We start from the raw sequence: 54,774 nt of genomic DNA, 5'->3' as shown, positions 1-54,774 counted from the left end.
GGCGCTTCCCTTCGGTGTTTCCGACTCTATCAGATCTTTCCGATCCGATTTCCTCGGTGCTTTCCGGGAGAACGCTTTTCGGCGTTTTCCTTTCCAGCGATCCCGACTTTATCAGAAGACTCTGAGTCGGATTTCCCGCCCGGTCCGGAAGACCCTCGGCACGCATGCGCGCCGGTGCTTCCCTGTCAGGCGGAGCCGTAAACGTACTGGAGCGGAGCGCCCCGATGCAAATCGAGGTGCTCCGCCCCAGGTTGGCGCTCGGTCGGGTCAGACCTCGACCACGACCGGCAGGATCATCGGGCGGCGTCGGTAGTTGTCCGAGACCCACTTGCCGAGGGTGCGGCGGATCAGCTGCTGGAGCTGGTGGGGTTCGACCACGCCGTCCTGCGCCGAGCGCTCCAGGACCTCGATGACCCTGGGGATGACGTCACCGAACGCCGCGTCCTCGATGCCGGAGCCGCGGGCCTGGACGTGCGGGCCCCCGGTGATCTTCCCGGTGCTGGCGTCCATGACGACGAAGACGGAGATGATGCCCTCGTCACCGAGGATCTTGCGGTCCTTGAGCGCGGGCTCGCCCACGTCGCCGACCGACAGTCCGTCCACGTAGACGTAGCCGGCCTGGACCTTGCCGACGATCTTCGCCTTGCCGCCGACCAGGTCGACGACGACCCCGTCCTCGGCGATCACGATGCGGTCGTGCGGCACCCCGGTGAGTGCGCCCAGTTCGGCGTTGGCCCGCAGATGGCGCCATTCGCCGTGGACCGGCATCAGGTTGCGGGGCTTGCAGATGTTGTAGAAGTACAGCAGCTCGCCGGCCGAGGCGTGGCCCGAGACGTGGACCTTGGCGTTGCCCTTGTGGACGACGTTGGCGCCCCAGCGGGTCAGGCCGTTGATCACGCGGTAGACCGCGTTCTCGTTGCCCGGGATGAGGGACGACGCGAGGATCACCGTGTCGCCCTGGACGATCCGGATCTGGTGATCGCGGTTGGCCATGCGGGACAGCGCGGCCATCGGCTCGCCCTGCGACCCCGTGCACACCAGGACGATCTCGCTGTCCGGCAGGTCGTCGAGGGTCTTCACGTCCACGACGAGGCCCGGGGGAACCTTGAGGTAGCCGAGGTCACGGGCGATGCCCATGTTGCGGACCATGGAGCGCCCGACGAACGCGACCCGGCGCCCGTACTCGTGCGCGGCGTCCAGGATCTGCTGGATGCGGTGCACGTGGCTGGCGAAGCTGGCCACGATGATCCGCTTGCGGGCCCCGGCGAACACCTGGCGCAGGACGTTCGAGATGTCCCGCTCGGGCGGGACGAAGCCCGGCACCTCGGCGTTCGTGGAGTCCGACAGGAGGAGGTCGATGCCCTCTTCGCTGAGTCGGGCGAACGCGTGCAGGTCGGTGAGGCGACCGTCCAGCGGGAGCTGGTCCATCTTGAAGTCACCGGTGTGCACGACCATCCCGGCGGGGGTGCGGATGGCCACGGCCAGCGCGTCCGGGATGGAGTGGTTGACGGCGACGAACTCGCACTCGAAGGGGCCGATGCGTTCCCGGTTCCCCTCCGCCACCTCCAGGGTGTAGGGGCGGATGCGGTGCTCCTGGAGCTTCGCCTCGATCAGGGCGAGGGTCAGCTTGGAGCCGATCAGCGGAATGTCCGGCTTCTCGCGCAGGAGGAAGGGGACACCGCCGATGTGGTCCTCGTGACCGTGCGTGAGGACGATGCCCTCGATGTCGTCGAGGCGGTCCCTGATGGACGAGAAGTCCGGCAGGATCAGGTCGATTCCGGGCTGCTCCTCCTCGGGGAAGAGCACTCCGCAGTCGACGATCAGCAGGCGTCCGCCGTACTCGAAGACCGTCATGTTGCGGCCGATCTCACCGAGACCGCCCAGGGGAGTGACGCGCAGGCCGCCCTTGGGGAGCTTGGGCGGCGCGCCTAGTTCAGGATGCGGATGACTCAAAAGACTCTCCTCACCACGCGCGCCACGTACCGGTGGCACGTGGCGCGCGTGACGTTCGTGCAAAAGCAGTTGTGGGTAGGCCGGACCGGGTCGGTCCGGCAGCGTGCGTATTCAGTTGTGAAGTCTGTGGTGTGAGCCATACCCCGTGGGGGCTAGAGCTCCACCCCGCCCGCGGCGAGGTCCTTCTTCAGTTGGGTGGTTTCCTCGGCGGTGAGCCCGATCATGGGCAGCCGCAGGGGTCCACCGGGCAGGCCCAGGAGGGCGAGTGCCGCCTTGCTGGTCATGACGCCCTGGGTGCGGAACATCCCGGTGAAGACCGGCAGCAGCCGCTGGTGGATCTCCGTCGCCTTCTGCACGTCACCGGCGGTGTGCGCCTCCACCAGCGCGCGCAGCTCCGGGGTCACGACATGGCCGACGACGGAGACGAGGCCGATGGCGCCGACGGACATCAGCGGGAGGTTCAGCATGTCGTCACCGGAGTACCAGGCGAGTCCCGAGCGGGCGATGGCCCAGCTCGCGCGGCCGAGGTCGCCCTTGGCGTCCTTGTTGGCCACGATGCGGGGGTGCGCGGAGAGGCGGACCAGCGTCTCGGTGTTGATCGGGACACCGCTGCGGCCGGGGATGTCGTAGAGCATCACGGGCAGGCCGGTGGCGTCGGCGATCGCGGTGAAGTGCTGGTACAACCCCTCTTGCGGAGGCCTGTTGTAGTACGGGGTGACGGCGAGCAGGCCGTGGGCTCCGGCTCGTTCGGCCGCGCGGGCGAGTTCGATGCTGGAGCGGGTGTCGTTGGTTCCGATGCCCGCGATCACGTGGGCGCGGTCACCGACGGCGTCGAGGACCGCGCGGACCAGGTCGCTTTTCTCCGCGCCGGTGGTGGTGGGGGACTCCCCGGTGGTGCCGTTGACCACCAGGCCGTCGTTGCCGGCGTCCACCAGATGGGCGGCGAGCCGCTGAGCGCCGTCGAGGTCAAGTGCGCCGTCCGCCGCGAAGGGCGTGACCATGGCGGTGAGGACCCGCCCGAAGGGGGTCTGCGGAGTGGAGGTCGGAGCCATGGGTAACACGCTACTCGCTGCTCAGCGCGCGGTCCCCATGCGGGGGACGCGGAGTGTGTGACGAAGGTGGAGCCCGGCACTGCCTGCTCGGGGGTTCAAGCAGTGCCGGGTCCGTTTGATCAGGCTAGATGAACTTCGCGAAATGCTGCAATACGGACACCTTCCCGGGCCGTCCCGCACATCTGTGCCCGCGCGCACCACCGGGCGCGTGCGGGGCCCGTACCGGGCGGCGGGTCCACGGACAGCTCCGGTCCCGCGGTCGCGTCGCGGGTACTACGGCGCCACTCGGCCGTTCGCGTTGAAGGCGGCGTGCGTGAGCGGCATCAGCTGCTCCCAGTGCTGCTCCATCGCCTGGCCCACCATCTCGATCTCGCGCTGCGGGAACGAGGGCACCGCGGCGAGTTCGTGCTGGGTGCGCAGTCCGAGGAAGTGCATCAGGGAGCGGGCGTTGCAGGTGGCGTACATGCTGGAGAACATGCCGACCGGCAGGACGGAGCGGGCCACCTCGCGGGCGACGCCGGCCTCCAGCATCTCCAGGTAGGCGGCGTACGCCTGGCGGTAGGAGTCCTCCATGGCCCGGCCGACCAGTTCCTGCTGGGCCCGGGCGCCCTCCACGAAGACGTACTTCCCGGGGCGTCCCTGCTGGACGAGCTTGCGGGACTCGTCCGGGACGTAGAAGACCGGCTCCAGCTGGCGGTAGCGGCCCGACTCCTCGTTGTACGACCAACCCACCCGGTGCCGCATGAACTCGCGGAACACGAAGATCGGCGCGCTGATGAAGAACGTCATCGAGTTGTGCTCGAACGGGCTGCCGTGCCGGTCGCGCATCAGGAAGTTGATCAGCCCCTTGGAGCGGGCCGGGTCCTTCTCCAGCTCTTCCAGGGACTGTTCCCCGACGGTCGAGACGCGGGCGGCGAACAGCACGTCGGCGTCGCTCGCCGTGTGCTTCACGAGTTCGACGGTGACGTCGCTGCGGAAGCTCGGCTTCTGGTCGTCGGCGGGGGTGTCGGTCACGGTTCGGGGGGTCCTTCCCATCGCGTCGCTCGGGCGGCGACCACTCTACGTCGCGGGGTGGACGGCACCTGCCCGCAGGAGGGGCGGGGCCGCCGGCGGCGGGGACGCGGTGACCGCTTCGTTGCCGAATCGTGGCGTAGTTCGATGAACCCCGGCGAAGGGCGGTGAACTTCTGCGAAATCGGTGAAACGGGGCACCATTCGGGGCTGTTCTGCGTCTGTAGGGGTGACGGTGTTTCCGTGTGATTCCAGGAGAGGAGCCTCCATGTTCCGCCGGCGCGAGTCCGTTCCCTTCGCCTTCGTCGCCGAGGCAGACGACTTCCGCAGCAATGTCACTCCCCCGCCCCGGGAGCGGGCGTCCGCGGGCGCCCTGGTGGGCCGCAGCCTCATCGGCCTCACGGTCGTCGCCGGGCTCGTGGGGGCCCTGGTGTTCGGCATGCCGGCCCTGACTCCCGACATGTCCCCCTCGCGCACCCAGCAGTCCGAGGCGACGGTCGAGGGGCGCTGAGCGACCCGCCCATGACGACGGTCACCGTGGGTGATGGACGGTGAGCGCACCGAATCGAGTGGTTTCGATATGCACCGCGTTGACCTGCGATGTCGTCCGGCGGTGACTCATCCGGCCCCCCGAGGGTGGTCGGCACGGTCACGTATCGATAACCTCACCGGGCACGGACCCGTGCGTTGATCGAGTGAGGACCAGTCGTGCCCCTGCCCTTTCTGACGGCGGATCGCGCCTTCGACGAGGCGTCGGACGATATCGCGCTGCCGTTCGACGACCGCGACCGTTGGCGCCGCCCCTACCGGCCCGGGCCCTGGCGGGTGGGAGCCGCCGCGCTCCTGCTGCTGTTGGCCTCGTACGTCCTGTTCGCCACCATGATCATGGCGGTGGCGGGCTCCCTGTCCGCGGCCGGGGTGTGCATGGCGGTGGCGCTGCTCATCATCGGGACCTCGCTGCGGTTGCTGCGCGTGGGGGCCTGGGTCAGTGCACGGGGTCTGCGCCGGGTCAGGTTCCTGACGACGGTCACCGTCCCCTGGGGTCGGGTGGCCGCGGTGCGCACCGTGCAGCAGCCGGTGCGCTGGCTGGGGCTGCCGCGTACGGTCCAGGGCCAGGCGCTGGTGCTCGTCCGCGGGGCGGACACCGCGCTGCCGCTGCTGACGACCCACAACGCGGACTTCCTGGCGCGGTCGCGCGCCTTCGACCGGGCCGCGGACGCCATCGAGGTCTGGGCCGACGAGTACCGCGGCTGAACCGTCCGGTCGGTTCGGTCACGAGGTGACGGCAGTGCCCGCCCCGGCAACCGGGGCGGGCACTGCCGCCGTCAGGCGCTGAGCTGCCGTCCTTCGTGGAGGGCGATCGCCCGCTGCATCGCCTTGCGGGCGCGCGGGGTGTCACGGGCGTCGTGGTAGGCGACGGCGAGTCGGAACCAGCAGCGCCAGTCCCCCGGGGCCCGTTCCGTCTCCTCCTTGCGCTTGCGGAACACCGCGTCGGCGGAGTCCCGGTCGATGCGTCCGCTGGGGGTGCGGACGAGTTCGTCGACGGGCAGTCCGCCCTCGCGTTCGAGTTCGGCGGCGAGGGAGTTGGCCTTGCGGGCGAACTGGGTGTTCTTCCAGAGGAACCAGATCCCGATCACGGGCAGGACCAGGACCGCGATCCCGAAGGCCACCGTGATCAGGGTGCCGGTCTGGATGAGGAACACCCCGCGGCTGCCGACCAGGGCGAAGTAGACGACCAGGACGGCCGCCACGATGGCGTATGTGATCTTGGCGCGCATGAGGTCAGCCGAGGTCCAGGAAGTGTTCCAGGCCGAAGGTCAGGCCCGGAGCGTCCACGATGCGCCGCACGCCCAGGAGGATGCCCGGCATGAAGCTGCTGTGGTGCAGCGAGTCGTGCCGGACGGTCAGGGTCTCCCCCTCGCCGCCGAGCAGCACCTCCTGGTGGGCGAGCAGGCCGCGCAGCCGCACCGCGTGCACCCGGACGCCGTCGACGTCGGCGCCGCGCGCCCCGTCCAGTGCGGTGACCGTCGCGTCCGGCTGGGGGGCGCTGCCCGCGCGGGTGCGGGCGGCGGCGATCAGCTGGGCGGTGCGGGTCGCCGTGCCGCTGGGGGCGTCGACCTTGTTCGGGTGGTGCAGCTCCACGACCTCGACGGACTCGAAGTAGGGTGCGGCGATCTGCGCGAACTTCATGGTCAGCACGGCGCCGATGGAGAAGTTCGGCGCGATGAGGACCCCGGTCTCCGGGGACGCGGCCAGGCTGGTGCCGAGCTGGGCGAGCCGGTCGTCCGTCCAGCCCGTGGTGCCGACGACGGCGTGGATGCCGTGGCGCACGCAGAAGTCGAGGTTGCCCATGACCGAACCGGGGTCGGTCAGCTCGACGGCGACCTGCACGTCCTGCTCGACCAGGGTCTCCAGCTTGTCGCCGCGGCCGAGCGCGGCCACCAGCTCCATGTCCTCGGCGGCCTCCACGGCGCGTACCGCCTCGGAGCCGATGCGGCCCTTGGCGCCGATGACCGCGACACGCAGCTTGCTCATGTGCTTGTTCCTTACGGGAGGGGGGACGACACGGGAGGTCAGCCGACCGTCGCGTGCAGCGCGGCCGTCTGCTTGTCCTTGAGCGGGCCGATCACCGACAGGGACGGACGCCGGCCCAGTACCTCGCGGGCGACCGCGCGGACCTCGTCCGGGGTGACCGCGCCGATCCGGGCGAGCATGTCGTCCACGGACATCTGCTCGCCCCAGCACAGCTCGCTCTTGCCGATGCGGTTCATCAGGGCACCGGTGTCCTCCAGGCCGAGGACCGTGGAGCCTGCGAGCTGACCGATGGCGCGGGCGATCTCGTCGTCGGACAGGCCGTGCTCGGCGACCTGGTCCAGTTCGTCGCGGCAGATCTTCAGGACGTCGCCGACCTGGCTGGGCCGGCAGCCCGCGTAGACGCCGAAGAGTCCGCAGTCGGCGAAGCCCGAGGTGTACGAGTACACGCTGTAGGCCAGGCCGCGCTTCTCCCTGACCTCCTGGAACAGCCGGGACGACATGCCGCCGCCGAGTGCGGTGTTGAGCACGCTCAGCGCCCAGCGGCGGTCGTCGGTCCGGGAGAGGCCGGGCATGCCGAGGACGAGGTGCGCCTGCTCGGTCCTGCGGCCGATGTGTTCGACCCGGCCGGCGGCGCGTATGGTGCGGCTGCCGTCGCGGGGGGTGGCGGGTACCGCGTCGGCGCGGCCGAGTGCGCCGGCCCGTTCGAAGGCGGCGCGGACCTGGCGGACCACCTTGTGGTGGTCGACGTTGCCGGCGGCGGCGACGACGAGGTGGGTGGGGTCGTAGTGCTTCTTGTAGAAGCGGCGGATGCGGTCGGCGCTCAGGGCGTTGACCGTGTCGACCGTGCCGAGGACGGGACGGCCGAGGGGGCTGTCCCCGAACATCGTCTGCGCGAACAGGTCGTGCACGCAGTCGCCGGGGTCGTCCTCGGTCATCGCGATCTCTTCGAGGATGACGCCGCGCTCGGCGTCGACGTCCTCCTGGCGGATCAGGGAACCGGTGAGCATGTCGCAGACCACGTCGATGGCGAGCGGCAGGTCGGTGTCGAGCACGCGTGCGTAGTAGCACGTGTACTCCTTCGCCGTGAAGGCGTTCATCTCGCCGCCGACCGCGTCGATCGCGGACGAGATGTCCAGTGCGGTGCGCTTCTCGGTGCCCTTGAAGAGCAGGTGCTCCAGGTAGTGGGTGGCGCCGTTCAGGGCCGGCGTCTCGTCACGGGAGCCGACGTGGGCCCAGATGCCGAAGGTCGCCGATCGTACGGAGGGCAGGGTTTCGGTGACGACCCGCAGGCCGCCCGGCAGGGTCGTACGACGGACCGTGCCGATGCCGTCCTTGCCCTTGAGCAGGGTTTGGGTACGGGCGACGGCCCGCGTCTCCGAAGAGACACGGGCCGTCGCGCGGAAACTACGGGACGTCACTTGGCAGCGTCGTCCTTCGCGTCCTCGGCACCGTCTTCGCCCTCGACCACGGGGATGAGGGAGAGCTTGCCGCGGGAGTCGATCTCGGCGATCTCGACCTGGACCTTGTGGCCCACGCCGAGCACGTCCTCGACGTTCTCCACGCGCTTGCCACCGGCGAGCTTGCGGATCTGCGAGATGTGCAGCAGTCCGTCCTTGCCCGGGAGCAGCGACACGAACGCACCGAAGGTGGTCGTCTTGACGACCGTGCCCAGGTAGCGCTCGCCGACCTCCGGCATGGTCGGGTTGGCGATGCCGTTGATCGTGGTGCGGGCGGCCTCGGCGGCCGGGCCGTCGGCGGCACCGATGTAGATGGTGCCGTCGTCCTCGATCGTGATCTCGGCGCCGGTGTCCTCCTGGATCTGGTTGATCATCTTGCCCTTGGGGCCGATGACCTCGCCGATCTTGTCCACGGGGATCTTCACGGTGATGATCCGCGGGGCGTTGGGGGACATCTCGTCCGGCGTGTCGATGGCTTCCATCATCACGTCGAGGATGTGCAGCCGTGCGTCGCGGGCCTGCTTCAGCGCGGCGGCCAGCACGGAGGCGGGGATGCCGTCGAGCTTGGTGTCGAGCTGGAGGGCCGTGACGAACTGCTTGGTGCCGGCGACCTTGAAGTCCATGTCACCGAACGCGTCCTCCGCACCGAGGATGTCGGTGAGGGTGACGTAGTGGGTCTCGCCGTCGATCTCCTGGGAGATCAGGCCCATGGCGATGCCGGCGACCGGGGCCTTGAGGGGCACACCGGCGTTCAGCAGGGACATGGTGGAGGCGCAGACCGAGCCCATGGACGTCGAGCCGTTGGAGCTCAGCGCCTCGGACACCTGACGGATCGCGTAGGGGAACTCCTCACGCGTGGGCAGGACCGGCACCAGGGCGCGCTCGGCGAGCGCACCGTGACCGATCTCGCGACGCTTGGGAGAGCCGACGCGGCCCGTCTCGCCGGTGGAGTACGGCGGGAAGTTGTAGTTGTGCATGTAGCGCTTGCGGGTGACCGGGGACAGCGTGTCGAGCTGCTGCTCCATGCGGAGCATGTTCAGCGTGGTCACGCCGAGGATCTGGGTCTCGCCGCGCTCGAACAGGGCGGAACCGTGGACCCGCGGGATGGCCTCGACCTCGGCGGCCAGGGTGCGGATGTCGGTGACACCGCGGCCGTCGATGCGCTTCTTCTCCTTGATGACGCGCTCGCGGACCAGGGACTTGGTCAGCGAACGGTACGCGGCGGAGATCTCCTTCTCGCGGCCCTCGAACTGCGGGAGCAGCTTCTCGGCGGCGAGGACCTTGACGCGGTCCAGCTCGGTCTCGCGCTCCTGCTTGCCCGCGATGGTGAGGGCCTGGGCGAGCTCGTCCCGGACGGCGGCCGTGAGGGCCTCCAGGACGTCGTCCTGGTGGTCGAGGAAGATCGGGAACTCGCCGGTCGGCTTGGCGGCCTTCGAGGCGAGGTCGGCCTGGGCCTTGCACAGGACCTTGATGAAGGGCTTCGCGGCGTCCAGACCGGCCGCGACGACCTCCTCGGTGGGGGCGTCGGCACCGCCCTCGACGAGCTTGATGGTCTTCTCGGTGGCCTCGGCCTCGACCATCATGATCGCGACGTCGCCGTCGTCCAGGGTGCGGCCCGCGACGACCATGTCGAAGACGGCGTCCTCGAGCTCGGTGTGCGTCGGGAACGCCACCCACTGGCCGCGGATCAGCGCGACGCGGACGCCGCCGATCGGGCCGGAGAAGGGCAGGCCGGCGAGCTGCGTGGACGCGGACGCGGCGTTGATCGCGACGACGTCGTACAGGTGGTCCGGGTTGAGCGCCATGATCGTCGCGACGACCTGGATCTCGTTGCGCAGGCCCTTCTTGAAGGACGGGCGCAGCGGGCGGTCGATCAGGCGGCAGGTGAGGATCGCGTCCTCGCTGGGGCGGCCCTCGCGACGGAAGAAGGAACCGGGGATCTTCCCGGCCGCGTACATGCGCTCCTCGACGTCCACCGTGAGGGGGAAGAAGTCGAGCTGGTCCTTCGGGTTCTTGGACGCGGTGGTGGCCGACAGCACCATGGTGTCGTCGTCCAGGTAGGCCACGGCGGAGCCGGCGGCCTGACGGGCCAGGCGGCCCGTCTCGAAGCGGATGGTGCGGGTACCGAAGGCGCCGTTGTCGATGACGGCCTCGGCGTAGTGGGTCTCGTTCTCCACTAGCGGTGTCTCCTCTTGTGTGTCCCGCGCGCCCGTGTGGCGGGGGACCGTGGCGGAGAAGCGCGCCGTGGGTGCTTGCCGGTCTTCGATCGAAGCCCTCGGGGGGTGCCCCGGGAGCCACTACCGAGGACCGGCGCGGCGGGGGCGCTTCTCCTCGTCGTTGTCACGTCGTGCGGAACCGCTCCGTGCGGTGCCGCGGGTGCCGGGGGCGCGGTCCTTCGCGTCCTCGGCCTGACGGTGGCCGTGGCGCTCGGCGCCGCGGCACGTCGGGGTGGTGCTGCGTCCAGACTACAAAGCCGTGGTGACACTGCGCACGCAGAGCGGGTACGACGGGTGTGCCGCCGTTCGCTGCGCGTGGTCGGTGGGGCTGCCGGTCCGGCCGGGCAACGGCGAAGGGAGCGGTTCCCTGGGGTGGGAACCGCTCCCTTCACGGCGTACTACTTGGCGCCCGCCGCACCGCGACGGATGCCGAGGCGGTCGACCAGGGCGCGGAAGCGCTGGATGTCCTTCTTGGCCAGGTACTGGAGCAGGCGGCGGCGCTGACCGACCAGGATGAGCAGACCGCGACGCGAGTGGTGGTCGTGGCGGTGCGTCTTCAGGTGCTCGGTCAGGTCGGAGATCCGGCGCGACAGCATCGCGACCTGGACCTCGGGGGAGCCGGTGTCGCCTTCCTTGGTGGCGAACTCCGACATGATCTGCTTCTTCGTAGCGGCGTCGAGCGACACGCGTACTCCTTGTTTCCGTCTTCATGAGGCCGCCGAGTGCCCCTGTCACATCGCAGGGGATCTTCCAAGACTCGACAGGCAGGGTCCGCTGGGCGCTGCCTCCAGGTCTCGTGAGATCCGGGGGTGCGTACGCAAACGGCCGTCGACCAGGGTATCAGCTGCCCGCCGTGGCCCAGAGCGGGTACGCCTCGACGGATGCGGCACGGGTACGGGACGTGTGCGAGCAGTGGGGGCGTCAGCTGGTCATCGCCCTGGCCTTGGCGTACACGTCGAAGACGGCGAGGGCCAGCGGTACCAGGGTGAGCAGGAAGAATCCCTCCGCGAGCTCCAGGAAGCGTCCCCAGAAGGGGCTGACCCCGCCCCGGGAGGCGATCAGTCCGACCGCCGTGACCAGGGCGGCGGCCACGGCGAGCGCGGCGACGAGCCAGACCGTGCGGACGTCCAGTCCTGCCGGGTCGCCGCGCAGGGCGTCGCGGACGAGTCCGGACGGCGGGTTGAGGGCGAGGCCGAGGCCCAGCAGGACCAGGGAGCCGAGGCCGGCCGCGAGGGTGGCGCCGACCTGGGCCGAGTAGCGGAACAGCTGGGCGCGCAGCAGCAAGGACAGACCCGTCGCGAGGGCGAGGAGCTGACCCCATCCGCTGTCGGAGAAGCCGAGGACGGCAGCGGCGCCCACGGCGACCAGGGCACAGCCGCCGACGAGTCCGACGAGCAGTTCGTGACCCCGCCGGGCCCGGGCGGCGATGCGGTCGAAGTCCACCGCCTCGGGGGGCGCGGGCTCGTCGCCGTACGCCCCCGCAGTGGTGGTCGGCTGGCTCTCGCGCAGGGCGCTGGGCGCGTCGAAGCCGATGGGGAGCCGGGCGAAGCGCAGCGAGAGGCCCGGCAGGAAGGCGAGGGCGCCGACCGCGAGGGGGGCGCAGATCGCGGCGGTCTCCACGGCCGTGAGGTCCGCGAGCAGAGCGGTGAAGGTGGTGAGCAGGCCGGTGCCGGACGCGACGGCGAAGGCGACGAAGGGGCCGTCGCCGCGCGGGGAGGTGAAGGTGAGGAGCAGTGCGGCGAGGAGGACGGCCGCGCAGGCGAGGAGGAAGTGGAGCCGGCCGATGCCCTGGCCGTCGGCCGGGGTCAGCAGGCCGGAGCCGGCGACGGCGATGTTGGGGAGGGCGCCCAGGCCGAGGGCGATCGAGGCGGCCCGGTCCTCGTAGACGCGGGCGCGGACGGCGCCGAGCGCGAGCAGGAGCAGCCCGGTGACGGCGGCGAGGACGCCGGGCAGTCCGTGCATGTCGTGGCGCGGATCGGCGGACCAGGCGACGAAGGCGATCAGCGCGGCGAGGACGCCGCCGCCGGTGAGGCCGGCCGCCCGGGTCAGTTCGCCGGTCCACAGGGTGCGGTCGCGGCCGACGGCGGAGGCGACGGCTTCGGACACGTCGTCGAAGACGGCGGGCGGCAGCGACTCGGCGAAGGGGCGCAGGGTGAGGAGCTCGCCGTCGAGGATGCGTTGGGCGGCGAAGGACCGGGAGCTGTCGAGCACGGTGCCGTCGCGTCGGACGAGGTGGTAGCCGACGGGCGCTCCGGGGGTGGGGCTCTGCTGGGAGAGCCGCAGGATCTCGGGGTGGACGTCGGCCACCGGGACGTCATCGGGGAGGGCGATGTCGATGCGGCTGTCGGGGGCGACGATCGTGACGCGGCAGAAGCCGAGGCCCGTGCCGGGGCCGCGGCCCGTCGCGGGACCGTTCGGTCCGCCGGGTGCGGCGGGGCCGCCGGTCCCTCCGGTGGCCGCGGAAGCCGTCATGCTCACCTGCTGCTCCCCCTCTGGGTGATGTGGCCGTGGGCGCTGGTGCGGTGACCGTGGGCCGTGGGCACCGGTGCGGTGTGACCGTGGGTTCCGGTCCGTTTCCGGCCCGACTCGTACGGGTTCCGGACCGAAACCGGTCCGCCCCCGGGCCGTACCGGGCCCGCATCGGGTCCGAGTGGGCGCGGAACACCCCGATTCGTACGGCTCGTTCTCCGTGTGCGCCCGCACACGCACGGCAGCCTATCGCCCCGCTGCCGGAGGGCCCGTCAGTAGGATCGGCCGCGCGGCCGACGTCCGCCCGACACGGGGCGGCGGACGGAAGAGACGTGGCCGGCAAGGGAATTGGTGCGAATGAGCCAGATCATCGTCAAGCGCCCGCCGCGGGCGTTGCCGTCCGCAACGCCCACGGGAGAGATCGCGCTCCAGGCCCCGCCCGAGCTGCCGCGCGGCCAGGACGAGGGCACCATGATGCAGCTCCTGCCGATGTTGGGCATGGGCGGTTCGGTGGTGTTCTTCTTCATGCCCAACGCCCACCCCTTCATGAAGGTCATGGGCATGGTGATGATCGCGTCCACCCTCGCGATGACGATCGCCATGGTGGTGCGCTACCGGCGGGGCGCACAGGGGCAGTTGGCGGACCTGCGGCGGGACTACCTGCGGTACCTGGCCCAGACGCGGCGGGCCGCGGTGGAGACCGCCCGCGCCCAGCGCGACGCCCAGTACTTCCTGCACCCCTCCCCCGACCAGCTGTGGGCGCTGGTCGCCGAGGGCAGCCGGGTCTGGGAACGGCGCACCGGTGACGGGGACTTCGGACAGGTGCGGATCGGTCTGGGGCCGCAGCCGCTGGCCACCGCGCTGATCGCGCCGGAGATCGGGGCGACGGACGGCCTGGAGCCGCTGACGGAGGATGCGCTGCGCCGCTTCGTCGCCGCGCACGGCACGCTCGACGCGCTCCCGATGGCGGTGTCGCTGCGGTCCTTCTACCACGTGACGGTCAGCGGGGATCCCGCCACCGTGCGCGGTACGGCCCGTGCCCTGACGGGCTCGCTGGCCTCGTTGCACTCCCCCGACGACCTGATGCTGGTGTTCGGCGTCGGCACGGACGCCGCCGCCGAGTGGGAGTGGACGAAGTGGCTCCCGCACACCCAGGCGGGCGGCGCACCGGACGGCGCGGGTTCCCGACGGATGATCGTGCACCGGTCGGGCGATCTGGAGACCCTGTTGGCCGAACGGATCGCGGGCCGACCGCGGTTCCACCCGGCCGGTGCGCCCGTACCGGACGAGCCGCACCTCGTGATCGTGCTGGACGGCCTGTCCCTGTCACCGGACTCCCCGTTGGCGTCGGTGGAGGGGCTCCAGGGGGTGACCGTCGTCGAGGTCGTCCCCGGCGAGCTCTCCGCGGGCCGGGGGGACCTGTCGGTGGTGGCCCACCCGGGCCACCTGCGCTTGGAGTCGGCGGGCGGCCAGGTCTACGAGGGCGTACCGGACGTGCTCGCGTACGCGTCCGCCGAGGCGCTGGCCCGGCAGTTGGCACCGCTGCGGATGGCGTCGGGCGGTGACGACGACGAGCCGCTGCTCGCGAACCTGGAGTTCACGGACCTGCTGGGGCTCGGGGACGCGGCGTCGGTGGACACCCGCCGCACCTGGCGACCGCGTTCGCTGGCGGAGCGGCTGCGGGTGCCCATCGGCGTCGGCGAGGACGGCCGTCCGGTGATGCTGGACCTCAAGGAAGCCGCGCAGGAGGGCATGGGACCCCACGGGTTGTGCGTGGGGGCCACCGGCTCCGGCAAGTCGGAACTGCTGCGGACGTTGGTGCTGGGCCTCGCGGTCACCCACTCGTCGCAGACGCTGAACTTCGTGCTCGCCGACTTCAAGGGCGGTGCCACCTTCGCCGGGATGGCGCAGATGCCGCACGTGGCGGCCGTGATCACCAACCTGGCGGACGACCTGACGCTCGTCGACCGGATGGGCGACTCGATCCGGGGCGAGCTGAACCGCCGCCAGGAGATGCTGCGGGACGCCGGGAACTACGCCAACATCCATGACTACGAGCGGGCGCGGGCCGCCGGCGCGCCGCTCCAACCCGTTCCTTCCCTGGTCCTGGTGATCGACGAGTTCAGCGAACTCCTCACGGCCAAACCGGACTTCATCGAGATGTTCGTGCAGATCGGTCGGATCGGGCGTTCGCTGGGCGTGCACCTCCTGCTGGCTTCCCAGCGGCTGGAGGAAGGGCGGCTGCGCGGACTGGAGACGTACCTGTCGTACCGGGTGGGGCTGCGGACCTTCTCGGCGGCCGAGTCGCGGGCGGCGCTCGGCGTACCGGACGCCTACGAACTGCCGAACGTGCCGGGTTCGGGCTTCCTGAAGTTCGGTACCGACGAGATGGTCCGCTTCAAGGCGGCGTACGTCTCCGGCGCGTACCGGTCCACCGCGTCCCGGGCCACCGGGACGAGGGGTCCGCTGCCGGTGGACCGGCGCCCGGTGCTGTTCACCGCGGCGGAGGTGCCCGTGTCGTACGGATACGCGCCGCCGCCCCGTGCGGAACCGGGCGCGGACGCGGACGACGCACTGGCCGACACGGTCCTCGACGTGATCGTGCAGCGGCTGGAGGCGCAGGGCCCGGCGGCCCACCAGGTGTGGCTGCCGCCGCTCGACAGCCCGCCCTCGCTGGACGACCTGCTGCCGGGGCTGACCGCGGTGCCGGGCCGGGGGCTGACCCAGCCCGGCTACGAGGGCGCGGGGCGACTGGTGGTGCCCCTGGGACTCGTGGACAAGCCGTACGAGCAGCGGCGCGACCCGCTGTGGTGCGACTTCTCCGGTGCGGCCGGCCACCTCCAGCTCCTCGGCGGCCCGCAGTCCGGCAAGTCGACGCTGCTGCGGACGCTCATCGCGTCGTTCGCGCTCACCCACACCCCTCACGAAGTCCAGTTCTACGGCCTCGACTTCGGTGGTGGAGGACTGGCAGCGGTCGCCGGGCTGCCGCACGTCGGCGGGATCGCCTCCCGTCTCGACCCGGAGCGGGTCCGGCGCACCGTCGCCGAGGTGTACGGGGTGCTGACCCGGCGCGAGGAGTACTTCCGGACGACGGGAATCGCGTCGATCGCGGACTTCCGGGCCCGCCGCGCACGCGGTGACGTCTCCGTCGACGACCAGCCGTGGGGGGACGTGTTCCTCGTCATCGACGGCTGGGGGAACTTCCGCGGCGAGTACGAGGGCCTGGAACAGGTCGTCCTCGACATCGCCTCCCGCGGCCTCGGCTACGGAGTGCACCTGGTGCTGTCCGCGTCCCGTTCCATGGAGGTCAGGTCCCACCTCAAGGACCACCTGGTGAACCGGCTCGAACTGCGGCTCGGCGACACCATGGACTCCGAGATCGACCGCAAGGTGGCGGTGAACGTGCCCGCGGGCGTGCCCGGCCGGGGCCTGTCCCCGCAGCGACTGCACTTCATGGCGGCGGTCCCCCGCATCGACGGGCTGTCCTCGGACACCGCCCTGGCACCGGCCACGGAGGCGCTGACGGCGGAGGTCGCGCGGCACTGGCCCGCGCCGGGCGCACCCGCGGTACGGCTGCTGCCCCGGACGCTGCCCGCGGACCGGCTGCCCGCCGGCGACCGGTTCCCCGACCGGGGCATGGCCTGGGCCCTGGACGAGGACAACCTCGAACCCGTGTTCCTCGACTTCGAGCAGGACCCGTTCTTCCTGGTCTTCGGCGAGAGCGAGTCCGGGAAGTCGAACCTGCTCCGGCTGCTCATCAAGCGGCTCGCCGAGCGGTACCCGGCCGACGACTGCAAGCTGTTCGTCGTGGACAACCGGCGCGCCCTGCTCGACGCCACGCCCGCCTCGCACCTCGCCGAATACGTGCCGATGTCCAACGCGATGGACCACCACGTCGAGGCGCTCGCTGACCTGATCCGCCGCCGCAGCCCCACCGCCGAGGTCACCGCACGGCAGTTGCGGGAGCGCAGCTGGTGGCAGGGGCCGACGGTGTACGTGGTCATCGACGACTACGACCTCGTCTCGACCTCCAGCGGCAACCCGCTGGCCCCGCTGACCGAGTTGCTCCCGTTCGCGCGGGACGTGGGGGTGCGGTTCGTCGTGGCCCGGGCCACGGCCGGAGCGGGACGGGCGTCGTACGAACCGTTCATCCAGCGGATGAAGGAGCTGGGCGCACAGGGCGTCGTCCTCGCGGGTGATCCCGGCGAAGGGGATCTGCTCGGCGGGGTGCGGCCCCGGTCGATGCCGGTGGGCCGCGGCACGTTCGTGTCCCGCAAGCGGGGCCGGCCGTTGGTCCAGACGGGACTCCTGGAATCGGAGGCGGACGGGGAGGGCTGAGGCCCTCGGCGTGTCGGAGGCGGCCCGGCAGGGCGCCTCCCGGGAAAGGGCGAGGGAAGTGGTCCCCGGGCCGGCGGGTGCGCACGCCCGTGCCCGCAGACCGATACGTTGCGTGTTCACTCGGGCGCGCTGCGCGTCCCCAGGGGGCGCGTCACGCGGGGCGCGCGCCTGGAACGTCCGTCCGCACGCCACTGGGTGTGCGATCGACCTGGTCGCGTCGTCGCGTCGACCGTGGGGGAAGGAACCGGTCCATGGGCTGGAACGAATGGGAGCAGTTGAAGGCGGAGGCCATCGAGCGGGGGTCCGACTCGATGCGGCTGAACCAGGTGCCGGGCGACCCGGAGGGCGGGCCCGCCGACGGCGGCAGCCCGCAGGCCGTACTGAAGGTCACCCAGGCCGACCTGGCGAAGGTCGGTGACCACGCCTTCGGGCTGTACGAACGGCTGTGGACCGAGGGGAGGGTGTCGGTCGACAGCACCGAGAAGGCGGCAGGAAGCCTGAAGGGGCAGGGGTTCGCGCTGGGTGGAGCCCTCCACCACGTCTCCACCCGGTGGGAGGAACAACTCACGTCGTTACGGGACGCCTGTGCGCACATCTCGAACCACCTGGAGTTCACCAAGCGGACCCACCGGGGCGACGAGCAGCACGTCCGCGGCGAGTTGAGCGGCATCCGCACCCTCGACCAGGGCTTCGACGAGAAGGTGGGCGGGCCCGGCACGGCCAACCCGGTCTACGAGTCTCAGAACAACGACAAGGACGACAAGGACGACAGGGAACACAAGGGCGGCGAGGGCGACCAGGGCGACGGAGGGGAGAAGGGCTAATGGACTTCGAGGCTTTGCGGAACGCCGAGTTCGGGCCGCTCGACACCGCTGTATCCGACTGGTCGCGGTTGGTCCGCAACCTGGATTCCCTGGAGAAGGACGCGCGGGACGGCCTCAAGGGCCAGGCTGCGAAGGCGAACTGGCAGGGGATCAACGCCACGGTGTCGCGGCAGTTCGTCGGCAAGACGGTCGGCGAGTTCACCGATGCGCACACCCAGGCGTCCTCGGTCCGGAACATCCTGCGGGACACCCGGGACGAACTGCGGTCGCACCGGCGCAAGCTGGAAGAGGCAATCGACCGCGGCAGCAAGAAGAACCTCACGGTCATCGCGACGGGTGGCGGAGGGTTCACGGTCACCATGCGGGTGCACCCGGACCGCGCGGGCAAGGGCACGGACGCCCCGGATCACGCGGCGGCCGACGCCCTGGCCCTGCGCGACGAGGTACAGGAGATCCTGGAGGCGGCCACCCGCAGCGACGACACCGCCAGCGACGTGCTGCGGGCCCTGGTGGACCAGAGCGAACACGGGTTCTCGGGCGCCTCGTACGGGGACCGGGACGGTGCGGTGCGGGCCGTCCGTGAGGCCGAGGCGTTGGCCCGGCTGGCGCGCCAGAACCCGGGTGACCTCAGCGTCAAGGAGTTCGACCGGCTCCTCGCCGGGCTCAAACGGTACGGGGACGACGCACTGTTCGCCGAGCGCTTCGCCTCGGAACTGGGCGCTGAGGGAACGCTGGAGTTCTGGGCCGGGATCAACGATCCGGAGCACGGCATCGAGGCGTCCTCCCGGGGAGGGAACGAGCTGATGCGCGAGCGCCTCAAACACTTCGACGACCTCCAGCGCCACCTGGGCCTGACCCTCGCCAACGCCACCCAGAGCGACAGCGCCGCGATGACCGACTGGAAGCGGGAAATGACCCGGCTCGGCGACCAACCGATCGGGCCGAGCGGCATGCACCAGGGCTTCCAGGTCATGAGCAACCTGATACGCCACGGCGACTACGACGACGGGTTCCTCAAGCAGTACGGGGATGCGCTCGTCAAGGCCGAGAAGCAGCACGGCGACGGTGACGCCAAGGCGCCCGTCGCGTGGCACAACCTGGGCATGGACCCCCACCTCAACCACGTGGGGCCCGATGGTGGTTCGGACCCGTTCACCGGTTTCATGAAGGCCCTCGCGAACAGCCCCGACGCGGCCACCACCTTCTTCGGCGAGACCTTCCGGACGGCCTCCGAAGCGGGTGATGGAAGCAGCGTGGACAACTTCACGTACTTCTTCGAGCAGCGTGACTGGCCGCCGGACCTCGACAGTGAAGAGCAGGCCAGCCGCATCGGGCGCGACATGATGGCGCAGGCGCTGGAGGCCGCGGTGACGGGCCACCCCGCCGGCGAGCTACCGACGGCGAACACGCCCGCGCACAACGCCGAACAGGCACACCTCATGGAACGGGTCATCGGCTCCATCTCCGAGAACCCTGACCGGCTGCTGGGCCACCGTTACATGGCGGACAGCATCGGCCAGATGACCGCGGAGTACATGCCGGACGTTCATCGGGGGTTGCACCCGGCGAAGTGGAGCGAAGAATCGCTCTTCCCCATTGCAGGAACGGCAGCTGTTTTCAACCACCACGACCTCACACGGGTCCTCTACTCTGTGGGGCGCGATCCGGACGGATATGCGGCCGTAACCATAGGGCAGCACGGCTACACCGGGAACATCATGGAATACCACTTCCGGAATCCTGACGCGCTCGTGAGCGATCCACTCTTCTCCAAGCCGGAGAATTTGAAGGCAAGCATCGAGGGAATCGCAAACATCGCGGGCGAGATCCAAGGCACGATCGGTGCGGGTCGCGCGCACGAGGGCGAGGTCGAGGAGGGGGCAAGGAACACCGAGTACAACACCGCTCTAGAGAAGTCCAAGGTGTGGACCAGCGCCGGGATCGGCATCGCTGTCGGAATCGGCGCAGCCAGCATTGCCGGCCCCTGGGGCATCGCTGCCGGCGGCATTGCGGGAACAGCATCGAACGAAATCCTCAACGGAATCGTGGCAGGTTCCCTACAAGACGGCGCAAACCAGGTCATCTACCGCAACGGTGAAGAAATCGGCAACACAATAGAATCCACCTTCAAAGCGGTGGAAATGGCTGCCGAAGAAGCGGGGAAGCTGTCAGGGAACCCGTCTCCACACATTGCGGCGATCGTGGCCGAGGCAGCGGAGAAGGGTTTCGATACAGCCCACACGAGGGTCAGCGACAGCCTGTATGGACAGGGCATCCCTGGCATCCTTGAAAGTAAGTAGAGGAGGAAATCATCATCCAGAGAAATCCGCTCACGATATCCCTCACTATCACGATACTACTATTCGTGACAGCAGGGGTTGTGTATCTGAATAGGATCCCTCCATTCGACGAAAGCGCGAAACCTAGGATCAATAAGAGCGACACATGCCCGGCACTAGGGAAATCGAAGAACCTCGTTCCAGCATTGAGAACCGCGCTGCCAACCGGGCGAAATTACATCTTCGTTGACACCCCGATCGCTGGGCACGGGGACGGATACTTGGTGCACTGCGCGGCTCGAATCAAAGATGTGGCAACCGCAATTGTCCTCTGGAGTCGGGCGATGCAGCCGATGAATCGTGAGGATTGGATAAGCAAGCAACTCAATGACTATACGGACGGCAATCCACTCGAAGACTTCAAGGCTGGAGTAATGGCTACCGCATCTATCTCCAGGGCGGCCGTACAAGTACCTTGCCACCCCGAGGGACGGAACACCGGGATGCATAGCAATCTCGGCGTCAACGTCTTCCTCCGCGAGGCAGGCGAGGCCAGCGACAAAGATACTCGCCAGGCACTGATCGATATCGTTCGAAGTGCGGCGGAGTATGCACACAAAGACGCCAAGTGTGAGCTCCCCTCGAAACTCTAGGGAACTGCACCGTATTGCCAGGGCGTAGGGTGAGGCACGGCAAAACACTTGACGAGAAACCACGGAGAAAGGGGTCGGGGCATGGCCGAGGAACAGGGCCTGGGAGTAGCGGAGTCCGAGGAAGAAGTGCGGGCCCGCAAGGAGCGGGAGAAGGACGAGCTGTACTCGCTGGACATCTCCGGCGTCGAGTGGGTGGGCGCTCCGGGCACCGAGGAGGACGAGGAGCGCGTGGAGATCGCGTACCTGCCCGGCGGCGGCGTGGCCATGCGGTCCTCGCTCGACAAGGAAACGGTGCTGAGGTACACCGAAGCCGAGTGGCGGGCGTTCGTACTCGGCGCGCGCGACGGGGAGTTCGACCTGACACCGGTCGAGGACGAGAGCGAGAGCGAGACTGCTGCCGGAACCGAGGGCGGGCCTCCGCGGTAGCGGGACGGCAGCCGGAGCTACAACAGGGGCCGGGGTGGGCACCTCCCGTGCGTGCCCACCCCGACCCCTGCCACCGCTCGCCCGCTCTACAGGAAGTAGCTGGCGGCCTTCTTGTCGCCGCCCATGTAGTCACCGCCGGCCCGGCCGACGACCCCCGCGATGGCGACCAGCGCCTGGTGGATGTCCTCGGCCTCCTTGTCCCACTTGGCCTGCTCCTGGGTGTACATCGTGTGGGCCTCGCCCTCCCAGCCCGCGGCGACGGTCGCCACGGCCCGCTTCAGGCTCGCGAGGTCCTCTTCCAGCTTCTTCGCCTGGTTGGCCAGCTCGGTCGCGGTGGCGTCCAGGCCGCCGTACCGGACGACCAGTTCGTCGTAGTTGCCCGTGGACATGGGTGCGGATTCCCCTCGTAGAGTGATGTGCTCGCGGTGGACGGTCAGCGGGCGGCTCTAGTAGCCGCTGAGGCTGGACTTCGGTGCGCCGTCGTACACGTTGATGCTCTGCACGGCCGCGCGGACCTCTTCCTCGGTGCCGTCCTTGATCTTGCGGCTCGCGCTCATGGCGTCGAGGAACTTCACGAGGATGTTGCCGATGCGCACCATCGAGGTGTTGATCTCGTGCTGCTTACTGTTGAACGCACCGGCGCCGATACCCTTCCACTGGCCTTCCAGGCTGTCGATCGTGGCCTGGAGGCGGTGGAGCTGGCCCTTGAGGTTCTCGAAGCGGGTGGCGATGTCCTGTTCGAGCTTGATGAGTTCTGAATTCGATAGCCGCTGGCCCTGAGACATGGCTGCGGTTCCCTTCTGTGTTGGGGGCGAGGGACGGGTTCGGACGGTGCTGGTGGTGCGGGTGGTCAGGCGTTGCGGCGCTTGCGGAGGAAAACGTAGGTGCCACCGCCGAGCACGGCGAGCCCCGCTGCGGCGCCGAGGACGGGGACGAGGTTGATGCCGTCGTTGTCCTTGTCGGCAGACGCGGTGGGACCGTTGGGGGCGTTGTCACCGTCTGCTGGCGATCCTTCGCTCGGTGAACCCTTCGGGGCCTGACCGACTTCGGAGTCCGTGGGCTTGCTCGACGGAGCGCTGGGGGACTCGTCAGCGGAGGGCTCGGCGCCCTCGATCGGAGTCTTCTCGTTCGTGATCGGGTTGACGTCCGCCGGTCCCGGGTCGATGTCGGGATCCTCCAGAACCAGGCGGGGGCGGATCAGGCCGTAGCCGAGGTAGTTGCTTGGATTGTTCCTCGCCCAGTCGCGCCCCGCGGTGTCGATGAGGGTACGGAGCACCTGATGGGCGGTCCACTCCGGATGGACGGACCAGATGAGGGCTGCGGACGCCGACGCGATCGCCGTGGCCTGGCTGGTTCCTCGGGAGGGGCAATACCGGGTGAACGTCTCGTCGCACCACATCGGAACGTTCACGCCTGGGGACGCAAGGTCAACGTAGTCGCCCTTCTGGGAAAAATCGCCGACCTTACCAGATTTGTCAGCGGCGCTGACTCCGATCGCTTCAATGTAGGCCGCTGGGTAGGCCCTGAACTCTGCCTTTGGCCCCTCGTTTCCGACGGAAGCAAAGATGAGCTTTCCCTTGGAGGCCGCATACTTCACGGAATCTTCAAGTTCAGGATCGGTGAACTCTCCTCCGAGCGACAGGTTAATGATCCGAGCATCGGTATCAGCAGCAGCTCGGATTCCATCCGGAATTGAAGCGGTCTTCCTGATTTCATCCTTACTCTTGAGCTGCTTCAGTACCACTCGAATCGGAATGATTCGCGCATCCGGCGCAAGTCCGCGGAGGCTCGCGTCAGCCCCGCTCCCGGCGATCAGCTCGGCCATCGTCGTACCGTGCCCTCCGTAGTCCTTGGTGGCACCGTAAGCAGCGTCATCGGGCACTTCATTGACGAGGACCTTGCCTCTGAGTGACGGCGTCTGAGGGTTGACGCCAGAGTCAACCACAGCCACCTTCACTCCTTTCCCTGTACTGATCTTCCACATTCTTTCCGCTTGCATGGGTTCCATATACCACTGCTGCGAATGAACGTCGTCGGCTGCGACAGGAGGCGCCAACCCAATCAGTAACGCGGTCATGACGGCACAAGAACTAGCTACGGAGACGACTGATCGCCCAAGGTGCCCCACCGATACTGGAGTCGCCCTGCCGCGACGGGCCTCAACTGACATCATTCCTGTGCCTGTCCTCGTCTAGCTCAGTCGATGAACCCTGCTGCCCGATGTCATCGTCCGATTGCTGCTCCTCTTCCGCGTCTCTACGCCGCTGGGAACCCTTCGCACCTCGCACTAGTCCAGTCCCGCCTACGGAGAAGCCCTGACCACTCCGATTCAGGTTGCTGCTCCTCGCGCCTCCCACGACGTTGGAATTGCTGGTAGGAGTTGCGGCCCGACGCGTAGTGCGTTGCTGGCGCTGCGGTTCTGAGGATGCGCCAATCACACCCCGGGCACCGGGGGCAACAGCAGGCCCAGCAGTGGACGCAGTCCTACCGACACCTCCGACAACGGGTGCCTGCCCGGGGCGTGGGCCCATCGGCGGCGGCGTTGCAGGCGCCGGGCGTCCGCCAACGATGCCGCTGGAGCCACCGACAGGCACGTTGCTGGGAGCTGCACGGTGCTGAGGTGAACCGCCGACTGCAGACACGGAACCCCCGGGCGGAACTCGGCCTGGGATGCCTTGCCCCTGAGGCACCCCTGTGTGCCTTGAGCCTCCCTGGACTCCGGCGCCCCATCCCCCTCCGGGATTCGCCGCCCTTCCTGCTGCCCCTCGAGCCCCAGCCCTCGCGGAATCCGACAAATTGTTCCCAGGTGCCGCCCGCCTCGGCTGTACTGACGTGCCACCCGTTGGCTCACCCTTCGGGATACGGTCGCGAGACGCTGGAGCCGGGGGCGTGACCGTGGCGGACTCACCGGGAGGCGCCTGGGCTGGGATCAGACCCGGACCGCTACTCACTGGACCTGTCGCGGTAGGAACAGTGCCGACACTCGCGATCTCGGTCGCAGGATCGCGGTTCATCACCGGAGACGTCCCGTGCGCGCCCCCTGGCACATTCACTCCTCCGGAGACGTCGTCCGGGGCTGTCACTCCACGAGTGGATGACTCTGACGCAGATGAAGCGACTGCCCCGTCGTGTCCCGGGGATGCGGAAAGCGGGACGCTGCCGTCAATGATCGGTTCGGCCCCGTCCCAGCCTCGATTCGGTCGAGGAACCCCCACGTCAGGCATTCGAGTGAACGTAGGACCCTCCTGCTGGGCCAGGGCGCCCTCGGAGACCGCGTAGAACGACGCCAGTCGGTTCATCTGGTTGATCGCCTCTTGGCGGTGCTTCTCCGCCTTCACCGCGGCCGCGTACTCCGCGTTGTCCGCCCCACGCTTGTCCGCGGGGAAGTCCTCGACGGCCTTGGGATCGGCTCGTGCGTCGCGAGGAGGCATGGAGCTGCGGACGGAGGCGAGCCCGGTCCCGGCGGCGGTGATCTGAGTGCCGGCGGCGTCGGCGAAGTCCGCGAGCTTCAAGGTGTCCGAGACGAGCGCCTCGCCCCACTTGCGGAACGCCTCACCCGACTCGCCCTCCCAATCGGGCTGGGCCACATGGCTCTTCAGTTCGTCGGCGGCCTTGTTGATGGCGTCGCGGGCGCTCCACAGTGCAGTGCCTGCCTCTTCGAGGTCGTCCGGTTTGGTGTTCTGCACCAGGTTGATCATGTCGTTGAGTCGGTGTGCCTCGAAACTGGTGCGACCGGGGCTGACGCTCGGCGCGTTGAAGAAGACAGTGCCTTCCAGCAGGCCGGACACGGCCACGGCCATGTCGGTGACGCTGTTCTGTCCTGCGACCCGTTGCAGGTCGGACGGGTCGGGGGTGTTCTGGTCGTTCTGGCCGGCCATGCCTACCACCCCGCATCGGTCTGGTTGTCCTGGTTGCGCCTGCCGTCACCCGCACGGTCGCGCTCGTACTGTGCGTCGATCTTGGTCTGAATCGCCCAGAACCGTCGTCGCACCTCTTCGTCGAGGTTGTCGAAGCCGACGTCCGCCCCGTGGACGGCGATGCCCATGGCCTCGATCTGCTGGCCGAGCGCCTTGGAGAGGGAGGTCAGGCGTTGGTGGACCCGTGCGTACTGGGTGAACAGGCCGTCCGCCTCGCCGAAGGGGCTGCTCGCGCTGCTGAACGAGGCCCGGGACACCTGTTGTGAACCGACCTTGGTCGCGCCGCCCGCCGACCCCTCGAAGTCCGACAGGACCTTGTCGATGCTCTTCTTGAAGGTCTTCAGCGCGGCGACACCGCGCCGTAGGTCAGCCCCGCTCACGTACGAGGCACGGCCCGTGCTGTCTGGAAGCCCCATGTCCGTGTCCTTCCCCGTTTCCCCGTTCCCCGTTTGCTCGTTCACCGGAGCCCGCGCCCCGTGGATCCCCACGGGCCCTGCTCCGGCGCACCGTTCGGGCGCGCCGGCACGCTGAGGAGAAGGGGCGTGCGCGCGGGCGCGATCCCGCCCCGCCACTGTAACCACCACGCGATTCCGCTCCAACTGGACTTTTGGGAGGCGCAGTTGCGAAGTCGGTCGGTTGCCCGATGGGCGTGGCGGTGCGGCAACGGGCCGCGTCGCGCTGTCACCAGCAGCATAGCGACCATCACTGACAGCCACCTGAGCACGGATACTCAGACGGCCACCGGCGCGGTCGGAGCGTCATGCGCGGGAGTGACCGTCACGACGTCGGGACCTGTCGCGGACGGTGACGGCGATGCCCGCGAGTACCGCGGCCAGGACCGTGGCGGCAACGGTCACGTACGTGGCGAGGCGGGCGTCCCGGTCGGCGGCGGATTCGCCGAGGTCGACCCGCGGTGCCGTGGGGGCCTCGGCACGGTTGACGCCTTCGTCGGCGACGGGCGCGTCGACGGGGCGGTCGTCCTCTGTGAGGGCGCGCACGGGGTCGACGACGCCCCAGCCGACGAGGCGGTCGGGGCCGGCCACCGAGCGTTCCGCGGTCTGTTGGATCTGGGCGACGATCCGGCGCGCGGGCCAGTCGGGGTGTTTGGCACGCAGCAGGGCGGCGACCGCGGCAACGTAGGGGGCGGCGAAGCTGGTGCCGTTGTCGGCGCAGTGGCCGCCGCCGGGAACTGTGGAGACCATGTCGACGCCCGGCGCGGCGACGCCGACGAACTCGCCGGACTGGGAGAAGGGGGCGCGTTCGTTGTTGCGGTCGGACGCCGCGACGGCGAGGACTCCGGGTTCGGACGCGGGGTAGGTGTTCTTGACGTTGCCGCCGAGTCCGTCGTTGCCGGCCGATGCGACGACGACGATCTCCGCGTCGAGCGCGGCGTTGATCTGCTGTTTGAGGTCCGGTGACGACTCGACGGCGTTCGCGGTGTCCTGGGAGATGTTGATGACGTCGGCGCCCTCGTCGATGGCGTGTCGGATCGAGGTGGCGAGGCTCGCGGCGGTGCCGTTGCCGTGGGCGTCGTTCTGGTGGATGGGGATGATCCGGGCGTCGGGGGCCAGGCCGACGAAGCCGGTGCCCTTGGCGGGGCGGGCGGCGATGAGACCGGCGACGCGGGTGCCGTGGCCGACGGTGTCTCCGGTGCCGTCGGCCTTGCCGCGGGGCACGGGGTCGCCGTTGTCGTCCTCGGGTTTGGCGGGCAGGGAGTTGAGGCCCTTGGAGGTGTCCACCGCGCGGGTGAGTTGGGGGTGCTTGACGTCGACGCCGGTGTCGATGACGGCGACCTCGACGCCCTTGCCGGTGGACTCGTCCCACAGTTCGTCGAGGAGGACGCGTTGCAGGGCCCAGGGCCGTCCTTGGTAGGGCTCGGCGGGGAAGGTGCACTGGCCGGTGTCGGCGGCCGCATTCGGTGCGACGGGCAGGGTGAGTGCCGTGGCGGCGACGACGAGGGCCGTGGTCAAGGAGGCCCTGCGGCGGGCGGAGGCGGTCGGGGCGAGTGACGGCACGGGGCGGCTCCCGTTACGAGCCCTGCGGCTGGCGGGCCGCGGCGGTGGACAGACGGGGGCCGGTGGGCAGCAGGGCGGACCACGCGGTGGGTACGGGGGTGGGTTCGGCCTTGGCGTAGCCGAGGCACGCCTGGGCGCGTTGGGCTTCCTGGAGTTGTTCCTTGCGCCGGGCTTCGGACATGCCGATGCCCGCGTCGTCGGAGGCGCTGTCGCTGTTGGACTGGAGGGCGTAGCGCAGTCCGGTGTCGGTGACGAGGAAGATGCCGCCGGTCTTGGTCTGGGCTCCGGTGACCTGGCGGAAGAGTTGGCCGGATCCGGGGGTGACGTAGGCGCTGGAGGAGCCGCTGGGCAGGGGGGCGGGGTAGTCGGTGCCGGCCCAGGTGCTGAGGGTGGTGGCGCCGGTGTCGGGGTCGACCTTGCGCAGGACGTTGCAGACGGTGTCCCGGCCGCCTGGTCGCCCGGGGTCGTTGACGGTGCGCGGCTCGTGGGCGGGCCAGTCGCGGTCGCCGGCGAAGGCGCGGCCCTCGGGGGTGAACGAGGCGGGGCCGACGTCGCGGGGGCGGCCGGCCTGGCCGAGGACGTTGAGGTCGCGGCTGCTGAGCAGGAGTTTGGCGGTGAAGTCGGAGACGGGGGCGACCTTGCCGGGCAGGACGACGTAGTGCTGGGTGCGGTCGCCGTGGGGGGCGCGCAGCACGGTGCCGATCTTGTTGGCGCCGGGGGCGAGGCTGCCGGGGGCCTGGGCGGGGTCTCCGACGGTGCCGTCGACCTCGGGGAAGTCGACGGGGTCCCCGGTGCGCAGGGTGGCGAGCCATTCGCGGGAGACGCGCTGCGGGGCGCGGCCGTTGGTGTCGAGGGTGCGCAGGAGGAGTTCGTCGTCGGCGGGTACGCGGTACTTGGTGCCGTGGGCGTCGACGACGTGGTGGGACCGGTCGGGTCCGGTGACGTACATCAGGTCGCCGCCGCGCAGTCGTTCCCGGCCGTCGGTCAGGTTCTCCTCGCGGGGGGCGAGGACGAACGCGGCCGTCTGGATGGTCCGGCCGCCCTGTCCGGGGCGTTCGCAGACGGCCCAGCGCTTGGCCGCGTCGGCTTCCTCGGCCGGGGGGAGCCGGTCGGGTGCGTAGGGGATGCCGAGGCTGGCGCCGTGCGGGATCTCGCCCTTGTCGATGACGGACTCGTCGACGCTGATGACCTTGCCCTGGCCGGGTTCGAGGAGGAGTTTGGCGGAGGCCATGTTGAGGACGGGGTGCAGTTGGCGTTCGCCGTCGGTCTTCAGGACGACGTACCGGGTGGTGGAGTCGCTGGCGATGATGACGTTCTTGTAGGGCTCCGACCAGCCGGGCGGGGCGGAGGGTTTGAACATGCCCCAGGCGCCGAACACGGCGAGGACCAGCACGCCGACGACGATCCCGGGCACGATGCCGCGGAGCGGGCGCGGGGCGTCCTCCTCGGTGCCGCCCGGGTAGGGCCGTAGGTAGGCCGCCAGGGTGCGGCGCTTCGCGAAGGTGTAGGCGTTCAGTTCGTCGCGCCGTGATGCCATCGGTGTGTGCGTCTCCCCCGTGTGTCCCCGTGTGTCGCCGAAGTTCGCGTAGTTCGCGGGATCGCCGGAGCCCCCGGCGTCCCTGCTCGTCGCGTACCGTCGCGCACGGTCCTCGTCGTCCGGTCGGGCACCGCCGCGGACGGGGTGGTCCACGTGCTCCGGGCGCGCGCCTCGAACGGCACGCTACCGCTCGACGGGCGGTGTGTCCGGCGCGGTGGGTCCCCGGGGGGTGCGGGCGGTGTCCGACGTGTTGTCAGACCGGGCACCTACTATGCCTGGTACGTGGTCGGGTACGGGGGGCGGGTAGGGTGAGCGGCCCTTAACCGCCTTACTGGCCAGCGGATTTCGGAAGAGTGCGGGTAATACGGGGCCAGCAGGACATCGGGGGTCATGGAGTGATGGTTTCCGCCACGCGGACCCGTTCGCGGTCCCGCTCGGGGTCGTCGGGGACGGCTCCGGCCGCCGGTTCCGATGCCGGTTCCGCGCGGTCCTCCGTCGCCGTCGTGGCGCCGCGGCTCGCTGCTCGTTCGGGGCGGGCGGGGGGCGGCGGGGGGCGCGGGTCGTTCCGTTGGCAACGGCTCGCGTTGGTCGAGGTGGCGGCTGCGCTGGTGCTCGTCGGGTGGGTGGTCGATCCGCTCGTGCTGGCGGTCGTGGCACCGGTGGCGTTGGTCCTGTTGTCGCTGGCGTTGGTGCGCCGGCGGGGGCGCTCGTTGCCCGAGTGGTTGGCGACGGTGTGGAGTTTCCGGTCCCGGGTGCGTCGGGCCCGGTCGTGGACGGTGCCGCCCGGTACGGAACCGGGGTTGGCGCCGGCGGTGGAGTGCGCGCCGGCGCTTCGGACGTACCGGTTCACGCCGGGGGGCAACCGGGATCGACGGCCGGTGGGGATGGTCGGCGACGGCGGGTTCCTGACGGTGGTGCTCCAGGTCGAGTCGGACACGACGGCCCTGCGCGCCGAGCGGGAGCGGCGGCCGTTGCCGTTGGGCCTGGTCCGGGACGCCCTGGTGGTGGACGGGATCAGGCTGGAGTCGGCGCAGGTGGTGGTGCACACGCAGCCCGCGCCGGCGCCGCACCTGCCGCAGGACGCGATAGCGGTCACCAACTACGCCCGGTTGCACGTCGGGGTGACCGCTCCGGCGGTACGACTCACCTGGGTGGCACTGAAGTTGGACCCGGAGTTGTGTCCTGAGGCGGTGGCGGCGCGCGGGGGCGGCCTGTTGGGGGCGCAGAAGTGCGTGGCACGTTCGGCGCAGCACCTCGCGAGCCGGCTGACGGGTGCGGGTTTCCGGGTGTCGGTGTTGACGGACGAGGAGTTGACGGCCGCGGTGGCGACCTCGGCGGGTGCGAACCCGTTGGTGACGGCTCAGGCGGGGCGTACGGAGGTGCCGCAGCGGCGCACCGAGGAGTCGAGTCGTAGTTGGCGGTGTGACAACGGCCGCCACACGGCGTACTGGATACGCCGTTGGCCGCAGTTGGGCGGTGCGGGTGAGCCGTTGACGGCGGTGGTGGCGCGGCTCACGGCGGTGCCCGCGCTGGCGACCACGTTCAGTCTGACGTTGGACGGGGGCGGCCGGGACGTCGGGGTGCGGGGGCACCTCAGGGTCACGGGCCGTACGGAGAGCGAGTTGACGACGGCCCGCCGGGCGTTGGAGCGGACGGCGCGCGAGGCCCGGGTGGGGCTGGCGCGGTTGGACCGGGAGCAGTTGCCTGGCGTGTTGGCCACATTGCCGTTGGGGGGTGTGCGCTGATGGGTGCGGTGACGCCGGAGCGGGTCGCGCGGGGGTCGCGTGCGTGGTTGAGGTCGGGGCTCGGTCTGCTGGGTCCCCGTCACCAGCGGCATGCGCTGTCCGTGGAGAAGTTCGACGCGTTGGCGCTGCCGGTGGGCGACGACGGGGTGGTGATCGGGGTGGATGCGCAGGACCAGCCCGCGGTGCTGAGCGTGAACCGGCCGACGCCGTACGACGTGGTGCTCATCGGCGGGTTGTGGACCGCGCAGGTGTTGGCGCTGCGCATCGCGGCGACGGGTGTCCGGTTGGCGGTCGAGACGGGTCGGGCGCAGATGTGGGCGGGGCTCGCGCAGGCGGCCGGCGGGGCGGTGCAGTGCGTGGCGCTGCACGGGGTGGGCAAGGTCCCTCCTCAGGGCGCGGCGGCGGGCCAACCCGTGGTGGTGGTCCGGGACTGCGGGATGCGCCCGCCCCGCGGACGGGTGGTGTCGGCGCCGTGGCAGTCGGTGGTGACGTTGCTGCCGTATCTGAGCCCGGTGGCCCCGCGGTTGATGCGGCAGGCCCGGCTGGTGGGGGTGCAGCGGGTGTCGCCGGACGAGGCGGCGGAGATCGGGCGGGTCCTGGCGCTGCCCCGCGAGGACGTGGCGTCGCTGCCGAACCTCGCGGACGGGGTGACGCTGTGGTGCGCGGACCGGAGCCGTCACTACGTGATGACGCGCCCGACGGACATCGAGGAGGGTCTGCTCGGTTTGGCCCGCCGTATGGATTGATCGTGCATGGACCGATCGGGTACGGATTCACGTCATGTTGACGGCGTGTTGACCGCGTGACGGCGCCCGGCGGTCGGACGTCTCGCTGGTCGGGCGTGAGAACGGTGGTCGGCGTGGGAAGGCTGTCGGTGCGGGGACCGGTACTGGTGTTCTCCGGCTGACGCGATCGGGCGGACACTCCGGGGCTTCTTTCGGGACCGTGACGAATGTGCCACGTCCGACGCGCCCGACCGGACCGGGACTTGACCCGGTTTGCCCGCATACCGGGTGGGTGGGGTGGCGGTTGCCGATCAGCGGCGGGGGCACGGGTCGTGGTGGGGCAGTGGACGGGCCTGCCGTACCGAGGCTTTGGGTGATTAGGCTGGGACCGGGCGCGTCTTCGCATCCCCTTGAGCGGTCGAGAGCGGCCCGGGGAAGGCCCGGCGGACCGGCGGCGAGGTCCGGACCCGGGAACGACGCCCGCCATCGCGGCAAGCAGGGCGCTCGACCACACCAGGAGGAATTGTGAACAGCGATCGGGACGGGAAGCGCGGGGGCTGGGCCGCACCCGACGATGACCAGTCCGACGCCGAGTCCGCCGTCGAGGCGACGGGTGAGTTCACCATCGACTACGCCCCTCCCGCCTGGTACACGCAGAACTCCTCGGGGAGTGCGGGTGAGACTCCTTCGCCCTCCCCGGGCACGACGCCGCCCGTGCCCGCCGCGCCCCCCGTGGTTCCCCCTGTTCCCCCGGTCGCCGAGTCGCCCGTGCTGCCGTCCCAGACGCCGCGGGAGCCGTCCTCCGGGGCCTACGCACCGCCGCCGCCCACCGGTTCGGCCCTGCCCTTGCCGCCCCCGCCGGGCATCGGGGCGTCCACCGGCGCCCTCGTGCCGGGGTTGCCGCTCGGCTCGGGGTTCCAGCCGGCGACACCTGCCGCCGCGGTGCCCGTGGCCTCCTCCGAGCCTGCCGGAGCTCCCTCCGCCGAAGCCGAAGGCAGCCGGGCCGACGCCGGCGGTGACGGTGACCTGGAGAGCGGGGCGACGATGCGGATCTCCGTCACCGCGTTGAAGCGGGAACTGACGGACCGCACCGACCGCACCGACCGGGCCGACCTGGCTGACGGGCCGGACGCCGCTCCGTCCGACGACGTGTCCGCCACGGCCACCACGGCCGGGGGGTCCGGCGGCACGGAGGACGTTTCGGCGCCGGAGGAGGCCCCCGACGACGCACGGCCCGAGACCGGCTCCGAGACCGCGTCCGCGGCAGAGACCGGGTCCGCGGCAGAGACCCGGCCCGAGGACGCCGGTGCGGTGAGCGACGCCGCCGCCGGCACGGACGGCACCGGCCCCGCGGCCGTGCACGACGTGGTGCCGCAGGACGGCACGCCCGGCGATGCGCCCGCAGACCCGCAAGCGGCTCCGGCCGCGGGCCTACCGCCCCAGTGGACGTCACCACCCGCTCAGCAGGGGGCGCTTCCCCCGCTGCCGCCGGCGTTCCGGGCGGCCACCCCCGGCGACCCGTCCGGACCGTGGCCCACGCCGGACGTCCCGGCAGTCCCGACGCCGCCGGCCGCTGCGCCCACCTCGCCACCGGCAGCCGCGCCCGCCGCGCTCACTCCGGCACCGGTGCAACCGCCCGCCGTCGCCCCGCAGGGCGCACCGGGGGTGTGGGGCGGTCCCGCAGCGCCGGGCACACCGGATGCGCAGGGAACGCCGGGAGCCGTGGGTGGCCAGCAGGTACCCGGGGGCTACGGATTCCCCCAGCCCCCCGTACCCGTTCCCCACGTACCCGTACCCCACGTGCCCCCCGCGCCGCCCACCTCCGCGCCCCAGGCTCCGCAGACGGCCCAGCCGCCCCAGGCACTACCGGCGCCCCAGCAGCAACCGGGCCCCGCCCTGCCCGGACCGAGCCAACCCGGACCGCACCAGCAGCCCGGCCCGCAAGCACCGGGATTCCCCCAGCAGGGGTACCCGCAGCCGTACGTCCAGGACGCTCCGCAGCCGCCGGCCGGCGGTTACGGCTTCCCTCAACAGCCGCCCGCCCACCCCGGTGTCCAGCAGCCCGGACCCGGCGCACCGGCGGCCTCGTACCCGCAACCGTTGCCCCAGGAGAACCCGCAGGTTCCGCCGTCCCCGTACGGTCAACAGCCGGTCGACCCGCGGGCCGGCGCAGCGTGGCCCCAGCCGCTCCAGCACGACCAGCGTGAGCGGACCTCGCCCGGCGCCCCGCTCGGGTACACGGCCGCGGTGGAGTTGTCCTCCGACCGACTGCTCAACAGCAAGAAGCAACGGGCGAAGAGCAGCAGGCCGACCGGCGGCGGTTCACGGTTCCGGCTGGGCGGCAAGAAGGAGGAGGCGGAGCGCCAGCGCAAGCTCCAACTCATCCGCACGCCCGTGCTGTCCTGCTACCGCATCGCCGTCATCAGTCTGAAGGGTGGTGTCGGGAAGACGACCACGACGACCGCGCTCGGATCGACGCTGGCCAGTGAGCGGCAGGACAAGATCCTGGCGATCGACGCCAACCCGGACGCAGGCACCCTCGGGCGCCGGGTCCGGCGGGAGACCGGTGCGACCATCCGTGACCTGGTGCAGGCGATCCCGTACCTGCACTCGTACATGGACATCCGGCGGTTCACCTCGCAGGCGTCCTCCGGGTTGGAGATCATCGCCAACGACGTGGACCCGGCGGTGTCCACGACGTTCAACGACGAGGACTACCGGCGGGCGATCGACGTGCTCGGCCGGCAGTACCCGATCGTGCTGACGGACTCCGGTACGGGCCTGCTGTACAGCGCGATGCGCGGGGTGCTGGACCTCGCCGACCAGCTCATCATCGTCTCGACGCCGTCGGTGGACGGGGCGAGCAGTGCGAGCACCACGCTGGACTGGCTCTCCGCGCACGGGTACGCGGAGTTGGTGGCCCGTTCGGTGACCGTGATCTCCGGGGTGCGGGAGACCGGGAAGATGATCAAGGTGGAGGACATCGTCAGCCACTTCCAGACGCGCTGCCGGGGTGTCGTCGTCGTGCCCTTCGACGAGCACCTCGCGGCGGGGGCCGAGGTCGACCTCGACATGATGCGCCCCAAGGTCCGTGAGGCGTACTTCAACCTGTCGGCGCTCGTCGCGGAGGACTTCGCGCGCGCCCAGCAGGTCCAGGGGCTGTGGACCTCGGACGGGAACCCCCCGCCGCAGCTCGCCCCGCCCATGCCGGGTCCGGGCCAGCCTGCCGTTCCCGGCCAGCCGTCCGTCCCGGAGCAGCCGGGCTTCCCCGGGCAGCAGCCCGCGCCGGGCCACCCTGCACCCCCTCCCGTGCAGCAGGGCTTCCCCGGTCAGCCGTATCCGCAGCAGGCTCCCGGCGCGCCCGGTGCCGCGTACGGCTGGCCGCAGCAGCCCGCGCCCGGACAGCAGCCGCCGGTCGCGGGGCAGCCGTACCCGGCACCGGGTCAGCCCGGCGGGTACGGATTCCCGCCGGGGCAGCCCGCGGGGACCCCACCAGGCGCGCCGGCAGCGGCACAGGTGCCCGGACCGTGGCCGGGGCACCCGGCCGCCGCGCCGCTCCCGGAGCAGCAGTCGACGAACGGCCCGGCCGACGAACGGCCGAACCTCCCGGGCGCTCCGGACGGCCCGCCCCCGGCGCCCCCCGCGGGCTCCGGCCAGTAGGGCCCGACCCGCGCACGACGAACGGCACGCACGCACCGCCCCGAGGTCCCGCTCCGACGTTCCGGAGCGGGACCTCCGGCGCGCCGGGGCCACCGTCGCCCCCGGCGCGCATCCACCCACAGGGCGCGTACGACGTGCCACGCGCCGCCCGGTCGGCTCCGTGCGCGCTCTTCACCCCGATGCGCCCCGGTACACGTTTGCGCAGGCCATGGGGGGTACGCAGGGATGGCGGTCGTTGACCCGGGGTCCGGGCGCTGATAGACACGCCTGGCCCCCCGCCCGCTGTCACATCATCACTCCACAGCCTTCGTCCTCTCCTGCTGCTCCTGCTGCTCCTGTCTGCTTCCTCCTTCTGCTTCCTTCCTCGAACCTCCCTGCGATCCTCCGTTCCCCCGCGAGCCCTGACGCGAGGTCACGAACCATGGAGCCCGAGTCGCCCGGACCAGCCCCCTCCCCCACGCCCCCCGCCACCCGTCGGACGCTTCAGGTCCCCGTCCGTTTCGCCTTCCGCGCCGCCGCCGCGGCCGCCTCGCTCGCCCTGCTGTCCGCGACGGTCGCCCCGGCCCCGTCGACGGCCGCGGTGACGACGGACGCTGCCACCGCCCCCGGGTCGAGAAGCGGGGGGACGCCCCGGACGCTGAAGGTCGCCGTGTCGCAGAGCGTCGACTCGCTGAACCCGTTCCTCGCCTCACGACTCATCAGCACCAGCGTGCACCGGCTGATGTACGAGTACCTCACCAACTACGACCCGGTGGACAACCGCACCGTGCCCGGGCTCGCGACCTCGTGGCGGCCGTCCGCCGACAAGCTCACCTGGACGTACACGATCCGTTCCGGCGCCCGCTGGTCGGACGGGGTGCCGGTGACCGCCGAGGACGTGGCGTGGACGTTCCGGACGATGATGACCGACGAGGCGGCGGGCGCCGCGAACGGCAGTTACGTCGGCAACTTCCGCGAGGTCACCGCGCGGAGCCCCACCGTCCTGGTGATCAAACTGCGCACCCCCCAGGCGACGATGACCGCCCTGGACGTGCCGATCGTGCCCCGGCACGTCTGGGAGAAGACGGGTGACGTCGTGGGCGTCACCAACGACGACGGCTTCCCGATCGTCGGCAGCGGACCGTTCGTCCTGGTCGACTACGAGCCCGACAGCTACGTACGGCTACGGGCCAACCCCGACTTCTGGCGCGGCGCACCCGGATTCGACGAGCTGCTGCTGACCTACTACAAGGACGGTGACGCGGCGGTGGCCGCACTGCGCAAGGGTGAGGTCTCGTTCGTCCAGGGCCTGACGCCGGCCCAGGCGAGGTCGCTGGCCGACGAACCGCACATCACAGTGAACGACGCACCGGGCCGTCGCTTCTACGCACTGGCCACCAACCCGGGGGCCCGCACCCGGGACGGGCGGCGCTTCGGCGACGGGCACCCCTCGCTGCTGGACCCGCGGGTGCGGCGGGCCCTGTTCATGGCGGTGGACCGCAAGGCGCTGGTCGACCGGGTGTTCCAGGGACACGCGGTCCGCGGCGAAGGCTACCTCCCGCCGCGATTCTCCGCGTACCACTGGCGGCCGTCCGGGGCGCAGCGCGTGCCCCACGACCCGGCGGGGGCGGCCCGACTGCTGGACCGGGCCGGGTACCGCAAGAACGCCGACGGGCAGCGGATCGGGGCGGACGGGGAGCCCATCACGTACCGCGTGCTGTGCCACGCCACCGACCCCAACGACAAGGCGATCGGCCGCTACCTCCAGGAGTGGTACGCCGGGTTGGGGATCGGGGTGGAGGTCGAGTGCCTGGACAACGTCACCGACCCCTGGACGGCCGGCGAGTACGACCTGGCCTTCGACGGCTGGTCGGTCAACCCCGACCCCGACTTCGTCCTGGCCCTGCACACGTGTGCCGCGCTCCCCGAGTCCCCGGGGGTTCCGGGCGCCACGGACAACTTCATCTGCGACCGGCGCTACGACGCGTTGTACGCACGCCAACTCGCCGAGTACGAGCCCGACCGGCGCGCCGAGCTGGTGCGGCAGATGCAGTCGCGGCTGTACGACACCGGGTACATGAACGTGCTGGCGTACCCGAACGCCGTGGAGGCGTACCGGTCGGACCGGATCGGTTCGATCACGACGATGCCCGCCGCCGCGGGCAACATCTACGGTCAGGACGGTTACTGGAGTTGGTGGTCGGCGACCCCGGCGCGGCCCTACCGGCCGGACGGGGGCGCGGCTGGGGGCCGGGTGCTGGTCGGGCTCGCGGCGACGGGTGCGGTCCTCGCCTGCGGCGCGGGAGCGGTGGCGCTGCGCCGCCGGGCCACGGTGGACGACCGTGAGTAGCGCACCGGAACTGCTCGGGGCGGCGGGGCGGTCCCGTACGGGGCGTCCGGGGGCGGCGGCCTCCGGATACGCCCGGTACGCGGCGGGCCGGCTGGCGGGCGCGGCGGTGTCGCTGCTGGCCGTGCTGGTGACCGGGTTCTTCCTCTTCCGGCTGATCCCCGGCGACCCGGTGAAGTTCATGACCGGGGGCCGTCCGGTTTCGGCAGAACAACTGGCCGCCTACCGGCACGAGTTCGGACTCGACCTGCCGTGGTGGCAACAGTTCACGGACTACTGCGGACGGGCGCTGACGGGGGACCTCGGCTCGTCGTACCAGTTCCGCACGCCAGTGATCGACAAGATCGTGGAGGCACTACCGAACACCCTGCTGCTGACGGGTACGGCGTTCGCCCTGTACACGGCCCTCGGGGTGTTCCTGGGCACGCGTGCGGCCTGGCGCCGGGGCGGGCCCGGCGACCGGTTCCACACCGGGCTGGCGCTGACCCTGTACTCGGTGCCGTCGTTCTGGCTGGGGCTGCTGCTGATCGTGGTCTTCTCGGTGGGCGCCGGGCCGGTGCCGGGGCTGTTCCCCACGGGCGGGATGGAGTCGGGCACCTCACAGGGCGTCGGGTACGTGCTGGACGTCGCGCACCACCTGGTGCTGCCGGTGGTGACCCTGGTCGCGGTGGAGTACGGGCAGACCCTGCTGGTGACCCGGTCGGCGCTGCTGGACGAGGTGGACGCCGACTACCTGACCACGGCCCGCGCCAAGGGACTGCGGGACGTGCACGTCCGCCGGCGGCACGCGGTGCCGAACGCGGCTCTGCCGACGGTCACCCTGGTCTTCGTCAACCTGGGGCGGGTCGTCGCGGGCACCATCCTGGTGGAGACGGTGTTCTCCTGGCCGGGTCTGGGCGGACTGTTCTACCAGGCGCTCAGCGTGCCCGACCTCCCGCTGGTTCAGGGGCTGTTCCTGGTGTTCGCGGCGGCCGTGATCCTGATGAACACGGTGGCCGACCTGATCTGTCCGTTCCTCGATCCCCGGGTGGGCCGATGACCGCGCGCACCGACACCGTCCTGCCGCCCCCGGGACGCACACCCGGCCCGCGGGCCCTCGCCCGGAGACGGCGGCGCGCGAGTGCCGCCCGGTTCTGGCGCCGCTACCGCGCCCACCGCTCGGGGGTGTTGGGGCTCCTCGCCCTGGTGCTGTGCGGACTGCTCGCGCTGACCGCCCCGTGGACGGTGGGGGACGAGGTGCGCAGTGTGACGCGGGCGACGGGCGGGCCGATGGAAGGGCCGAGCAGCGCGTTCTGGCTGGGCACCGACCAGTTCGGGCGGGACCTGTTCGGGTTGCTGGTGTGGGGTGCGCGGGTGTCGTTGATGGTGGGGCTGCTGGCGGCGGTGCTGTCGGTGGCGATCGGTGCGCTGGTGGGGATCACGGCGGGGCACTTCCGGGGCTGGTACGGGACGGTGGCCATGCGGGTCACCGACTGGTTCCTGGTGATGCCGACGCTGGTCCTGGCGATCGCGCTGGCCACCGTGCTCTCCCGTTCGCTGGGCACCGTCGTGCTGGCGATCGGGGTGACGACCTGGCCGACCACGGCCCGGTTGGTGCGGGCGCAGACGATGGCCGTGGAGTCCCGCCCGTACATCGAGCGGGCCCGGGCGCTCGGCGGCGGGCACCGGCACGTCATGCTGCGGCACGTGGTGCCGAACGTGCTGCCGCTGGTGCTGGCGCAGACCACGCTCGGCATCTCGGGGGCGATCCTCGCCGAGGCCACGCTGGCGTTCCTGGGACTCGGCGATCCGACGGTCACGTCCTGGGGCGGGATGCTCCAGGACGCGCGCGAGGCGGGGGCGGTCAGCGCGGGCCACTGGTGGTACCTGGTGCCGCCGGGCCTGGCCATCGCGGCGGTGGCGCTGGCGTTCACGCTGTGCGGGCGGGCCGTCGAGTCGGTACTGAACCCGAGGTCGGGAGCGGCACGATGAGCGCACCCCTGCTCCAGGTGCGGGACCTGACGGTGAGCTACCCGGGCGGGGCGACGGCCGTGCGCGGGGTGGACCTCTCGCTGGCGGCGGGCAGGCGGCTCGGGATCGCCGGTGAGTCGGGGTGCGGCAAGTCGACGCTGGCGCTGGCCCTGCTGCGGCTGCTGCCGACCGGGACGGTCACGCGCGGCACGGTCCTGCTCGACGGGGAGGACGTGCTGACCATGCGGTGGGGGCGGCTGCGCGCGGTGCGCTGGGCGGGGGCGTCGATCGTCTTCCAGGGGGCGATGCACTCGTTGAACGCGGTGCGTCGGATCGGCGACCAGATCGCCGAACCGGTCCTGCTGCACCACCGGGCGAGCCCCGCGCAGGCGCGGCGACGAGCGGGGGAACTCCTCGAACAGGTCGGTCTGCCGGCCGGCCGGGCGCACGCCTACCCGCACGAACTGTCCGGTGGCGGGCGTCAACGGGTCATGATCGCGATGGCGCTGGCCTGCGATCCACGGCTGATCGTGGCGGACGAGCCGACGACCGCGCTGGACGTGATGGTGCAGGCCCAGGTCCTCGACCTGTTGGACGGTCTCGTCACGGACCGCGGACTCGGGCTGATCATGATCAGCCATGATCTGGCGGTGCTCGCGGACCGCTGCGACCGGCTCGCCGTGATGTACGCGGGCCGCATCGTCGAGGAGGGCCCGGCGCGCCGGGTCTACGAGGACCCGTTGCACCCCTACGGGAGGGCGTTGTCGGGATCGTTCCCGCGGATCGGCGATCCGGCCTCCCGGTTCGCGCCCCGGGGTCTGCCGGGTGATCCTCCCGATCCGGCGGCGCTGCCGTCCGGCTGTGCGTTCCGGCCCCGGTGCCCGGTCGCCCTCGACGTCTGCGAACGGGACGACCCCGCGCTGCGGGAGGCCGACGGCGCGCCGGACCTCGACGTTGGGGCGCGCCGGGCGGCCTGTGTGCTGATCGGGGTCGGCGGGGTGCCGGGCCCGGGGGCGGTCCCCGCGCTGGAGGACGGAACGGTCGTCGCGAACGTGGCGGACGGTGCGGACGGGGTCACCGGTGCCGGGCCGCTGATGGGCGGGCCGGACGCACCGGGACCCGAGCCCGAGGGCGGAGTGAGGAGCGGAACCACCCCATGAACGACCAGCCCGTGAACGACCACCCCATGAACGACCAGCCCGTGAGCGGCGCCCTGCTCAGCGCCCGGGGTCTGCACGTGGTCTTCCCCGGCCGCCCGGGCGCGGCCGGGGCCCGCGCCGTCGACGGGGTGGACCTCGACGTCCACCGTGGCGAGATCGTGGCCCTGGTCGGCGAGTCCGGCTGCGGCAAGTCGACGCTCGCCCGGACCCTGCTCGGCCTGGTGCGCCCCACCTCAGGCACCGTCCACTACGCCGGGGCGCCGCTGGCGTACGGCGGACGGGCCCTCAAGGCGTACCGTGCGCGGGCCCAGTTGGTGCTCCAGGACCCCAGCGGCTCGCTGAACCCCCGGCACACGGTGTACGAAGCGGTGGCCGAGGGGCTGCGCATCCACCGGTACGGGGGCGACGAGCGGGCGGCGGTGACGGGAGCCCTGTCCCGGGCCGGGCTCCGACCGCCGGAACGCTTCCTCCTGCGCTACCCGCACGAACTCTCGGGCGGCCAGCGGCAGCGCGTGGTGATCGCGGGGGCCCTGGTCCTGGAACCCGAACTCCTCGTCGCCGACGAGCCGGTGGCCTCCCTGGACGCCTCCGTGCGCGGGGAGATCCTGGCCCTGCTGCTGCGACTGCGGTCCGAACTCGGACTGTCCGCGCTGGTGGTGACGCATGACCTGGGTCTGGCGTGGAACATCGCCGACCGGGTGGCGGTGATGTATCTGGGCCGGATCATCGAGACGGGACCCGTGGAGCAGGTGCTGACGGCACCTCAGCACCCGTACACCCAGGCCCTGTTGTCGGTGCTGCCGGAGACGCCCGGGGCGGCGGTCGTGCTGTCCGGTGAGCCGCCGGACCCGGCCCGCGTCCCCGCGGGTTGCCGGTTCCACGTGCGCTGTCCGGTCCTCGCGGACGGCCGGGCCGAACACGCGGGCGTGTCCCGGGCCTGCCGGACCCGTGACCTCCCGGTACTGACCGCTACGGCGACCCGTACCGCGTGCCACTGGGCGGGCGCCCGCCCCGGCTAGGACGGGCCGGCTCGGCTAGGACGCCTCGGCGATCAGCGTCTTCGACTGCCGCACGTCCTCCGCCATCGCGACGAGCAGGTCGTCGATGCTCTCGAACTTGACCATGCCGCGCACGTACGCCAGGAAGTCGACGGCGACGTGCAGCCCGTACAGGTCCAGGTCGACCCGGTCGATGGCGTACGCCTCCACCGTGCGGGCGGTGCCGTCGAAGGTGGGGTTGGTGCCCACCGAGATCGCCGCGGGCATCGACTCGTCCCCGACCTGGAGCCACCCCGCGTACACCCCGTCCGCGGGGATCGCGGTGTGCGGCAGCGTCTCGACGTTCGCGGTGGGGTAGCCCAGCTCACGGCCGCGCTGGGCGCCGCGGACGACGACGCCCTCGACGCGGTGCGGACGGCCGAGGATCTCCGCCGCGCCCGCCACGTCGCCCTCGGCGACCAGACGCCGGGTGAGGGTGGACGAGAAGGGTTCGCCGCCGCCCGCCTCCCCGGTGACGCACAGGTCGATGACCTCGACGGCGTAGTCGTACGTCCCGCCCAGCTCGGACAGGAGGGCGACGTTCCCGGCGGCCCGGTGGCCGAACCGGAAGTTGGGGCCCTCGACGACGGCCCGTGCGTGCAGCTTGTCGACGAGCACCTTCACCACGAAGTCCGCGGGCGACAGCCGGGAGAACTCGGTGGTGAACGGCAGGATCAGCAGGGCGTCGACGCCCAGCTCCGCCATCAGTTCGGCGCGGCGGTGGTGCGGGGCGAGCAGCGGGGGGTGGCTACCGGGTCGGACGACCTCGCTGGGGTGCGGGTCGAAGGTGACGACGACGGAGGGGACGCCCAGCTCCCGGGCGCGGGCCACGGTACGGCCGATGATCAGCTGATGCCCGCGGTGGACCCCGTCGTAGGACCCGATCGTGACGACGCTGCGCCCCCAGTCCTCGGGGATGTCCTCCAAGCCACGCCAGCGCTGCACTGTGCCGCTCCTTGTCGCATTCCTGGTCTCACCAGTGGCGGTCCGGCGACCGCGGTCCTGGCCGGATCCGCGCACGCGTCGGATCCGCAGGTCTAAGAGTGCCATGCCCCTCACGCGCAGTCGGCACCGGCATCCGCCGCGGGCGGGGCGACCCGGGCGGGTCGGTCCGCGCCCCGGCGGTCCGGACGGAGGGGGCGTCTGCGCCGTCAGGCGAAGACGGCCAGGCTCTTCGCCTTGCCCCGGGATTCCTCCACCAGCACGATGAACCGGCCGTCGGAGTCGTACACCCCGACCGCGCCCGCTCCGGCGTACTCGTCGGGCATCTCCAGCCGCACCCCGTTGAGCAGCAGCTTGGCGCGCCGGGTGTCGACGTCCCAGCGGGGGAACGCGGCGGCGGCGGCCTCGGCGACCGGCATCACGGTGAGTTCGCGCTGGAGGTCGTCGAGGGTCCGGGCGGAGTCCAGCTTGTAGGGGCCGACCCGGGTGCGGCGCAGCGCGGTGAGGTGTCCGCCGACGCCCAGCGCGGCCCCGAGGTCCCGGGCGAGCGCCCTGATGTACGTCCCGGAGGAGCACACCACGGAAACGACGAGGTCCAGCACGGGCGTGCCGTCCTCGGCGACGGCCGGTCGGACGTCGTACACGGCGAACGACGACACGGTGACGGGGCGGGCGGGGATCTCGAAGTCCTCGCCCTCCCGGGCCCGCTTGTAGGAGCGCTTGCCGTCGATCTTGATGGCGCTGACCTTGGACGGGACCTGCATGATGTTCCCGGTCAGCACCGCGACCTCGGCGTCGATGGCCTCGCGGGTCACCTCGGAGGCCGGGGTGGAGGTCAGGACGTCGCCCTCGGCGTCGTCGGTGACGGTGTCCTGCCCGAGGCGGATGGTGCCGAGGTACTCCTTCTCGGTGAGCGCGAGGTGACCGAGGAGCTTGGTCGCGCGCTCGATGCCGAGGACGAGGACGCCGGTGGCCATGGGGTCGAGGGTTCCGGCGTGGCCGACCCGCCGGGTGCGGGCGATGCCGCGCATCTTGGCGACCACGTCGTGCGAAGTGAAGCCCGACGGTTTGTCCACGATGACGAGGCCGTCGGGCACGGGGGGCTTGCTGGTCATGCTCGGGAGACGCCGCCGTTCTGCTCGTCGTCCCCGTCGGCGGAGGCCTCAGAAGCCTCGGAAGCCTCGGGGGCGTCGGGCGCCGCGTCCTCGTCGGCGGGCTTGCGGTAGGGGTCGGCCCCGCCCGCGTAGGTGGCGCCCGCAGAGGTCTCGCGGACCTTCGCGTCGGACGCCCGGGCCCGGTCGAGGAGGCCCTCGATGGTGCGGGCGGTGTCGGGGAGTGCGTCGGCGACGAAGGTGAGGGTCGGGGTGAACTTCACGCCCGCGGCGCGGCCCACCTCGGAGCGGAGCACGCCCTTGGCGCTCTCCAGTCCGGCCGCGGCGGCGGCCCGCTCCTCGTCGTCCCCGTACACGGTGTAGAAGACGGTCGCTTCCCGCAGGTCACCGGTGACCCGGGTGTCGGTGATGGTGACATGGGTGCCCAGCCGGGGGTCCTTGATCCCACGCTGGAGCTTCTGGGCCACCACCTCCCGGATGAGGTCCGCCAGCCTCTTAGCCCGCGCGTTGTCGGCCACTGGTCCGTCTCCTTCTTGAAAGCCTTGCGTGTGCTGCTTGTCCTGGGTGGGCCGGTCCGCGTGGGGCCGGCCGTGTCGCGGGGACGCGGCTGCGTCAGTCGTCGTCCCGGTGGAGCCTGCGCCGTACGGACAGGAGTTCCACTTCCGGCCGTCCCGCAACCAGCCTTTCGCAGCTGTCGAGGAGCTCGGCCAGGTGCCCGGTGTCCCCGGACACCGCCGCGAGACCGATCTCGGCCCTGCGGTGGAGGTGCTGGTTGCCGGTCTCCGCGACGCTCACCGCGTACTTGCGTCGGAGTTCCGCGACGATCGGCCGTACCAGTGAACGCTTCTCCTTGAGCGAGTGGACGTCGCCGAGGAGCAGATCGAAGGACAGGGTCCCCACGTACATGTGTGCCCGGATGTCCCGCCGGTTCGGGTTCAAGGGCCGTGCCGCCCGTGCGGCGGGCCCGGCGGCCCCGCCGATCGCACGGCGGGGACACCTGAACCGTACACGCGACGGCCGGGGCCGATCGACGGGATATTTCCCCGTCGACCGGCCCCGGTCCGGACCGCACGGGCCGCCCGGCGGGAAGCCGGGCGACCACCGGGCGCACTAGGCGCGCGGCTTCTCGCGCATCTCGTACGTCGCGATGACGTCGTCGACCTTGATGTCGTTGAAGTTGCCGAGGTTGATACCGCCCTCGAACCCTTCGCGGATCTCGGTGACGTCGTCCTTGAAGCGGCGCAGGCCCTCGATGTTGAGGCTCTCCGCGATGACCTTGCCGTCGCGGAGCAGGCGGGCCTTGGTGTTGCGCTTGACCTCGCCGGACCGGATGAGAACACCCGCGATGTTGCCCAGCTTGGACGAGCGGAAGACCTCGCGGATCTCCGCCGTGCCCAGCTCGACCTCTTCGAACTCCGGCTTGAGCATGCCCTTGAGGGCCGCTTCGATCTCTTCGATCGCCTGGTAGATGACCGAGTAGTAGCGGACGTCCACGCCTTCGCGCTCGGCCATCTGCTGTGCCCGCCCGGCGGCGCGCACGTTGAAGCCGATCACGATGGCGTCCGAGCCCATCGCCAGGTCGATGTCGGACTCCGTGACCGCACCGACGCCGCGGTGCAGCACCCGGATGTCGACCTCTTCGCCGACGTCGAGCTGGAGCAGCGAGGACTCGAGGGCCTCCACCGAACCGGACGCGTCGCCCTTGATGATGAGGTTGAGCTGCTGGATCTCGCCGGCCTTGAGCACCTTGTCCAGGTCCTCGAGGGAGACGCGACGCACCCGCTTGGCGAAGGCCGCGTTGCGCTCGCGCGCCGCACGCTTCTCCGCGATCTGGCGGGCCGTGCGGTCCTCGTCGACGACGATGAAGTTGTCGCCGGCGCCGGGGACGTTGGTGAGACCCAGGACCTGCACCGGGGTGGAGGGACCGGCCTCGTCGAGGGTGTTGCCCTGGTCGTCGTGCATGGCACGGACACGACCGTAGGCGTCACCGACGACCATGGTGTCGCCGACCCGCAGCGTTCCGCGCTGGACCAGGACGGTCGCGGTGGCACCGCGGCCCCGGTCGAGACGGGCCTCGATCGCGATGCCCTGTGCGTCCTGCTCCGGGTTGGCCCGCAGGTCGAGCGAGGCGTCGGCGGTGAGGACGACGGCCTCCAGCAGGCTGTCGATGTTCAGGCCCTGCTTGGCGGAGATGTCGACGAACATGGTGTCGCCGCCGTACTCCTCGGCCACCAGACCGAACTCGGTGAGCTGGCCGCGCACCTTGGTCGGGTCGGCACCCTCGACGTCGATCTTGTTGACCGCGACCACGATCGGCACCTCGGCCGCCTTGGCGTGGTTCAACGCCTCGATCGTCTGGGGCATCACACCGTCGTTGGCCGCCACCACGAGGATCGCGATGTCGGTCGACTTGGCACCGCGGGCACGCATGGCGGTGAACGCCTCGTGACCCGGGGTGTCGATGAAGGTGATGCGACGGTCGTCGCCGTTGACCTCGGTCGCGACCTGGTAGGCACCGATGTGCTGGGTGATGCCACCGGCCTCGCCCGCAATGACGTTCGTCTTGCGGATGGCGTCGAGCAGTCGGGTCTTTCCGTGGTCGACGTGACCCATGACGGTGACGACCGGCGGACGCGAGACGAGGTGCTCCTCGCCGCCCTCGTCCTCGCCGAACTCCAGGTCGAAGGACTCCAGGAGCTCGCGGTCCTCCTCCTCGGGGCTGACGACCTGGACGACGTAGTTCATCTCCTCGGCCAGCATGACCAAGGTGTCGTCGGAGACCGACTGGGTCGCGGTGACCATTTCACCGAGGTTCATCATGACCGCGACGAGCGACGCCGGGTTGGCGTTGATCTTCTCCGCGAAGTCGGTGAGGGACGCACCGCGCGACAGGCGAATGGTCTCGCCGTTGCCACGGGGCAGCATCACGCCGCCGACCGACGGGGCCTGCATGGCCTCGTACTCCTGGCGCCGCTGCCGCTTCGACTTGCGACCTCGTCGGGCCGGACCGCCGGGACGACCGAAGGCTCCCTGCGTTCCACCACGGCCACCGGGACCGCCGGGACGACCGGCGAAGCCGGGACGGCCACCGCCGCCACCGAAGCCGCCGCCACCGCCGCCACCGGGGCGACCGGCGAAACCGCCGCCACCACCGGGACGGGCACCGCCGCCGCCACCGCCGGGACGACCGGCGAAGCCGCCGCCGCCACCGGGACGACCGCCGCCGCCACCCGGACGGGCACCGGCACCGGGACCGCGACCGCCACCCGGGCCACCGCCGGGGCGGGGACCGGCAGCCGGACGCTGCGGCATCATGCCGGGGTTCGGACGGTTGCCGCCGGGGCCGCCGCCGGGACGCGGGGCCTGCGGACGGGGCATGCCGCCCGGAGTGGGACGCGCACCGCCGGGACCGGCCTGCGGACGGGGACCGCCCTGACCGGCGCCCTGGGGACGCGGGGCGCCACCGGGAGCACCGCCACCGGGACGCGGGGCGCCACCGGGACGGGGCGTCTGGGGACGCGCCATGCCGGTGGAACCACCGGACGTGAACGGGTTGTTGCCCGGACGCGGGCCCGCGGGGCGGGCACCGGGACGCGGGGCCTGGCCACCGGGGCGTGCGCCCTGGCCGCCGGGACGCGGGGCACCGGAACGGTCGCCGCCGCGCGGCTGTCCGCCCTGGCCACCCTGTCCGCCCTGGCCGGCGGGGCGACCGCCGGGACGCGGACCGTCACCGGGGCGGTTGCCCTGGCGGGGAGCGTCGGCGGGACGTGCGGGCGCCGCCGGGGGCGCCGTGAACTCGGGGACTCCCGGCGCGGGCGCGGCCGGAGCGGCCGGTGCGGGGCGCGGGGCCGGCTTCTGGGCCGGGGCGGGCCGCGGGCCGGGGGCCGGGGGGGCGGGACGCTCCGCGGCGGGCGGCTTGGGGGCCGCCGGGCGCGGCGGACCCGGACGTGCGGCCGGCGCGGCACCGGGGGTCGTCTGACCCGTCGGAGCCGGAGTCGACGAAGGCGCCGGCGGCATCGGGGGCCGCGGCGTTGCCTTCCTGGGGGCCGAGGGCTTCGCGCCGGACCTGCCGGAGCCACCACCCTGGAATGCGTCAGTCAGTTTGCGTACGACGGGCGCCTCGATCGTCGAGGACGCCGAACGTACGAATTCACCGAGTTCTTGGAGCTTGGCCATGACGACCTTGCTCTCTACTCCGAACTCCTTGGCGAGCTCGTATACCCGGACCTTAGCCACTTCGCTCCTTTGAGGTCCGGGTTACGCCGGACCGTCGCTACTTCATGGGCGTACTCATCGCGTACTCATCGAGTGCTCATCGCAATCTCGACCTACTTCCAACTCGCGAGGTACTGGGCCGCACGGGACTTCGCACGGCACCTGTTACGTATTACGTGGTGTCACCCGTGACCACCTGGGTCAGCGCCTGGGTGTCGAGCTGTGTCCGGGCCCTCAGGGCTCGGACGAGAGCGCGACGGCGCACCGCCAGATCGAGACAGACCGGGACGGGATGCACGTACGCACCCCGGCCGGGCAGCGTACCGCGAAGGTCGGGTACGCATGCGTCCCCCTTCTGCACGATACGCAGCAGTTCGTTCTTGGCCGCTCGCTCCCGACACCCCACACAGGTGCGTTCAGGGCGTGCGCGGGCTTGCGTCCGGCCAGACACGTTCTAGTCTACCTCCCCGTACGGACCCCATTCCTGCGGGGGCGGGCCACTCACCTGATGGTTCTCCCGCCGACGCATCCGGCGGGGCTCCGCGGGCGGGCGGTTGGCCCGCGGAGCCGCCCCTCGTCTCAGGGGCGCCGATACTCAGACCGGTCAGACCGGTCAGAGTGGTCCGACTCCTGCTCGGTGTCCGGGCGGATGTCGATGCGCCAGCCGGTGAGGCGGGCGGCGAGGCGGGCGTTCTGGCCCTCCTTGCCGATCGCCAGTGACAGCTGGTAGTCGGGCACGATCACCCGGGCGGAGCGGGCCGCGAGGTCCACGACCTCCACCTTGGTCACCCGAGCGGGGGACAGGGCGTTGGCGACCATGTCCGCGGGGTCGTCGGACCAGTCGACGATGTCGATCTTCTCGCCGTTCAGTTCCGCCATGACGTTGCGGACCCGACCGCCCATCGGGCCGATGCAGGCGCCCTTGGCGTTCAGTCCGGAACGCATCGAACGGACCGCGATCTTCGAACGGTGTCCGGCCTCGCGCGCGATCGCCGCGATCTCGACGGACCCGTCGGCGATCTCCGGCACCTCCAGCGCGAAGAGCTTCTTCACCAGGCTGGGGTGGGTGCGCGAAAGGGTGACGGAGGGACCGCGCACGCCCTTGGCCACCCGGACGACGTACGTCCGCAGCCGCATGCCGTGCGGGTACTCCTCGCCGGGCACCTGCTCCTGCACGGGCAGGATGGCTTCCAGCTTGCCGATGTCCACGAGCACGTTGCGCGGGTCGCGGCCCTGCTGGACGACACCGGTGACGATGTCGCCCTCGCGGCCCGCGTACTCGCCGAGCGTCACGTCGTCCTCGGCGTCCCGCAGTCGCTGGAGGATCACCTGCTTGGCGGTGGTCGCGGCGATCCGGCCGAAGTCCGACGGGGTGTCGTCGAACTCGCGCGCCTCCTGCCCCTCCTCCAGGTCCTCGGGGTCCTCCTTCGCCCAGACGGTCACGTGACCGGTCTCGCGGTTGAGTTCCACCCGCGCGTGACGCCGGCTTCCCTCGGTGCGGTGGTAGGCGATGAGGAGGGCCGATTCGATCGCCTCGACCAGCAGGGAGAAGGAGATCTCCTTCTCCCGCACCAAGCCCCGCAGGGCACTCATGTCGATGTCCACGACTACGCCTCCTCTTCTTCCGTGTCGTCGGTCAGGTCGGTGTCGTCACCGGCCGGGCCGGTGGTCTGCTTGCGGTTGAACTCGATCTCCACCCGCGCCTTGGCGATCTCGTCGAGCACGAGCCTGCGGGCGGTGGGCTTGCGGCCCTTGACGCCGGGGACTTCGAGGTCGAGACCGTCCTCGTCCACTTGGTTGATCCGGGCGGTCAACTCGCCGCCGGCGACCAGCTGGAAGCGGACCAGACGGCCGGTGGCCCGCACGTAGTGGCGGTGCAGGGTGAGCGGTCGGTCGGCGCCGGGGGAGGTGACCTCCAGGACGTACTCGCCGGAGCCCATCACGTCGGTGGCGTCGAGTTCGTCCGAGATCGTCCGGCTCAGCTCCGCGCAGGTGTCAAGGAGCACGCCCTCGTCGGAGTCCACCACCACGCGCAGCACGCGCCGCTTGCCCGCCGGAGACACGCTGACCTCTTCGAGATCGAGTTCCTGGGCGGTCACGAGCGGTTCCAGCAGCTCGCGCAGCCTCTCGCTCTGGGTGGTGCTCATCCGGGTGACTCCTCGGCCGCGTGTGCTGTTGTGGGAAGGTCCTGTGTCCGGTCAAAGGGTATCCGCTCCCGGAGGGTGTTGCCGTCCGCGGCCGGTGGCCGTGCGGGTACGGTGATCACGGGCGTACAGCCCGTGTCTCCCGTCCTGCCACCGCGAGTTCCCGAGGACGTCCGCCATGCCGTTCCCCCTGCCGCCGCGTGCCCGGTCCGGGCCGCGCCGAAGGACTCTGCTCGCGGGTGTCGCGGGCGTCAGCCTGGCCGCCACGGTCACCACCGGCTGCACCTCGGACGCCGACGACCCGTCGGGGACGACGAAGAAGCAGGCGTCCGCCGCCGAACGCGCCCGGGTCCGCACGGCCGACGAGAGCCGGGAGTTGGGCGAACGCTACGACCGGGTGCTCGCCGCGCACCCCTCGCTCGCGAAACGGCTGACGCCGCTGCGGGCCGAGGTCGCCAGCCACGAGAAGGCGTTCGACCGGACCGGTCGCTCGGCCTCCCCCGAGGCGTCCGCCGGCGCGACCGGCTCGGTCTCCCCCGCCTCCCCCGCCACCGGCGCCGCCCCGGAGCCCGTACCGGGCGCGCCCCGCGAGGCGCTCGGCTGGCTCGCCGGGCAGGAGCGGAAGCTGTCCGGCGCCCGGACCGCACGGGCCCTGGAGGTCCCCGGCGAGCTGGCGCGGCTGCTCGCCTCGGTCGCGGCGGCCGGCGCCGCGCACGCGTACCTGTTGACGGAGGGCGACAAGTGACCGACGAGCCCAGTGCCCGGGAGCGGGCGAAGGCCGCCGAGCTGACGGCGTTGCGCGCGGCCCTGGACGCCGAACACGCCGCCGTGTACGGCTACGGGGTGGTCGGCGGCAAGGTGCACGAGGACCGGCGGGGCGAGGCCCGCGCCGCGCACGACGCGCACCGGGCCCGCCGTGACGCCTGGCAGCGCGCGGTGCGGGACCTCGGCGGGGACCCGGTGCCGGCGGCGCCCGGCTACGCGCTGCCGTTCCCGGTGGCGGACACCGGCAGTGCGGTCCGGCTGGCCGCCCAGTTGGAGGACCGGCTCGCCGGGGTGTACGCCGACCTGGTCCGGGCCTCGCAGGGGGCGCGGCGGCGGTCGGCGGTGGACGCGCTGCGGGAGGCGGCGGTCCGCGCGGCGCGCTGGCGGGGCGGCAGCGTAGCCTTCCCTGGGCTCGCCGAGCGGTCCGCGGGCCCGGGTGGTTCGCCGGCCCCGCGGGCATCCCGCTAGTTCGGGCGCGGCCCGCGACACGTTCAGGAAGGACACCCCCCGCTCATGGTTTTCGAAGCGCCGGAACGCCTGGTCCGGGCGCTGGCCGAGGCACGCGCGGACACCACCCGCGAGACGGGGCCCGACGGGGCGTGGCTCGACGCCCTGCCCCGGCTCCTGGACCAGGCGGTGGCCGGTGCCGGGCTGACGGTGGAACGGGTGCCGGTGCCCGGGGGGCGCAGTGGGCTGGTCGTACTGGTGGGCCGGTCGGACGGGACGTCCGCCGCGCTGAAGCTGGCGCCGCCCGGTGCGCACCCGGAGCAGGAGCGGGCGGCGCTGGAGCACTGGGGCGGCCTGGGGGCCGTACGGGTGCTGCCCGGTGCTCCCGTCGCGGGCGGGATGCTGCTGGAACGGTTGCAGCCGGACGTGTCCGTGCGGTCGCTGCCGGAGGCCAAGGCGATGTTGGAGGCCGCGGGCGTGCTGCGGCGGCTGTGGGTCCAGCCGCCGGTGGACCACGGGTTCGGGACGGTCGCCGAACTGACCGGGCGGCAGGCCGCCGTGGTGAAGTCGGCCACCGACCCGGAGGTCGCCGAGCTCGTGACGGCGGCGCTCGACGCACGCGACGAGCTGTTGGCGGTGCCCGTGGACGAGCGGCTGCTGCACGGGACGTTCCGGCAGAGCAAGGTGCTGGCCGGGGAGCGGACGCCGTGGCTGGCGGTGGGGCCCGAGCCGCTGGTGGGCGACCCCGCGTACGACCTCGCGCGGCTGGTGCGGGACCGGGTGGAGGACCTGGTCGCCACGTCGTCCGGGGCGGGGGTGGCTCGGCGGCGGGTTCGCCGGCTGGCGGAGTCGCTGGAGGTGGACCCGGAGCGGGTGCGGGGGTGGGCGCTGTTCCGGGCGGTCGAGTCCGCGGTGCGGTCCCGGGGCTCGGGGCGCCCCGGGGACGCGGAGCTTCTTCTGGAGTACGCCACGTGGTTGTAGCGGTGCTGTGGTGGTCCGCGCCCCTTCGGTGCGGCCCGCTGCGCGTGCGCTGTTCCGCGCGGTGCGACGCAGTTTCGCGCAGTTCCCCGCGCCCCTGACCAGGTGCGACCCGCTGCGCCTGCGCTGTTCCGTCGGCGTACGCCCCAGCTTCGCGCAGTTCCCCGCGCCCCTGATCGGGTGCGACCCGCCGCGGGTGCGCTGTTCCGTCGGCGTACGCCCCAGCCTCGCGCAGTTCCCCGCGCCCCTATCGGGGCGCTCTGTGGGCCGGGCCGGTCCGGGCCCGTCAGGGGCGCGGGGCGTTCCGTGGGCCGGGCCGGTTCAGCCCGTCCGGGTCGCGGGGCGCTCTGTGGGCCGGGCCGGTCCGGGCCCGTCAGGGGTGCGGGGCTCTCTGCGGGGCGGACCGGGCCGGGCCCCGGCAGGGGCGCGGGGAACTGCGCGAGCAACCGCAGCGGACCCGCACCCGACGACGCACCGCCGCAGGCGCCCCCTGAGGGGCGCGGGGAACTGCGCGGGCAAGCACGACGCACCCGCGCTGAACCACGAACCGCTACGCGGTCAAGCGGGCCACCGCTTCCGCAACGGTCAGTTCCTCGCGCTCACCGGTCCGCCGGTCCTTCACCTCGACGACGCCCTCGGCGGTCCGCCGCCCCGCGACGACGATGGTCGGCACCCCGATCAGCTCCGCGTCGGTGAACTTGACCCCGGGCGACACCCCCGCACGCTCGTCCACGAGCACCCGCAGACCCGCCGCGGCCAGCTGCTCGGAGACGTCGAGCGCCAGCTCCGTCTGCGCGGCCTTGCCCGCGGCGACGACGTGCACGTCGGCGGGGGCGATCTCCCGCGGCCAGCAGAGCCCCTGCTCGTCGGCGGACTGCTCGGCCAGCGCGGCCACCGCGCGGGAGACGCCGATGCCGTAGGAGCCCATGGTCACCCGGACGGGCTTGCCCTGCTGGCCGAGCACGTCGAGCTGGAAGGTGTCGGCGTACTTGCGGCCGAGCTGGAAGATGTGGCCGATCTCGATCGCGCGGCCCAGCTTGAGGCCGGTGCCGCACTTCGGGCAGGGGTCGCCCTCCTCGACCACGACGACGTCGAGGTAGTCGTCCACGGTGAAGTCACGGCCGCAGACGACGTTGCGGGCGTGGGTGTCGGGCTTGTTGGCGCCGGTGATCCAGGCGGTGCCGGGCGCGATCCGCGGGTCCGCGACGTAACGGACCTTCTCCAGTCCCTGCGGGCCGACGTAGCCGCGGACGAGGTCGGGGCGGCCCTCGAAGTCCTCGGCGGTGACCAGTTCCACCACGGCCGGGGCGAGGTGCTCGCCGAGCTTGCCCAGGTCCACCTCGCGGTCGCCGGGCACGCCGACGGCGACGATCTCGCCGTCGACCTTCACCAGGAGGTTCTTCAGGGTGGCCGAGGCGGGGACGCCCAGGTGCTCGGCGAGGGTCTCGATGGTCGGGGTGTCGGGGGTGTCCAGCTCCTCGACGGGCCCGTGCTCGGCGCCGTCGACGGGGGTCAGCGCGAAGGTGACGGCCTCGGTGTTGGCGGCGTAGTCACAGGCGGGACAGTCCACGAAGGTGTCCTCGCCGGCGGCTGCGGGGGCCAGGAACTCCTCGGAGGCGGAGCCGCCCATCGCACCGGAGACGGCCGACACGATCCGGTAGTCGAGGCCGAGGCGCTGGAAGATCTTCTGGTAGGCCCCGCGGTGCAGCCGGTAGGACTCGGCGAGCCCCTCGTCGGTGGTGTCGAAGGAGTACGAGTCCTTCATCTGGAACTCGCGTCCGCGCAGCACGCCGGAGCGGGGACGGGCCTCGTCGCGGTACTTCGTCTGGATCTGGTACAGCATGACCGGAAGGTCCTTGTAGGACGCCACCTGGTCCTTGACGACGAGCGTGAAGATCTCTTCGTGGGTGGGGCCGAGCAGGTACTCGCCGCCCTTGCGGTCCTTGAGCCGGAACAGCAGGTCGCCGTACTCCTCCCAGCGCGCCGAAGCCTCGTAGGGCTCCTTGGGCAGCAGGGCGGGCAGCAGGACCTCCTGGGCGCCGATGGCGTCCATCTCCTCGCGGACCACGCGCGAGATGTTGTCGAGGACCTTCTTGCCGAGCGGGAGCCAGGTCCAGATGCCCGCCGCGTTGCGGCGCACGTATCCGGCGCGGACCAGCAGCTTGTGGCTGAGCGTCTCGGCGTCCGCCGGGTCGTCGCGCAGTGTCTTGACCATCAATCGGGACATGCGCTGGACCTGGGCCATGGTGAACTCCTGCGTGGAAAGGGTGATGGGCAGGAGGTTAGCCGGGCCCGCCGGGCGGGCGGAAATCGGTTACGCGGCGCCAGGGGGGTCAGGGGGCCCGGCGGGCGGGTCGGGCGGGCTCCCCGCGCAGCAGCGGCAACGGCGCGCCCATGATCACGTACGGCCGTGGGGCGCTGGGGAAGTGGACCTGTCGGGCGAGGTCGCGGTAGCCGAGGGCGCGGTACAGCGCCCGGGCCGGGCTCTCGGTGTCGATCGCCGACAGGATCGAGCGGGGGTGCGGCGCGTCGTCCGTGATCGTGGTGATCAGGGAACGGCCGATGCCCCGGTTCTGGTGCCGGGTGCGCACGTGGAGTTCGGTGATGACGAAGGCGTCGTCGAGCCAGCCGTCGTTGCCCTGGAGCCTGAGGTAGGGCTGGACCACGGTCGACCACCAGTGGGTGCGGTCGTTGGGCATGCCGTACACGAATCCGACGAGCCGGTCGTCCCCGAGGGTGGCGCCGAACGCGCGGGCGCCGGGCTGGTTCATGTGTCGCAGGACGATCTGACGGCGCACGTTGACCTCGTCCCGGCCCAGGCCGAACGCGTCGGCCTGCACGGCCAGGGCCTCGTCGACCCGGGCCGCGAGGTCCAGGGGCCCGATCG

General features: G+C 71.4%; 43 protein-coding genes (1 of these 43 cut by a window edge). 18 read left to right on the top strand and 25 right to left on the bottom strand.

Translation table 11 applies throughout. The features are described from left to right. Positions 1–267 precede the first annotated feature (267 nt). From ACFV88_RS17375 to thyX, 3 genes are all read right to left on the bottom strand, one after another. A complete protein-coding gene (locus ACFV88_RS17375) occupies positions 268–1,953 on the bottom strand; it encodes a ribonuclease J (RefSeq protein WP_385491779.1) in 1,686 nt (561 codons plus the stop codon). A gap of 152 nt (positions 1,954–2,105) precedes the next feature. Then, a complete protein-coding gene (dapA, locus tag ACFV88_RS17370; RefSeq protein ID WP_385491776.1) occupies positions 2,106–3,005 on the bottom strand; it encodes a 4-hydroxy-tetrahydrodipicolinate synthase in 900 nt (299 codons plus the stop codon). A gap of 273 nt (positions 3,006–3,278) precedes the next feature. Next, on the bottom strand, positions 3,279–4,019 hold the full coding sequence (thyX, locus tag ACFV88_RS17365; RefSeq protein ID WP_385491773.1) for an FAD-dependent thymidylate synthase: 741 nt from the start codon (positions 4,017–4,019) through the stop codon (positions 3,279–3,281). Between the two features lie 264 nt (positions 4,020–4,283). Here thyX and ACFV88_RS17360 point away from each other — a divergent pair, with 264 nt between their 5' ends. Both ACFV88_RS17360 and ACFV88_RS17355 read left to right on the top strand, forming a co-directional pair. Continuing rightward, positions 4,284–4,526 (top strand): hypothetical protein, encoded by a 243-nt coding sequence (locus ACFV88_RS17360; RefSeq protein ID WP_385491770.1) that lies wholly within the window; start codon positions 4,284–4,286, stop codon positions 4,524–4,526. Positions 4,527–4,723: 197 nt separating this feature from the next. Beyond that, the gene (locus ACFV88_RS17355; protein ID WP_385491767.1) at positions 4,724–5,269 is read left to right on the top strand and encodes a hypothetical protein; all 546 of its coding nucleotides are present in this window, start codon (positions 4,724–4,726) and stop codon (positions 5,267–5,269) included. A 71-nt stretch (positions 5,270–5,340) separates the two neighbouring features. Here ACFV88_RS17355 and ACFV88_RS17350 read toward each other — a convergent pair whose 3' ends face one another. The 6 genes from ACFV88_RS17350 to eccD all read right to left on the bottom strand — a co-directional run bounded on the left by ACFV88_RS17350 (position 5,341) and on the right by eccD (position 12,701). Next, positions 5,341–5,793, bottom strand: a complete 453-nt coding sequence (locus ACFV88_RS17350) for a hypothetical protein (RefSeq protein WP_385491764.1) — start codon at positions 5,791–5,793, stop codon at positions 5,341–5,343. A 4-nt stretch (positions 5,794–5,797) separates the two neighbouring features. Beyond that, positions 5,798–6,550 carry a 4-hydroxy-tetrahydrodipicolinate reductase gene (gene dapB, locus ACFV88_RS17345; RefSeq protein ID WP_385491761.1) on the bottom strand — a complete coding sequence of 251 codons (753 nt, stop codon included), beginning with the start codon at positions 6,548–6,550 and terminating at the stop codon, positions 5,798–5,800. 38 nt (positions 6,551–6,588) lie between these two features. Continuing rightward, positions 6,589–7,968: a M16 family metallopeptidase gene (locus tag ACFV88_RS17340; RefSeq protein WP_385491758.1), complete on the bottom strand. Its 1,380-nt coding sequence runs from the start codon at positions 7,966–7,968 to the stop codon at positions 6,589–6,591. Then, positions 7,965–10,184, bottom strand: a complete 2,220-nt coding sequence (locus ACFV88_RS17335; RefSeq protein ID WP_385491755.1) for a polyribonucleotide nucleotidyltransferase — start codon at positions 10,182–10,184, stop codon at positions 7,965–7,967. The genes ACFV88_RS17340 and ACFV88_RS17335 overlap by 4 nt, the downstream gene beginning before the upstream one ends. Positions 10,185–10,621: 437 nt before the next feature. Continuing rightward, positions 10,622–10,909 (bottom strand): 30S ribosomal protein S15, encoded by a 288-nt coding sequence (gene rpsO, locus ACFV88_RS17330; protein ID WP_385491752.1) that lies wholly within the window; start codon positions 10,907–10,909, stop codon positions 10,622–10,624. 235 nt (positions 10,910–11,144) lie between these two features. Next, a complete protein-coding gene (gene eccD / locus ACFV88_RS17325) occupies positions 11,145–12,701 on the bottom strand; it encodes a type VII secretion integral membrane protein EccD (protein WP_385491749.1) in 1,557 nt (518 codons plus the stop codon). Between the two features lie 348 nt (positions 12,702–13,049). Here eccD and eccCa point away from each other — a divergent pair, with 348 nt between their 5' ends. From eccCa to ACFV88_RS17300, 5 genes are all read left to right on the top strand, one after another. Further along, positions 13,050–17,030, top strand: coding sequence for a type VII secretion protein EccCa (eccCa, locus tag ACFV88_RS17320; protein WP_385491746.1), 3,981 nt, complete (start codon positions 13,050–13,052; stop codon positions 17,028–17,030). 251 nt (positions 17,031–17,281) lie between these two features. Further along, the gene (locus ACFV88_RS17315; RefSeq protein WP_385491743.1) at positions 17,282–17,854 is read left to right on the top strand and encodes a hypothetical protein; all 573 of its coding nucleotides are present in this window, start codon (positions 17,282–17,284) and stop codon (positions 17,852–17,854) included. Next, entirely contained in the window at positions 17,854–20,154 is a 2,301-nt protein-coding gene (locus tag ACFV88_RS17310; protein ID WP_385491740.1) for a hypothetical protein, read from the top strand. Before ACFV88_RS17315 ends, ACFV88_RS17310 begins: the two co-directional genes overlap by 1 nt. Before the next feature lie 65 nt (positions 20,155–20,219). Continuing rightward, complete coding sequence (locus ACFV88_RS17305) at positions 20,220–20,786, top strand: hypothetical protein (RefSeq protein WP_385491737.1); 567 nt, start codon at positions 20,220–20,222, stop codon at positions 20,784–20,786. An 81-nt stretch (positions 20,787–20,867) separates the two neighbouring features. Then, a complete protein-coding gene (locus ACFV88_RS17300; RefSeq protein WP_385491734.1) occupies positions 20,868–21,212 on the top strand; it encodes a DUF397 domain-containing protein in 345 nt (114 codons plus the stop codon). 86 nt (positions 21,213–21,298) lie between these two features. On the opposite strand, the gene ACFV88_RS17295 is transcribed toward ACFV88_RS17300, so the two are convergent. The 6 genes from ACFV88_RS17295 to eccB all read right to left on the bottom strand — a co-directional run bounded on the left by ACFV88_RS17295 (position 21,299) and on the right by eccB (position 28,681). After that, positions 21,299–21,601, bottom strand: coding sequence for a WXG100 family type VII secretion target (locus ACFV88_RS17295; protein WP_385491731.1), 303 nt, complete (start codon positions 21,599–21,601; stop codon positions 21,299–21,301). A 57-nt stretch (positions 21,602–21,658) separates the two neighbouring features. Further along, the gene (locus ACFV88_RS17290; protein ID WP_385491728.1) at positions 21,659–21,997 is read right to left on the bottom strand and encodes a WXG100 family type VII secretion target; all 339 of its coding nucleotides are present in this window, start codon (positions 21,995–21,997) and stop codon (positions 21,659–21,661) included. A gap of 65 nt (positions 21,998–22,062) precedes the next feature. Then, positions 22,063–23,289 carry a S8 family serine peptidase gene (locus ACFV88_RS17285; protein WP_385491725.1) on the bottom strand — a complete coding sequence of 409 codons (1,227 nt, stop codon included), beginning with the start codon at positions 23,287–23,289 and terminating at the stop codon, positions 22,063–22,065. 1,803 nt (positions 23,290–25,092) lie between these two features. Next, positions 25,093–25,545, bottom strand: coding sequence for a hypothetical protein (locus tag ACFV88_RS17280; RefSeq protein ID WP_385491722.1), 453 nt, complete (start codon positions 25,543–25,545; stop codon positions 25,093–25,095). A 342-nt stretch (positions 25,546–25,887) separates the two neighbouring features. Then, positions 25,888–27,144: a type VII secretion-associated serine protease mycosin gene (mycP, locus tag ACFV88_RS17275; protein WP_385491719.1), complete on the bottom strand. Its 1,257-nt coding sequence runs from the start codon at positions 27,142–27,144 to the stop codon at positions 25,888–25,890. 13 nt (positions 27,145–27,157) lie between these two features. After that, complete coding sequence (eccB, locus tag ACFV88_RS17270; RefSeq protein WP_385491716.1) at positions 27,158–28,681, bottom strand: type VII secretion protein EccB; 1,524 nt, start codon at positions 28,679–28,681, stop codon at positions 27,158–27,160. Between the two features lie 398 nt (positions 28,682–29,079). Between eccB and eccE the strand changes: the two genes are divergently transcribed. From eccE to ACFV88_RS17230, 8 genes are all read left to right on the top strand, one after another. Further along, positions 29,080–30,426, top strand: coding sequence for a type VII secretion protein EccE (gene eccE / locus ACFV88_RS17265; RefSeq protein WP_385491713.1), 1,347 nt, complete (start codon positions 29,080–29,082; stop codon positions 30,424–30,426). Then, positions 30,426–31,172: a hypothetical protein gene (locus ACFV88_RS17260; RefSeq protein WP_385491710.1), complete on the top strand. Its 747-nt coding sequence runs from the start codon at positions 30,426–30,428 to the stop codon at positions 31,170–31,172. Before eccE ends, ACFV88_RS17260 begins: the two co-directional genes overlap by 1 nt. A 504-nt stretch (positions 31,173–31,676) precedes the next feature. Beyond that, a complete protein-coding gene (locus tag ACFV88_RS17255) occupies positions 31,677–34,811 on the top strand; it encodes an SCO5717 family growth-regulating ATPase (RefSeq protein WP_385491707.1) in 3,135 nt (1,044 codons plus the stop codon). A 421-nt stretch (positions 34,812–35,232) separates the two neighbouring features. Then, positions 35,233–37,140, top strand: coding sequence for an ABC transporter substrate-binding protein (locus ACFV88_RS17250; protein WP_385491704.1), 1,908 nt, complete (start codon positions 35,233–35,235; stop codon positions 37,138–37,140). Positions 37,141–37,150: 10 nt separating this feature from the next. Beyond that, positions 37,151–38,176 (top strand): ABC transporter permease, encoded by a 1,026-nt coding sequence (locus tag ACFV88_RS17245; RefSeq protein ID WP_385491812.1) that lies wholly within the window; start codon positions 37,151–37,153, stop codon positions 38,174–38,176. Continuing rightward, positions 38,173–39,108: an ABC transporter permease gene (locus ACFV88_RS17240; protein ID WP_385491701.1), complete on the top strand. Its 936-nt coding sequence runs from the start codon at positions 38,173–38,175 to the stop codon at positions 39,106–39,108. The genes ACFV88_RS17245 and ACFV88_RS17240 overlap by 4 nt, the downstream gene beginning before the upstream one ends. Further along, the gene (locus tag ACFV88_RS17235; protein ID WP_385491697.1) at positions 39,105–40,247 is read left to right on the top strand and encodes an ABC transporter ATP-binding protein; all 1,143 of its coding nucleotides are present in this window, start codon (positions 39,105–39,107) and stop codon (positions 40,245–40,247) included. Before ACFV88_RS17240 ends, ACFV88_RS17235 begins: the two co-directional genes overlap by 4 nt. Next, entirely contained in the window at positions 40,244–41,266 is a 1,023-nt protein-coding gene (locus tag ACFV88_RS17230; RefSeq protein ID WP_385491694.1) for an ABC transporter ATP-binding protein, read from the top strand. The genes ACFV88_RS17235 and ACFV88_RS17230 overlap by 4 nt, the downstream gene beginning before the upstream one ends. A 15-nt stretch (positions 41,267–41,281) precedes the next feature. Here ACFV88_RS17230 and ACFV88_RS17225 read toward each other — a convergent pair whose 3' ends face one another. From ACFV88_RS17225 to rimP, 8 genes are all read right to left on the bottom strand, one after another. After that, positions 41,282–42,229 (bottom strand): bifunctional riboflavin kinase/FAD synthetase, encoded by a 948-nt coding sequence (locus ACFV88_RS17225; protein ID WP_385491692.1) that lies wholly within the window; start codon positions 42,227–42,229, stop codon positions 41,282–41,284. A 206-nt stretch (positions 42,230–42,435) separates the two neighbouring features. Continuing rightward, positions 42,436–43,341 carry a tRNA pseudouridine(55) synthase TruB gene (truB, locus tag ACFV88_RS17220; RefSeq protein WP_385491689.1) on the bottom strand — a complete coding sequence of 302 codons (906 nt, stop codon included), beginning with the start codon at positions 43,339–43,341 and terminating at the stop codon, positions 42,436–42,438. Beyond that, a complete protein-coding gene (gene rbfA, locus ACFV88_RS17215; protein ID WP_385491686.1) occupies positions 43,338–43,856 on the bottom strand; it encodes a 30S ribosome-binding factor RbfA in 519 nt (172 codons plus the stop codon). Before rbfA ends, truB begins: the two co-directional genes overlap by 4 nt. Before the next feature lie 94 nt (positions 43,857–43,950). Then, positions 43,951–44,244, bottom strand: a complete 294-nt coding sequence (locus tag ACFV88_RS17210; RefSeq protein ID WP_385491685.1) for a DUF503 domain-containing protein — start codon at positions 44,242–44,244, stop codon at positions 43,951–43,953. A gap of 204 nt (positions 44,245–44,448) precedes the next feature. After that, the gene (gene infB, locus ACFV88_RS17205; RefSeq protein WP_385491682.1) at positions 44,449–47,574 is read right to left on the bottom strand and encodes a translation initiation factor IF-2; all 3,126 of its coding nucleotides are present in this window, start codon (positions 47,572–47,574) and stop codon (positions 44,449–44,451) included. Between the two features lie 151 nt (positions 47,575–47,725). After that, positions 47,726–48,004: a YlxR family protein gene (locus ACFV88_RS17200; protein WP_385491680.1), complete on the bottom strand. Its 279-nt coding sequence runs from the start codon at positions 48,002–48,004 to the stop codon at positions 47,726–47,728. A gap of 128 nt (positions 48,005–48,132) precedes the next feature. Then, a complete protein-coding gene (gene nusA / locus ACFV88_RS17195) occupies positions 48,133–49,158 on the bottom strand; it encodes a transcription termination factor NusA (RefSeq protein WP_385491677.1) in 1,026 nt (341 codons plus the stop codon). A gap of 2 nt (positions 49,159–49,160) precedes the next feature. Then, entirely contained in the window at positions 49,161–49,700 is a 540-nt protein-coding gene (rimP, locus tag ACFV88_RS17190; protein WP_385491675.1) for a ribosome maturation factor RimP, read from the bottom strand. A 175-nt stretch (positions 49,701–49,875) separates the two neighbouring features. Between rimP and ACFV88_RS17185 the strand changes: the two genes are divergently transcribed. From ACFV88_RS17185 to ACFV88_RS17175, 3 genes are read left to right on the top strand one after another with little or no spacing between them, the layout of a single operon-like run. Beyond that, entirely contained in the window at positions 49,876–50,442 is a 567-nt protein-coding gene (locus tag ACFV88_RS17185; RefSeq protein WP_385491673.1) for a hypothetical protein, read from the top strand. Next, positions 50,439–50,930 (top strand): ferritin-like domain-containing protein, encoded by a 492-nt coding sequence (locus ACFV88_RS17180; protein WP_385491671.1) that lies wholly within the window; start codon positions 50,439–50,441, stop codon positions 50,928–50,930. The genes ACFV88_RS17185 and ACFV88_RS17180 overlap by 4 nt, the downstream gene beginning before the upstream one ends. Before the next feature lie 45 nt (positions 50,931–50,975). Beyond that, entirely contained in the window at positions 50,976–51,890 is a 915-nt protein-coding gene (locus ACFV88_RS17175) for an aminoglycoside phosphotransferase family protein (RefSeq protein ID WP_385491668.1), read from the top strand. Between the two features lie 547 nt (positions 51,891–52,437). Here the strand turns inward: ACFV88_RS17175 and ACFV88_RS17170 are convergent. Next, positions 52,438–54,132 (bottom strand): proline--tRNA ligase, encoded by a 1,695-nt coding sequence (locus ACFV88_RS17170; RefSeq protein ID WP_385491665.1) that lies wholly within the window; start codon positions 54,130–54,132, stop codon positions 52,438–52,440. Positions 54,133–54,220: 88 nt separating this feature from the next. Then, on the bottom strand, positions 54,221–54,774 hold the 3' portion of the coding sequence (locus tag ACFV88_RS17165; RefSeq protein WP_385491662.1) for a GNAT family N-acetyltransferase. It continues 46 nt past the right edge of the window; 554 of the gene's 600 nt are visible here — the last part of the coding sequence; its start codon lies beyond the right edge, outside the window; its stop codon occupies positions 54,221–54,223.

It is taken from the genome of Streptomyces sp. NPDC059816 (genome assembly GCF_042732055.1).
Lineage (GTDB): Bacteria > Actinomycetota > Actinomycetes > Streptomycetales > Streptomycetaceae > Streptomyces.
Note: the sequence above shows the minus strand (reverse complement) of the source record. Positions and strands in the feature narration are given on the sequence as shown.

Excerpts from the sequence above, each read along its gene's own strand:
- ACFV88_RS17350 (WP_385491764.1), bottom strand. The coding sequence starts at position 5,793 with ATGCGCGCCAAGATCACATACGCCATCGTGGCGGCCGTCCTGGTCGTC.
- ACFV88_RS17260 (WP_385491710.1), top strand. The coding sequence starts at position 30,426 with ATGGGTGCGGTGACGCCGGAGCGGGTCGCGCGGGGGTCGCGTGCGTGG.
- ACFV88_RS17210 (WP_385491685.1), bottom strand. The coding sequence starts at position 44,244 with ATGTACGTGGGGACCCTGTCCTTCGATCTGCTCCTCGGCGACGTCCAC.
- ACFV88_RS17290 (WP_385491728.1), bottom strand. The coding sequence starts at position 21,997 with ATGTCTCAGGGCCAGCGGCTATCGAATTCAGAACTCATCAAGCTCGAA.
- eccE (WP_385491713.1), top strand. The coding sequence starts at position 29,080 with ATGGTTTCCGCCACGCGGACCCGTTCGCGGTCCCGCTCGGGGTCGTCG.
- ACFV88_RS17230 (WP_385491694.1), top strand. The coding sequence starts at position 40,244 with ATGAACGACCAGCCCGTGAACGACCACCCCATGAACGACCAGCCCGTG.
- ACFV88_RS17185 (WP_385491673.1), top strand. The coding sequence starts at position 49,876 with ATGCCGTTCCCCCTGCCGCCGCGTGCCCGGTCCGGGCCGCGCCGAAGG.
- ACFV88_RS17300 (WP_385491734.1), top strand. The coding sequence starts at position 20,868 with ATGGCCGAGGAACAGGGCCTGGGAGTAGCGGAGTCCGAGGAAGAAGTG.
- dapB (WP_385491761.1), bottom strand. The coding sequence starts at position 6,550 with ATGAGCAAGCTGCGTGTCGCGGTCATCGGCGCCAAGGGCCGCATCGGC.
- dapA (WP_385491776.1), bottom strand. The coding sequence starts at position 3,005 with ATGGCTCCGACCTCCACTCCGCAGACCCCCTTCGGGCGGGTCCTCACC.
- ACFV88_RS17175 (WP_385491668.1), top strand. The coding sequence starts at position 50,976 with ATGGTTTTCGAAGCGCCGGAACGCCTGGTCCGGGCGCTGGCCGAGGCA.
- ACFV88_RS17170 (WP_385491665.1), bottom strand. The coding sequence starts at position 54,132 with ATGGCCCAGGTCCAGCGCATGTCCCGATTGATGGTCAAGACACTGCGC.
- ACFV88_RS17250 (WP_385491704.1), top strand. The coding sequence starts at position 35,233 with ATGGAGCCCGAGTCGCCCGGACCAGCCCCCTCCCCCACGCCCCCCGCC.
- ACFV88_RS17235 (WP_385491697.1), top strand. The coding sequence starts at position 39,105 with ATGAGCGCACCCCTGCTCCAGGTGCGGGACCTGACGGTGAGCTACCCG.
- rimP (WP_385491675.1), bottom strand. The coding sequence starts at position 49,700 with ATGAGCACCACCCAGAGCGAGAGGCTGCGCGAGCTGCTGGAACCGCTC.
- ACFV88_RS17315 (WP_385491743.1), top strand. The coding sequence starts at position 17,282 with ATGGGCTGGAACGAATGGGAGCAGTTGAAGGCGGAGGCCATCGAGCGG.
- truB (WP_385491689.1), bottom strand. The coding sequence starts at position 43,341 with ATGACCAGCAAGCCCCCCGTGCCCGACGGCCTCGTCATCGTGGACAAA.
- eccB (WP_385491716.1), bottom strand. The coding sequence starts at position 28,681 with ATGGCATCACGGCGCGACGAACTGAACGCCTACACCTTCGCGAAGCGC.
- ACFV88_RS17280 (WP_385491722.1), bottom strand. The coding sequence starts at position 25,545 with ATGGGGCTTCCAGACAGCACGGGCCGTGCCTCGTACGTGAGCGGGGCT.
- ACFV88_RS17285 (WP_385491725.1), bottom strand. The coding sequence starts at position 23,289 with ATGACCGCGTTACTGATTGGGTTGGCGCCTCCTGTCGCAGCCGACGAC.
- ACFV88_RS17295 (WP_385491731.1), bottom strand. The coding sequence starts at position 21,601 with ATGTCCACGGGCAACTACGACGAACTGGTCGTCCGGTACGGCGGCCTG.
- eccCa (WP_385491746.1), top strand. The coding sequence starts at position 13,050 with ATGAGCCAGATCATCGTCAAGCGCCCGCCGCGGGCGTTGCCGTCCGCA.
- ACFV88_RS17310 (WP_385491740.1), top strand. The coding sequence starts at position 17,854 with ATGGACTTCGAGGCTTTGCGGAACGCCGAGTTCGGGCCGCTCGACACC.
- ACFV88_RS17360 (WP_385491770.1), top strand. The coding sequence starts at position 4,284 with ATGTTCCGCCGGCGCGAGTCCGTTCCCTTCGCCTTCGTCGCCGAGGCA.
- ACFV88_RS17240 (WP_385491701.1), top strand. The coding sequence starts at position 38,173 with ATGACCGCGCGCACCGACACCGTCCTGCCGCCCCCGGGACGCACACCC.